The 57,671-nt window shown below is 57.8% G+C and carries 39 protein-coding genes and 1 tRNA gene (1 of these 40 only partly in view); 8 read left to right on the plus strand and 32 right to left on the minus strand.

The annotated features are described in order from the left end of the window. The 7 genes from rffG to trxA all read right to left on the minus strand — a co-directional run. A protein-coding gene (gene rffG, locus PU624_RS21830; RefSeq protein ID WP_283546602.1) for a dTDP-glucose 4,6-dehydratase crosses the window boundary here: on the minus strand, window positions 1-363 show its start. The gene continues 708 nt to the left of window position 1, outside the view; only the first 363 of its 1,071 coding nucleotides appear in the window; its start codon is at window positions 361-363; its stop codon lies beyond the left edge, outside the window. Then, window positions 360-1,619, minus strand: coding sequence for a UDP-N-acetyl-D-mannosamine dehydrogenase (gene wecC / locus PU624_RS21835; protein ID WP_283546603.1), 1,260 nt, complete (start codon window positions 1,617-1,619; stop codon window positions 360-362). The genes rffG and wecC overlap by 4 nt, the downstream gene beginning before the upstream one ends. Next, on the minus strand, window positions 1,616-2,746 hold the full coding sequence (wecB, locus tag PU624_RS21840; protein ID WP_283548057.1) for a non-hydrolyzing UDP-N-acetylglucosamine 2-epimerase: 1,131 nt from the start codon (window positions 2,744-2,746) through the stop codon (window positions 1,616-1,618). The genes wecC and wecB overlap by 4 nt, the downstream gene beginning before the upstream one ends. A 10-nt stretch (window positions 2,747-2,756) precedes the next feature. After that, window positions 2,757-3,806 (minus strand): ECA polysaccharide chain length modulation protein, encoded by a 1,050-nt coding sequence (wzzE, locus tag PU624_RS21845; protein ID WP_283546604.1) that lies wholly within the window; start codon window positions 3,804-3,806, stop codon window positions 2,757-2,759. A 30-nt stretch (window positions 3,807-3,836) separates the two neighbouring features. Further along, complete coding sequence (gene wecA / locus PU624_RS21850; RefSeq protein WP_283546605.1) at window positions 3,837-4,916, minus strand: UDP-N-acetylglucosamine--undecaprenyl-phosphate N-acetylglucosaminephosphotransferase; 1,080 nt, start codon at window positions 4,914-4,916, stop codon at window positions 3,837-3,839. A 280-nt stretch (window positions 4,917-5,196) separates the two neighbouring features. Next, on the minus strand, window positions 5,197-6,456 hold the full coding sequence (gene rho / locus PU624_RS21855; RefSeq protein WP_003851960.1) for a transcription termination factor Rho: 1,260 nt from the start codon (window positions 6,454-6,456) through the stop codon (window positions 5,197-5,199). 351 nt (window positions 6,457-6,807) lie between these two features. Then, the gene (gene trxA, locus PU624_RS21860; protein WP_003851963.1) at window positions 6,808-7,140 is read right to left on the minus strand and encodes a thioredoxin TrxA; all 333 of its coding nucleotides are present in this window, start codon (window positions 7,138-7,140) and stop codon (window positions 6,808-6,810) included. Between the two features lie 117 nt (window positions 7,141-7,257). Between trxA and rhlB the strand changes: the two genes are divergently transcribed. Both rhlB and gppA read left to right on the plus strand, forming a co-directional pair. After that, entirely contained in the window at window positions 7,258-8,550 is a 1,293-nt protein-coding gene (gene rhlB, locus PU624_RS21865) for an ATP-dependent RNA helicase RhlB (RefSeq protein WP_090966423.1), read from the plus strand. A 6-nt stretch (window positions 8,551-8,556) separates the two neighbouring features. Next, window positions 8,557-10,041, plus strand: a complete 1,485-nt coding sequence (gene gppA / locus PU624_RS21870; protein WP_283546606.1) for a guanosine-5'-triphosphate,3'-diphosphate diphosphatase — start codon at window positions 8,557-8,559, stop codon at window positions 10,039-10,041. A gap of 43 nt (window positions 10,042-10,084) precedes the next feature. On the opposite strand, the gene rep is transcribed toward gppA, so the two are convergent. Continuing rightward, on the minus strand, window positions 10,085-12,106 hold the full coding sequence (gene rep / locus PU624_RS21875) for a DNA helicase Rep (protein ID WP_283546607.1): 2,022 nt from the start codon (window positions 12,104-12,106) through the stop codon (window positions 10,085-10,087). 75 nt (window positions 12,107-12,181) lie between these two features. Between rep and ppiC the strand changes: the two genes are divergently transcribed. Beyond that, the gene (gene ppiC, locus PU624_RS21880; RefSeq protein WP_010257386.1) at window positions 12,182-12,463 is read left to right on the plus strand and encodes a peptidylprolyl isomerase PpiC; all 282 of its coding nucleotides are present in this window, start codon (window positions 12,182-12,184) and stop codon (window positions 12,461-12,463) included. Here ppiC and PU624_RS21885 read toward each other — a convergent pair whose 3' ends face one another. Together PU624_RS21885 and pdeH are read right to left on the minus strand one after the other, a co-directional pair. Next, window positions 12,464-14,524 carry an AsmA family protein gene (locus PU624_RS21885; protein ID WP_283546608.1) on the minus strand — a complete coding sequence of 687 codons (2,061 nt, stop codon included), beginning with the start codon at window positions 14,522-14,524 and terminating at the stop codon, window positions 12,464-12,466. A gap of 63 nt (window positions 14,525-14,587) precedes the next feature. Then, window positions 14,588-15,361 carry a cyclic-guanylate-specific phosphodiesterase gene (gene pdeH, locus PU624_RS21890; RefSeq protein ID WP_283548058.1) on the minus strand — a complete coding sequence of 258 codons (774 nt, stop codon included), beginning with the start codon at window positions 15,359-15,361 and terminating at the stop codon, window positions 14,588-14,590. A 281-nt stretch (window positions 15,362-15,642) separates the two neighbouring features. On the opposite strand from pdeH, the gene kdgK reads away from it, so the two are divergent. Together kdgK and PU624_RS21900 are read left to right on the plus strand one after the other, a co-directional pair. Then, the gene (gene kdgK, locus PU624_RS21895; RefSeq protein WP_283546609.1) at window positions 15,643-16,575 is read left to right on the plus strand and encodes a 2-dehydro-3-deoxygluconokinase; all 933 of its coding nucleotides are present in this window, start codon (window positions 15,643-15,645) and stop codon (window positions 16,573-16,575) included. 543 nt (window positions 16,576-17,118) lie between these two features. Then, window positions 17,119-17,991: an alpha/beta hydrolase gene (locus tag PU624_RS21900; protein WP_283546610.1), complete on the plus strand. Its 873-nt coding sequence runs from the start codon at window positions 17,119-17,121 to the stop codon at window positions 17,989-17,991. Window positions 17,992-17,993: 2 nt separating this feature from the next. Here the strand turns inward: PU624_RS21900 and PU624_RS21905 are convergent, their stop codons facing one another. The 8 genes from PU624_RS21905 to bcsR all read right to left on the minus strand — a co-directional run bounded on the left by PU624_RS21905 (window position 17,994) and on the right by bcsR (window position 32,642). After that, window positions 17,994-19,484, minus strand: a complete 1,491-nt coding sequence (locus tag PU624_RS21905; RefSeq protein WP_283546611.1) for a M16 family metallopeptidase — start codon at window positions 19,482-19,484, stop codon at window positions 17,994-17,996. Between the two features lie 246 nt (window positions 19,485-19,730). Beyond that, complete coding sequence (locus tag PU624_RS21910; RefSeq protein ID WP_090966440.1) at window positions 19,731-21,020, minus strand: dicarboxylate/amino acid:cation symporter; 1,290 nt, start codon at window positions 21,018-21,020, stop codon at window positions 19,731-19,733. A gap of 225 nt (window positions 21,021-21,245) precedes the next feature. Beyond that, entirely contained in the window at window positions 21,246-23,252 is a 2,007-nt protein-coding gene (gene hmsP, locus PU624_RS21915; RefSeq protein WP_283546612.1) for a biofilm formation regulator HmsP, read from the minus strand. A 117-nt stretch (window positions 23,253-23,369) separates the two neighbouring features. Then, window positions 23,370-26,837 carry a cellulose synthase complex outer membrane protein BcsC gene (gene bcsC, locus PU624_RS21920; RefSeq protein WP_283546613.1) on the minus strand — a complete coding sequence of 1,156 codons (3,468 nt, stop codon included), beginning with the start codon at window positions 26,835-26,837 and terminating at the stop codon, window positions 23,370-23,372. Further along, on the minus strand, window positions 26,830-29,121 hold the full coding sequence (bcsB, locus tag PU624_RS21925; protein ID WP_283546614.1) for a cellulose biosynthesis cyclic di-GMP-binding regulatory protein BcsB: 2,292 nt from the start codon (window positions 29,119-29,121) through the stop codon (window positions 26,830-26,832). The genes bcsC and bcsB (PU624_RS21925) overlap by 8 nt, the downstream gene beginning before the upstream one ends. 4 nt (window positions 29,122-29,125) lie before the next feature. Further along, a complete protein-coding gene (gene bcsA / locus PU624_RS21930) occupies window positions 29,126-31,729 on the minus strand; it encodes a UDP-forming cellulose synthase catalytic subunit (RefSeq protein ID WP_283546615.1) in 2,604 nt (867 codons plus the stop codon). Next, window positions 31,726-32,445 (minus strand): cellulose biosynthesis protein BcsQ, encoded by a 720-nt coding sequence (gene bcsQ, locus PU624_RS21935; RefSeq protein ID WP_283546616.1) that lies wholly within the window; start codon window positions 32,443-32,445, stop codon window positions 31,726-31,728. The genes bcsA (PU624_RS21930) and bcsQ (PU624_RS21935) overlap by 4 nt, the downstream gene beginning before the upstream one ends. Continuing rightward, entirely contained in the window at window positions 32,445-32,642 is a 198-nt protein-coding gene (bcsR, locus tag PU624_RS21940) for a cellulose biosynthesis protein BcsR (protein ID WP_283548059.1), read from the minus strand. The genes bcsQ (PU624_RS21935) and bcsR overlap by 1 nt, the downstream gene beginning before the upstream one ends. 199 nt (window positions 32,643-32,841) lie before the next feature. On the opposite strand from bcsR, the gene bcsE reads away from it, so the two are divergent. The 3 genes from bcsE to bcsG are packed head-to-tail and all read left to right on the plus strand — an operon-like array spanning window position 32,842 to window position 36,231. Then, window positions 32,842-34,380, plus strand: coding sequence for a cellulose biosynthesis protein BcsE (bcsE, locus tag PU624_RS21945; protein ID WP_283546617.1), 1,539 nt, complete (start codon window positions 32,842-32,844; stop codon window positions 34,378-34,380). Then, window positions 34,377-34,574 (plus strand): cellulose biosynthesis protein BcsF, encoded by a 198-nt coding sequence (gene bcsF, locus PU624_RS21950; RefSeq protein ID WP_283546618.1) that lies wholly within the window; start codon window positions 34,377-34,379, stop codon window positions 34,572-34,574. Before bcsE ends, bcsF begins: the two co-directional genes overlap by 4 nt. Beyond that, window positions 34,564-36,231, plus strand: a complete 1,668-nt coding sequence (gene bcsG / locus PU624_RS21955; RefSeq protein ID WP_283546619.1) for a cellulose biosynthesis protein BcsG — start codon at window positions 34,564-34,566, stop codon at window positions 36,229-36,231. The genes bcsF and bcsG overlap by 11 nt, the downstream gene beginning before the upstream one ends. A 115-nt stretch (window positions 36,232-36,346) precedes the next feature. Here bcsG and PU624_RS21960 read toward each other — a convergent pair whose 3' ends face one another. The 14 genes from PU624_RS21960 to eptB all read right to left on the minus strand — a co-directional run bounded on the left by PU624_RS21960 (window position 36,347) and on the right by eptB (window position 57,394). Then, the gene (locus PU624_RS21960) at window positions 36,347-37,354 is read right to left on the minus strand and encodes a family 8 glycosyl hydrolase (RefSeq protein ID WP_283546620.1); all 1,008 of its coding nucleotides are present in this window, start codon (window positions 37,352-37,354) and stop codon (window positions 36,347-36,349) included. A gap of 8 nt (window positions 37,355-37,362) precedes the next feature. Next, the gene (gene bcsD / locus PU624_RS21965; RefSeq protein WP_283546621.1) at window positions 37,363-37,806 is read right to left on the minus strand and encodes a cellulose biosynthesis protein BcsD; all 444 of its coding nucleotides are present in this window, start codon (window positions 37,804-37,806) and stop codon (window positions 37,363-37,365) included. After that, window positions 37,806-41,621 (minus strand): cellulose biosynthesis protein BcsC, encoded by a 3,816-nt coding sequence (locus PU624_RS21970; protein ID WP_283546622.1) that lies wholly within the window; start codon window positions 41,619-41,621, stop codon window positions 37,806-37,808. Before PU624_RS21970 ends, bcsD begins: the two co-directional genes overlap by 1 nt. A gap of 11 nt (window positions 41,622-41,632) precedes the next feature. Then, the gene (gene bcsB / locus PU624_RS21975; RefSeq protein WP_283546623.1) at window positions 41,633-44,545 is read right to left on the minus strand and encodes a cellulose biosynthesis cyclic di-GMP-binding regulatory protein BcsB; all 2,913 of its coding nucleotides are present in this window, start codon (window positions 44,543-44,545) and stop codon (window positions 41,633-41,635) included. Further along, window positions 44,542-46,653: a UDP-forming cellulose synthase catalytic subunit gene (gene bcsA / locus PU624_RS21980; RefSeq protein WP_283546624.1), complete on the minus strand. Its 2,112-nt coding sequence runs from the start codon at window positions 46,651-46,653 to the stop codon at window positions 44,542-44,544. The genes bcsB (PU624_RS21975) and bcsA (PU624_RS21980) overlap by 4 nt, the downstream gene beginning before the upstream one ends. 52 nt (window positions 46,654-46,705) lie before the next feature. Then, the gene (gene bcsQ, locus PU624_RS21985) at window positions 46,706-47,509 is read right to left on the minus strand and encodes a cellulose biosynthesis protein BcsQ (RefSeq protein WP_283546625.1); all 804 of its coding nucleotides are present in this window, start codon (window positions 47,507-47,509) and stop codon (window positions 46,706-46,708) included. Then, on the minus strand, window positions 47,500-48,108 hold the full coding sequence (bcsO, locus tag PU624_RS21990; RefSeq protein ID WP_283546626.1) for a cellulose biosynthesis protein BcsO: 609 nt from the start codon (window positions 48,106-48,108) through the stop codon (window positions 47,500-47,502). Before bcsO ends, bcsQ (PU624_RS21985) begins: the two co-directional genes overlap by 10 nt. A gap of 504 nt (window positions 48,109-48,612) precedes the next feature. Then, window positions 48,613-49,635 (minus strand): dipeptide ABC transporter ATP-binding subunit DppF, encoded by a 1,023-nt coding sequence (dppF, locus tag PU624_RS21995; RefSeq protein ID WP_283546627.1) that lies wholly within the window; start codon window positions 49,633-49,635, stop codon window positions 48,613-48,615. Then, window positions 49,625-50,611, minus strand: coding sequence for a dipeptide ABC transporter ATP-binding protein (dppD, locus tag PU624_RS22000; protein WP_003851998.1), 987 nt, complete (start codon window positions 50,609-50,611; stop codon window positions 49,625-49,627). The genes dppF and dppD overlap by 11 nt, the downstream gene beginning before the upstream one ends. Before the next feature lie 12 nt (window positions 50,612-50,623). Beyond that, complete coding sequence (gene dppC / locus PU624_RS22005) at window positions 50,624-51,526, minus strand: dipeptide ABC transporter permease DppC (RefSeq protein ID WP_013359639.1); 903 nt, start codon at window positions 51,524-51,526, stop codon at window positions 50,624-50,626. 9 nt (window positions 51,527-51,535) lie between these two features. Further along, complete coding sequence (dppB, locus tag PU624_RS22010) at window positions 51,536-52,555, minus strand: dipeptide ABC transporter permease DppB (protein ID WP_003852000.1); 1,020 nt, start codon at window positions 52,553-52,555, stop codon at window positions 51,536-51,538. Between the two features lie 171 nt (window positions 52,556-52,726). Beyond that, window positions 52,727-54,337 (minus strand): dipeptide ABC transporter periplasmic-binding protein DppA, encoded by a 1,611-nt coding sequence (gene dppA, locus PU624_RS22015; protein WP_275768590.1) that lies wholly within the window; start codon window positions 54,335-54,337, stop codon window positions 52,727-52,729. A 1,163-nt stretch (window positions 54,338-55,500) separates the two neighbouring features. Next, window positions 55,501-55,577: transfer RNA gene (locus PU624_RS22020), tRNA-Pro, on the minus strand. A gap of 125 nt (window positions 55,578-55,702) precedes the next feature. After that, complete coding sequence (eptB, locus tag PU624_RS22025; RefSeq protein WP_283546628.1) at window positions 55,703-57,394, minus strand: kdo(2)-lipid A phosphoethanolamine 7''-transferase; 1,692 nt, start codon at window positions 57,392-57,394, stop codon at window positions 55,703-55,705. Between the last annotated feature and the right edge of the window lie 277 nt (window positions 57,395-57,671).

Consider the following 57,671-nt stretch of genomic DNA (forward strand, 5'->3'; position numbering starts at 1 on the left):
GTCATCCAGGTTTTGCCAGTAAGAACGCGCAGCCTCCAGCAACTGCCAGGTTCCGACAATATTGGTCTCGATAAAGGCCACCGGCCCGTCAATCGAGCGATCAACATGACTTTCAGCCGCAAGATGCATCACGCAGTCTGGCTGATAACGGGCAAATACTTCATCAAGCGCCGCACGATCACAGATGTCGACCTGCTCAAAAGAGAAGCGGGACGAATCGGCCACGCTGGCGAGTGACGCCAGATTTCCGGCATAGCTGAGTTTATCGACCACCACCACCTGATGTTCGGTTTCTGCGATCAGAAAGCGCACCAGAGCCGAGCCGATAAAACCGGCACCGCCCGTGATCAGAAAGCGCTTCATCGCCAAACACCTTTGGTGTCGACAATCCAGTTCTGCTGAACGTCGGCGGCATCAATGGCGCGGAAGGCGCGGTGATCGACCAGCATCACCAGAATATCGGCCTGGGCCAGCGCCTGCTCGCAGGAGACCAGCTCCGCTTTATCCGCCAGCGAGTCGGCTAGCTGCTCAATATGGGGTTCAACCACCCAGTTCTTGCCGCTGTGCCACTCAGCAATCTTCTGTGCCACACCGACCGCCGGGCTTTCGCGCAGGTCGTCGATATTCGGTTTAAAGGCCAGGCCAAAGCAGGCGATGGTGATATCGCTGGCGCGCTTGCCGGTCTGCGTCAGGCAGTCCGCCAGCGCGGTTTTCACCTGGTCCAGCACCCACTGAGGCTTGGCGTCATTCACCTCGCGCGCGGTGCGGATCAGGCGGGCTAATTCAGGATTCTGCGCCACGATAAACCAGGGATCAACGGCGATACAGTGCCCCCCGACGCCCGGCCCCGGCTGCAGAATGTTGACGCGCGGATGGCGATTCGCCAGCGCAATCAGTTCCCAGACGTTAATGCCCTGATCGGCACAAATCAGTGACAGCTCATTGGCGAAGGCGATATTCACGTCACGGAAGCTGTTTTCAGTCAGCTTGCACATCTCGGCGGTGCGGGCGTTGGTTTCAACGCATTCGCCTTTTAAAAACAGCCGATAGAGCTCGCTGGCGCGGGCAGAACAGGCGGGCGTCATGCCGCCAATCACCCGGTCGTTGTTAATCAGCTCAACCATCACCTGGCCTGGCAGCACGCGCTCCGGGCAGTAGGCGACAAAAATATCGGGCGTCTCACCGTGCTGCGGGAAGCGCAGGTCGGGACGTGCCGCCGCCAGCCACTCGGCCATCTGTTCGGTGCTGCCCACCGGCGAGGTCGACTCCAGAATCACCAGATCGCCCTTTTTCAGAACCGGCGCGATCGACTCTGCCGCCGCTTTCACAAAGCGCAGGTCGGGCTGATGCTCATCTTTAAACGGGGTCGGTACGGCAATCAGAAAGGCGTCGGCGGCTTCAGGCTGCGTGGTGGCGCGCAGGTCGCCACGCGTGACGGCCGCATGCACGACCCGATCTAAATCGGGTTCCACGATGTGGATCGCGCCACGATTGATAGTTTCAACGGCGCGGGCGTTGATATCCACGCCCACCACTTTTTTTCCCTTTGAGGCAAAAACGGCTGCCGTCGGCAGCCCAATGTATCCCAGTCCAATCACGGAGATGGTTTCAAAACTCATAATTCGGCTCTGTTATCTTTTAAGGCTTGTAAAATTCGACCACAGGCTTTGCCATCGCCATACGGATTATGGGCGTGGCTCATCGCCTGCCAGGCCTCGTCGTCGCTCAGCAATTCGCTGACACTGGCCACGATTCTGGCGATATCTGTTCCCACCAGTTTGACGGTACCGGCATCGACCGCTTCGGGCCGCTCGGTGGTATCACGCATCACCAGCACCGGTTTACCCAGCGAAGGCGCCTCCTCCTGAATGCCGCCGGAATCGGTAAGGATCAGCCAGGCGCGGTTCATCAGCCAGACAAAAGGCAGATACTCCTGCGGTTCAATCAGGATGATATTCTCAATGCCGCTGAGTATCCGGTTAACCGGCTCGCTGACATTAGGATTGAGGTGGACCGGATAGACGATCTGCGCCTCAGGATGCTGGCGGGCAATCTGCGCCAGCGCGCTGCAGATACGTTCAAAACCGCCGCCAAAACTTTCACGGCGGTGACCGGTGACCAGCACCAGTTTCTTATCCGGATCGAGAAACGGATAACGCGCCGCCAGCTGTGCGTTCAGATTGCTGTCATCCAGCACCCGATCGCGAACCCACAGCAGCGCATCGATGACCGTATTACCGGTCACAATGATGCGCGCGTCGGGCAGATTTTCCTGCAGCAGGTTCTGCCGCGACTGCGAGGTTGGCGTAAAGTGCAGACGGGCAAGATGGCCGGTGAGCTTGCGGTTACCCTCTTCCGGCCACGGCGAGGCGAGATCGCCGGTACGCAGACCGGCCTCCACATGCCCCACTGGAATCTGCTGATAGAAAGCCGCCAGGCTCGCCGCCAGCGTCGTGGTGGTGTCACCATGCACCAGCACGATGTCCGGTTTGAAGTCGAGCAGGACGGTTTTCATGCCCTCTAAAATGCGGCAGGTGATCTCGGTCAGACCCTGCTCAGGACGCATAATGTTGAGGTCGTAGTCCGGTTCCAGCTTGAACAGACGCAGCACCTGATCGAGCATTTCGCGATGCTGTGCGGTGACGCACAGCCGCGACTCAAAAGCGGGATCCTGCGACAGCGCCTGAACCAGTGGCGCCATTTTAATCGCTTCGGGGCGAGTACCAAATACCGTCAGAACTTTCACACTGTTTCTCTCACTCATGCGTGTCTGACATCAGACGCGGACGACGTGCCAGCGCCACTCCCGCGCCTGTTAATGCCCCAACGGCACCCCACATAATCATCATGAACAGACGTCGCGGACTGTCACGTGATACCGGCTCTTCCGGCGTACGCAGATAACGGTAGGTCTGGAACTTGCTGTTCAGTTTTGGCCCGGTCTGCAGCGTGGTCAGCATTGCTCTGTTCTGATCATAGCTGATATCAAAGCTCGGACCGGTGGCGCGCAGGGTGTCCAGTTGTCCCTGTAAAACAGGCTGGCCCAGCAGGAACAGATCGCTGTCCGCCAGGTTCTCACCCACTTCACGCGTCTGCTTCTCATTAATGCCCTGCTGGCTGGCGATCTTCAGCGCCTGCTCCAGCCGATGCTGCTGACGCTCGAATACGGCATTAGCCACATCTTCCTGACGCTTCACCTGCGCCTGCAACTGGTCGCTACGAGCGCGCCAGGCCCCTTTCAACTCATCGTTCAGATGACGCGCGGCGCGCTCACTGGCATAGGCGATGTACTGGCGCAGCAGATTGTTGGCGTCGCCAGCGGTTTCCGCTTTAAGTTTGACGTTATCGGGCAGGTTATGTGCCGCGTCAGCGGGCGTGAACAGGATATTGCCGATCATATCGTCGAGCAGCGCGGCATCGTTATGCGCATTGCCGGTTTTACGGCTCCTGAAATAATCCGTCTGCTGCCAGAACTCACGACGCGTATCCCACGAGGCGAGTTGCATGATGAACTCCTGATAGACCTGATCCATCACCGTCGGTGACGGCGCAGCCAGGGTCAGGGCGTTGTTACGCACATCCAGATTGGTCAGAAACTGCTGCTGCGCATAGTAAGAACCCAGCATGTTCACCGTCGGACGATCGGTGACCGCCGTGGTGCTCCAGACCTGTTTCAGCAGCAGCGTGACCAGCCAGGCGGCCAGAGCAAACAGCAGCGCCAGCCCGACAATCCAGCGCTTGCCACGCCATAAACGGCAGCTCAGGCCGCGAATATCCAGTTCGTTGTCCACAACGTCAGAAGGCATGGCAGAGTTATCCTTTAATCAGCATCGGGTTCATTTGTTTTTTGCTTCGCGGTAATGGCTCAGACGACGCTTGATGCGCCGGACGCGTCGCGCTACGCGCCACGCATGTTTCAGGCAGTAGCCGTAAACCATAAAGGCGCCCAGGAACAACAGCAGCATCACCCACTCCGGGATGAACGCCAGATATTCACCCAGTACACCGATACCGGCGAGAATGGCCGCCGCCAGAGTGATCAGCACAAAGGCCTGACGCGAGGTAAAGCCGGCACGCATAATCAGATGGTGAATGTGCTGGCGGTCAGCCGAGAACGGGCTCATGCCTTTGCGCAGGCGACGGTACATAATCGCCACCATATCCATCAGCGGAATAGCGATGAGCCAGAGGGCGGTAACGGGCGTAATCGGATGGCTCAGACCCTGCGTCGTCTCCAGCAGAATCCAGATAATAGTGAAACCGATCATGGTGCTGCCGGCATCGCCCATAAAGACTTTGAAGCGACGGCCGAGGAAACCGAGGTTAAGCAGGATATAGGGCAGCGTGGCGGCAATCATCGCAAAACACCACATCGCAAGGCTGGTCTGGCCGTCGAAGTAGAGGATGATGCCCATGGCGGCAAAGGTAACGGAGGAGAGTCCGCCCAGCAGACCGTCGATCCCGTCCACCATATTAAAGGCGTTGATTGCGGCCCAGACGGCAAACAGCGTCAGCACATAGCCGAAGGGTCCGACGATAAGCTCGAACGGGCCGACGATAAAGCCCAGGCTGAGCAGATAGAGTTTTGCGCCAAACATCATCACCAGAGCGACAATGGCCTGCACGACCGCGCGGAATTTAACGCTGATATCGAAACGGTCATCCAGTGCGCCAACCAGCACCAGAACACCGGCGCAGCCCAGATAGAGCAGCGCGTGTGGCAGGTAATAGTTGGTAATGGCAAACGTGAAGCAGATACCTGCGAACACAGAGATGCCGCCCACCAACGGAATCGCGCCATGATGGCGTTTACGTGAGTTAGGCTTATCAACTAAACCAATTTTTTTAGCTGCTTTTCGAGCAAAAAAGAGGAAAGCCAGGGAAAAGAGAAAAATTAAACCAAGCTCAGTACTCATAGTGAGTAAATTCACGTTAAACGCTCTCAGCTAACATCCCGCACAACAATACGCGAAAAATTGCGCTTATCGCTGTATCGGATTCCGAATTCTGCATAAAGAGACAGACGAACGGTCAAAAATTCGCCATCACTACCACAGTCATTATAAATGCTCCTGCCAGTGTTCAATCCTATAGCTCACAAATGAAAAACGCCACGTTGAGACGTGGCGTAAGGTCGATTTTCTGCGCATCTGGACTAAAAAAGCCGGATCTGTGGTCCGGCCTGGCAGTATCGGATTATGAACGCTTCATCATGTCGAAGAATTCATCATTGGTTTTGGTCATCGCCAGCTTGTTGATGAGGAATTCCATTGCGTCGATTTCGCCCATTGGGTGAATAATCTTACGCAGGATCCACATCTTCTGCAGCTCTTCCTGAGAAGTGAGCAGCTCTTCTTTACGTGTACCAGAGCGGTTGTAATCAATCGCCGGGAAGACACGTTTTTCAGCAATTTTACGCGCGAGATGCAGTTCCATGTTACCGGTACCTTTAAACTCTTCGTAAATCACTTCATCCATCTTCGAACCGGTATCAACCAGCGCGGTCGCGATGATGGTCAGGCTACCGCCCTCTTCCACGTTACGTGCAGCACCAAAGAAACGCTTTGGACGATGCAGGGCGTTGGCATCCACACCACCGGTCAGGACTTTACCTGAAGCAGGAACCACGGTGTTGTAGGCACGCGCCAGACGTGTGATTGAGTCGAGCAGGATGATGACATCTTTCTTGTGCTCAACCAGACGCTTGGCCTTCTCGATCACCATTTCAGCAACCTGAACGTGGCGTGAGGCTGGCTCATCGAAGGTTGAGGCGATAACTTCGCCTTTCACCAGACGCTGCATCTCGGTTACTTCTTCCGGGCGCTCATCGATCAGCAGCACCATCAGCACGCAATCCGGGTAGTTATACGCCAGGCTCTGCGCGATGTTCTGCAGCAGCATGGTTTTACCGGCTTTCGGCGGTGCCACGATCAGACCACGCTGACCACGACCAATTGGCGAAGCCAGATCCAGTACGCGTGCGGTTAAATCTTCCGTTGAGCCATTACCCCGCTCCATACGCAGACGTTTATTTGCGTGCAGCGGCGTGAGGTTTTCGAACAGAATCTTATTACGCGCGTTTTCCGGCTTGTCGTAGTTAACTTCGTTAACTTTCAGCAGCGCAAAATAACGTTCACCTTCTTTTGGTGGACGGATTTTGCCAGAGATGGTGTCACCTGTGCGGAGGTTAAAGCGGCGGATTTGGCTGGGAGAAACGTAGATATCATCAGGGCCGGCGAGGTAGGAGCTGTCTCCGGAACGGAGGAATCCAAATCCATCCTGAAGGATCTCCAGCACGCCATCACCGAAGATGTCTTCGCCGCTTTTTGCGTGCTGCTTCAGGATTGAAAAGATAATGTCCTGCTTGCGCATACGAGCCTGGTTTTCCAGTCCCATATTTTCGCCGAGAGTAATCAGCTCAGCAACCGGCGTATTCTTTAATTCGGTAAGATTCATAGTGATGGGTTCTTAAACTCGGGGTAATACTCGGAATGTTTGTCGTGAGTGGTATGGCAACTAATCCATGCCGTTAATGGCTCTTTTCGGCTCTTCCCGACGATCATCGTATGGAATGGCGATCGGTATGCAGGGAGATGTCCGAATGTGATGCCAGAGTTGGAGCTAACCGTAAGATTGCTGAACCGTTCTATCTTTATAAGGTACAGGGCGACAGGGTTCAACAAGGGAAAACTTTAGATGCTAACTACAAGGTAAGTTCGTAATGCAGTGTTGGTAACTTAGCATGCCTGAAAGTGAACGTCCAGCAGCAGGAGATAAATTCACCACTGCCAGACGTTCAGTCCCGCATTACGCCAGATTGGCGTTCAGGAACTCTTTCAGCTGGCCTTTAGACAGCGCGCCCACTTTGGTCGCGGCGACTTCGCCATTTTTAAACAGCAGCAGCGTCGGGATACCACGAATGCCATACTTCGGTGCCGTGCCTGGGTTATCATCAATATTCAGCTTAGCGATGGTCAGCTTGCCATCATACTCTTCTGCAACTTCATCAAGGATTGGCGCGATCATTTTGCAAGGACCACACCATTCAGCCCAGAAATCTACCAGTGTAACGCCGTCGGCTTTCAGCACGTCGGTGTCGAAACTGTCATCAGTCAGATGAACGATTTTATCGCTGCTCATGTTTTACTCCACAAGATTATGCCTGGCGAATTGGCGTAAAATATACCAATGTTGGTTGACTTTATTTCATCGGATACGCTTTCGTAAAGCGATAGTAAGCTGATATTCTACCACACTATGAGCAAAACACACTTAACTGAACAGAAGTTTTCCGACTTCGCCCTGCACCCAAAAGTGGTGGAAGCCCTTGATACTAAAGGCTTTCAATACTGCACGCCGATTCAGGCGTTAGCTCTGCCTTTTACGCTTTCAGGGCGTGATGTTGCAGGCCAGGCGCAAACCGGTACCGGCAAAACGATGGCGTTTCTGACGTCAACGTTTCATCATCTTCTCTCTCATCCTGCGGCGGAAGGTCGTCAGGTTAACCAGCCTCGGGCATTAATTCTTGCGCCGACGCGTGAACTTGCTGTGCAGATTCATGCAGATGCAGAACCCCTTACCGCCTCAACCGGCCTGAAACTGGGTCTCGCCTATGGCGGAGACGGTTATGACAAACAGCTGAAAGTGCTGGAGCAGGGCGTTGATATTCTGGTCGCCACCACCGGTCGCCTGATCGACTACGCGAAGCAGAATCACGTTAACCTCGGTGCCATTCAGGTCATGGTGCTGGACGAAGCCGATCGCATGTTCGATCTCGGCTTTATTAAAGATATTCGCTGGCTGTTCCGTCGCATGCCGCCGGCAACACAGCGTCTGAGCATGCTGTTCTCGGCTACCCTCTCCTACCGCGTCCGTGAACTGGCGTTTGAGCACATGAACAGTGCTGAATATGTGGAAGTGGAACCGGAGCAGAAAACCGGCCATCGCATCCAGGAAGAGCTTTTCTATCCGTCTAACGAAGAGAAAATGCGCCTGCTGCAGACCCTGCTGGAAGAAGAGTGGCCCGATCGCGCCATTATCTTCGCTAACACCAAGCACCGCTGTGAAGATGTCTGGGGCCACCTGGCGGCGGACGGACACCGTGTCGGCCTGCTGACCGGTGATGTAGCTCAGAAGAAGCGCCTGCGCATTCTGGATGACTTCACCAAAGGTGATGTGGATATTCTGGTTGCGACCGATGTCGCGGCTCGCGGTCTGCACATCCCGGCTGTGACTCACGTCTTTAACTACGATCTGCCAGACGACTGTGAAGATTACGTTCACCGTATTGGCCGTACCGGTCGTGCGGGTGCCAGCGGGCACTCTATCAGCCTGGCCTGTGAAGAGTACGCGCTGAACCTGCCGTCGATTGAAGAGTACATTGGCCACAGCATTCCGGTCAGTAAGTACAGCAGTGAAGCGTTGTTAACCGATTTGCCGCCGCCTAAGCGTCTGCAGCGCAGCCGTACCGGCAGTGGCCCGCGTCGCGGGGGAAATAACGCCAATCGTCGCGGTGCTCCACGCAATAACAACCGTAAACGTTCAGGTTAGGGCACCATGCTAAGCGCATCGTCACTTTATGCAGCGATTGATTTAGGGTCTAACAGCTTTCATATGTTGGTGGTGCGCGAGGTCTCTGGCAGTATTCAGACCGTCGCAAAAATTAAGCGCAAGGTTCGCCTTGCTGCCGGTCTGGATAAAAATAACCTGTTGTCAGCCGATGCGATGTCGCGTGGCTGGCAATGCCTCAGACTGTTCTCTGAACAACTGCAGGATATTCCCCCCGATCAGATCCGCGTGGTGGCGACCGCCACGCTGCGTCTGGCTGCCAACGCGCAGACCTTCCTCGATAAAGCTCAACAGATTCTCGGCTGTACCATCAACGTCATCAGCGGTGAAGAAGAGGCGCGCCTGATTTATCAGGGCGTGGCCCACACCACCGGCGGTTCCGACCAGCGTTTAGTGGTCGATATCGGCGGCGGCAGCACCGAACTGGCGACCGGCGATGGCTCGCACGCCTCGGTGTTGTTCAGCCTGTCGATGGGCTGTGTGACGTGGCTTGAACGCTTCTTCAGCGATCGTCACCTGGCGAAAGAGAACTTTGACCAGGCCGAGCTGGCAGCGCGTGAGATGATCCAGCCGATTGCCGCGCAATTGCGTGAGCAGGGCTGGCAGGCCTGTGTCGGGGCCTCCGGCACGGTTCAGGCGCTGCAGGAGATCATGGTTGCGCAGGGCATGGATGAGCGCATCACGCTAAATAAACTGCAGCAGCTCAAACAGCGTGCCATTCAGTGCGGCAAACTGGAAGAGCTGGAAATCGAAGGGCTGACGCTGGAGCGGGCGCTGGTGTTCCCGAGCGGTCTGTCGATTCTCATCGCCATCTTCCAGGAACTCAGCATTGACAGCATGACGCTGGCGGGCGGCGCACTGCGTGAAGGACTGGTCTACGGCATGCTGCATCTGCCCATCGACCGCGATATCCGGACCCGCACGCTGCACAACGTTCAGCGCCGTTTCAGCATTGATGTTGAACAGGCAGACCGCGTGCGCCAGCTGGCAGAAAGTTTCTTCCGTCAGGTTTCCACGCCGTGGAAGCTGGATCAGCGATGTCGTGAGCTGCTGCTCAGCGCCTGTGCGATCCACGAAATCGGCCTGAGCGTCGACTTCCGTCATGCGCCGCAGCACGCGGCGTATCTGGTGCGTCACCTCGACCTTCCGGGCTTCACACCGGCGCAGAAGAAGCTGCTGGCCTGTTTACTGCAAAACCAGAGCGGCAGCATCGACCTGGCATTGCTGACGCAGCAAAATGCCCTGCCGCCGCGTCTGGCGGAACGGATGTGCCGTCTGCTGCGGCTGGCGATTATTTTCTCTACCCGCCGTCGCGACGACACGCTGCCTGCAGTGCGGCTACAGGCAGACGACGATGCCCTGCATCTGACCCTGCCCGCAGGCTGGCTGGAGGCGCATCCGCTGCGCAGTGAGCTGCTGGAGCAGGAAAGCCACTATCAGTCTTACGTCCACTGGTTGTTAACCCTGTCGTAATCCCACATGCCTGAGGCGAGTATCCTTCGCCTCCTGCACCGGTTTAACTCTTTTTCGCCTTATCCAGCATCGCTCTCAGACCGGCGACCCGGCTCTGTCCGGTTTTCATTCGTTCTTCCGCACTGACCACTTTGCGCTCGGTTTCCCATTGCAGATCGTCCTGCGGCAGTTCCAGCAGAAAACGACTCGGTTCCGGCCGGACTAACTCGCCATATTGCCGGCGTTCGCGACACAGGGTAAAGGTCAGCTCTTTCTGCGCCCTTGTGATCCCCACGTAAGCCAGGCGACGCTCCTCTTCGATGTTGTTCTCATCGATGCTGCTCTGATGCGGCAACAGTCCCTCTTCCATACCCACCAGGAAGACATAGGGGAACTCCAGCCCTTTAGAGGCGTGCAGCGTCATCAGCTGCACCTGATCCAGCTCTTCATCGCTTTCACCGCGCTCCATCATGTCGCGCAGGGTAAAGCGCGTCACCACCTGCGCCAGCGTCATCGGCTCATCGATATCGCTGCCCTCCAGCATTTCAGTCATCCACTGAAACAGCGTATTGACGTTCTTCATCCGCATTTCGGCGGCTTTCGGACTGCCGGAGGTTTCGAACAGCCAGCTTTCGTAGTCGATGCCGCGAATCAGGTCGCGCACCGCATTCACCGGCTCCCTTTCGCTCAGCTGGATAATCTCATTCAGCCAGTGGGTGAAGCGCTGCAGATGCTCCAGCCCACGGCCGCTCAGCGTCTGCCCCAGGCCGACATCAAAACTGGCGTTAAACAGGCTCTTGCTGCGTAGGTTGGCCCACTCACCCAGCTTCTGCAGCGTGGCCGGGCCAATCTCACGGCGCGGCGTATTGACGATGCGCAGAAACGCGCTGTCATCTTCAGGATTGGTCAGCACGCGCAGGTAGGCGAGCAGATCCTTGATCTCCGGCCGGGAGAAGAACGAGGTGCCGCCAGAGATGCGATAAGGGATGCGGTTCTGCATCAGAAACTTTTCAAAGGTCCGCGACTGATGGTTACCGCGATAGAGAATCGCGTAATCTTTGTACTGTGTCCGGTTAATGAAGTGATGCGCGATCAGTTCGCCGGTCACCCGCTCCGCTTCATGCTCTTCGCTGTTGGCGGTCAGCACTTTCAGCTCACTGCCCTGCCCCAGCTCCGAAAACAGCCGTTTCTCAAAGACGTGCGGGTTGTTGGCAATCAGGATATTCGCCGCCTTCAGGATGCGCTGCGAAGAGCGGTAGTTCTGCTCCAGCTTCACGACCTCCAGCGCCGGGAAATCCTGATTCAGCAGCACCAGATTCTGCGGCCGCGCGCCACGCCAGGAGTAGATCGACTGATCGTCATCGCCGACCACCGTGAAGCGCGCCCGTGCGCCAACCAGCAGTTTAACCAGCTCATACTGACTGGTGTTGGTGTCCTGATACTCATCCACCAGCAGATAGCGGATACGCTGCTGCCAGCGTTCGCGCACTTCCTGATTACGCTGCAGCAGCAGCGTCGGCAGCAGGATCAGGTCATCGAAATCGAGCACGTTGCACGACTTCAGATGCTGGCTATAGAGGGCATAGCAGTGCGCAAAAATATTATCCTGCTGGGAGCGCGCCAGCGCGGCGGCGCCCTGCGGATCGATCAGATCATTTTTCCAGTTCGAGATGGTGGAGATAAGCTGCTGTAACAGCGTCTTATCCTCTTCCAGCCACTCTTTGGTCAGCTCTTTCAGCAGGGCGAGCTGATCCTGATCGTCGAACAGCGAGAAGTTCGATTTCATGCCCAGCGCCGCCGTTTCGCGTTTAATGATCTCCAGTCCCAGCGTATGGAAGGTCGAGATCAGCAGACCGCGCGCCTCTTTACGGCCCAGCGTCTGCGCGACACGCTCTTTCATTTCGCGCGAGGCCTTATTGGTAAAGGTCACCGCAGCGATATGGCGCGCCTGATAGCCGCATTCACGAATCAGATGGGCGATTTTATTGGTAATCACGCGGGTTTTGCCCGATCCCGCGCCCGCCAGCACCAGACAGGGACCGGTAACAAATTCGACGGCACGTTGTTGGCTGGGGTTTAAACGCATAGGAGAAATCGCCTGATTGAATCAAAAGAAAGGGGTTTATACTGGGCGGCAATTATACACAACAGAGATACCAACATGGCGAAAACCGCGGCGGCTTTACACATCCTCGTCAAAGAGGAAGCGCTGGCAAAAGAGATTCTGGCGAAACTGGCGAAAGGCGGCAATTTCCAGCAGCTGGCAAAGAAGCACTCAACCTGTCCTTCCGGCCGGAATGGCGGCGATCTGGGCGAGTTCCGTCAGGGACAGATGGTGCCGGCCTTTGATAAAGCGGTCTTTACCTGCCCGCTGCTGACGCCTTACGGGCCGGTAAAGACCGGCTTTGGTTATCACATTATCAAAGTGCTCTACCGCAACTAATTACTTCTTCTGCTTCATCTGTTGCAACACGGTGCTGCACTGGTTGTCTTCGTTATCACTTGGAGAGATCAGTGCCAGCAGCGCCGCTGCCGGACCCACGACCGCGCCCAGCGCCACGGCAGCCGCACCACGCGCCAGCAGTGGCCCCGTTTTCACGCCCGCATCAGGATTTTTGAAGGTGCCGCGCACGTAAAGCGGGGAACGCAGCGTCACGATGCGGATGCCTTTACTCTCCGGATTTACTGACAGATCCAGCCGCTCACTGGCGAAGTTCGCGTTACCGGACACATTGATAATGGCGTTCTCGGTATCAAACACAAACAGGTTTGGCGTCGCCACACCGTTCTGCAATTTGAGATCGGTCGCGGCACAGTTGATGCGCACCTGGTCATCGCCAAACAGTTTGCCTACCACGTAATTACCCACGTTGAGTCCGGCAATCTCCATCAGGCTGCGGCTGATCAACCCATCATTCATCAGCAGCTTAAGTTGCCCGTTGCTGGTCGCCAGCAGATCGGCCACGGAGTTACCGGTGCCGGTAAAGCTGGCATCGCCATTAAGCTGGCCACGGCTGTTCTTCATCGCCTCTACCGTCGGGAAGAGCTGACGCAGCTGCAGCTTACGCACATGAAGGTCAACCCGACCACGCATCGGCGAGTGATCGCCTTCCAGCCGGATAGTGCTGTTGAGATTGCCGCCTGCCACACCAAAGCGCAGCGGATCCAGCAGCAGATCGCCGTTTTTCATCTGCAAATGGGTATAGAGATCGCTCAACGGCAGTGAATTGCTGTGTTCGATCCGTTTGCCGCTGAACTTCACGTCGGCATCCATCACATCCCAGTTTTTGGTATCGAATTTATCGTGCGGCAGCACGCGGTCGGCAGGCTGATTCGATTTCTCACCGCGACGGGCTTTAGCCTGCGCCGTTTTTTCGCTGCCTTTGCCGGAGTCGACGCCAATCAGCGGCCCCAGATCGGCCATACGCAGCTGCTCAGAGGTCATTTCACCGCTGAGTGTCGGGCGGGGTTTGACCTGGCTGTAGATCAGCGAGCCATGAATATCGCTATCGCCGATATGGCCGTTGAATTTCTCATAGCGGTAGACCGCGCCCTTTTCGCCATTAAATTTAGCAATCAGATGGCCGTCAGTTTCATAAGGCGGTGTGTCAGGCAGCAGAACGCCGGTCAGGCCATAGAGATTCGCCAGCGTATCGCCCGAGAAGCGCAGGCGCACGTTCAGCCCGCCGAGGTTCATCGGATCCTGCAGACCGCCGGTCACCTGAACGCGCGTGGTGCCGTTGCGCACATCGGCCTGAATCGGGAACGGCGTGTTCTGGCTGCGCAGCGACAGCATGCCGCCAATCCTGCCGTCACCAGTGAGTTTCTCGTCGTTATAGGTGCCGCTGGCCTTCCAGCCAAAGACGAAGTCGCCTGCGCCCTTCTGCTGGTCATCGCCGCCAGCAATCTGCGTATACGGCACCGGTTTACCCAGCGGATTGACCTGCACCGTAACGTCGGCATGGTTAATAGCGTCGCGATAGCGAATCTGGCCCTGATCAAAAAGAATATTATCCAGACGGAAGGACCAGGCCGATGGCGCAGCCTTCTTCTCATCCTTGCCGCTTTCAGCAAGGGTAAAAGTCCAGTTGTTCTTTTTATCGGCAGTCTGAACCAGCCGCGCATCGGGCCGCTGCAGCTTAATCCACGGGATGAACACCTCTTTATGCAGCAGCGACAGCGGTGACAGAGTGGCGTCGACACGCTGCAGATGCACCATGGTGACGTCAGAAATGTCAGGCGGATTGCCCAGCATGATATCTTCCGCATGGATCTGCGGCCACGGCACCCAGCGCCGCCAGCCTGCTTCGTCGCGATTTCGTGCCCAGTCGATGCCCAGATCCCCGCGTATCGCAAAGGGACGGTTTAACTCGGTCGAGACTTTTTGATTGATGGTGGGCTTCAGGCGATTCCAGTCAAAGGTCGCGATGACGACGATAATCACCACGATCAACAACACCAGAATTCCTGCTACCCAGCTGACTATTTTCCCGGTACGCGACATTACGCTTTCTCCTTGCACATTCACGGTCTGCGTTAAAGATAGTCGAGACCACGGGCAACGGCATCAGGGAAGCTGGATAGTAAGATGATTCAACTCAGAAAAGGGGATCGGACGCGAAAAGTAGTAGCCCTGTGCCGCAATAGCAGGCGACGCTTTGACCTGCTGCCACTGCGCTTCCGTCTCTACGCCTTCAACAATAACGCCGTTGCAGTAGCGACTGATCAGCGCCAGCAGCATCGAAAAGAGGCTGCGTCCCTCATCAGTCGTACCCAGCAGAGTAAACAGGTCGCGCGACAGCTTGATGTAATCATATTTTAGTTCGGTCAGCGCCGAGAAATTCGCCATACCCGAGCCGAAATCATCCAGCCACAGCGGCCCGAGTTCAGGTATTTTCGCCACTTTCTCTTCCTGCGGCAGCGCCTGATGCTCGGTGAGTTCAAAGCGTATCCAGGGCAGGCCGGTAATAAGACGACGAATAGCCGGTCGGTGCTGAATGGCGAGCAGTGAGGGGCCGTTGATGTTGACCGAGGCGACGACGTCATGGCGCTGAAAAAACGCGCTCCACTCGGCGAGCAGTTCAAGCTGCTCATACACGACGTTCAGGCGCTGAGCGATGTCGAGTCCGCTAAACCAGGCTTCGGGCGAGAGACTCCGTTCCGGCGTCATGGGATGATAAACGGCGGTCAGCAGTTCAATGGCGAGCAACCGACCGGTGACCCGATAGATCGGCTGAAACCGATAGCGTCGATGGCATTGTTGCCAGAAGAGCGGGGTTTCCGGCTGGAGATTCAGGTCGGTTGAAGACGGCAGCCATTGGCTAAAACTCTCCATCACTATGCTATTTTCCTGGTTGGCAACAAGCCCCCAAAACGGGTAGCTGCAGCGATTATCAAAAGTGCCTGTGATAAAGAGATGAACAACCCGGCGCTATGAAACGGCGAGTTTATCAGCCGTTGCGTTAACATAATCGACTAAACAAGCCGACGTTAGACGCGCTTTTCAGCCCTATCGGGGCCATTTCCGTCCTTAAGTTAAATTAAAACAGCGTTTTAAATTCATTTGACGACTGCCATACCAGACGCGAAACTAGGGCGATATTTCACTACAGGTCTTAAACCATGACGCAGAAGAGAATCGCCATAATCGGCGAATGCATGATTGAGCTGTCCGAGAAGGGTGAGAACATTAAACGGGGTTTTGGCGGCGATACGCTTAACACGGCGGTTTATCTCGCCCGCCAGGTGGATGAACAGCAGCTGCGGGTCGATTATGTCACGGCGCTGGGGACAGATTCATTCAGCGATCAGATGATCGCCGCCTGGCAGCAGGAGAAGGTGAATACGGACCTGATTCAGCGCCTCGATAATAAGATGCCGGGCCTGTATGTGATTGAAACGGATGCCGACGGCGAGCGGACCTTCTGGTACTGGCGCAGCGATGCCGCCGCGCGTTACTGGCTCGATAGCCCGCAATCGGCAGAGATAGCCGAACAGCTTTCGCACTACGATTATCTCTATCTCAGCGGCATCAGTCTGGCGATTCTGCCGCCTGCCAGCCGTGACACGCTGATGGCGCTGCTGGCCCGCTGCCGGGCCAACGGTGGCAAGGTGATTTTCGATAACAATTACCGCCCGCGTTTATGGGCCGATCGCGCCAGTGCGCAGGCTGCGTATCGCGCCATGCTCAACTGTACCGATATCGCCTTCCTGACGCTGGATGATGAGCATCTGCTGTGGGGCGAAGAGCCGCTGGAAGCGGTTATCGCGCGAACCCGTCAGGCGGGCGCCAGCGAAATCGTGATTAAGCGCGGTGCCGACTCCTGTCTGGTCGCCACCGGCGATGCGCCGCTGATAGATGTGCCTGCGGTGCGTCTGGCGAAAGAGAAAGTGATCGACACCACGGCTGCCGGTGATTCCTTCAGTGCCGGATATCTGGCGCGCCGTCTGACGGGCGCCTCCGCGGAGGCTGCCGCGCAGCGCGGACACCTGACTGCCAGCACCGTGATTCAGCATCGCGGCGCGATTATTCCGGCAGAGGCGATGCCTGACTGACAGGGCGGCGAGCCAGGCACTGATCACGCAGATGCCAGAAAAATGCGCTCCCCGGCGCATTTTTTTTGGCTGCTGGCGGCCTGTGGCCGGTTCGCTGTCACAGCATTCTGCGCAGGGAGGGCAACGTCACGGGGTGAATGAACCGCTGATGATAAGACGGGCACTTAAGCCCCTGAAGCGAAGCGGGCGTGGTACGGGCGCTAAAATCATTATGTCGCCTTAACAGCAGACAGCGCGATATCCGGTAAATTGCGGCTAATAAAGCGAGCCGTGCCAGCCATTTACCTTAAGCTGCAAATTCGTGGTTAATAACGGCCTTCCTGCGGCAATCCCCTTCAACCTCTCTTATAATTTATTGATTAAAATTAATCAGTTATACAAACAGATCCACCACCAGGCATAGTCCTAATCTGGTCAGATTTACCCTTTTCGGATGGACGACCGCCTGAAAAAAGACCATCTTTTAATCAAAAGACAGCAGGACGCTGTTCTCTCCGGCCGCGAACAAAACAATTAAAATATTCCCCGCATCAGGATCTATTTATGCACACAGAAATTATTAATATCTGGCCACACGGTGATGCGCCAGGCGCCAGCGATTCGCGCGCAGAGCCGCAGATCGTCGATATGGCAAAAGAGTATGAGCCTTACGATCGCGCAGCGACCGGCGTACGTTGCCCGGAGATGGCGATCTGGCATCCTGTCGAATCAAACGGGATTACCCTGCTGGTCGCACCGGGCGGTGGCTATCAGCGCGTAATGATCGATCGTGAAGGCAGCGCCCTGGCGACCTTCTTTACGTCGATGGGTTACACCCTGGCGGTCATGACCTATCGCCTGCCCTATGACGGGCATCACGAAGGTCCCGACGCGTCGCTGGCCGATGCGCAGCGCGCAGTTCGCGTCCTGCGCGATCGGGCACAGCGTGGCCTGAACGGTAAATACATTGTGATGATGGGCTTTTCGGCGGGTGGCCACGTGGCGGCCAGTCTGGGAACGCGCTTCGCTGAGAAACTCTATCCGGTACAGGATGGCGCAGAGAACTTCTCGCCGCGTCCGGATGCGATGGTACTGGTCTATCCGCTGATCAGCATGCGTGACGGCATCGCTCATGAAGGTGCCAGAACCCGCCTGCTGGGCGCCTGGCCGGATCAGAAAACCATTGAAGCTTATTCAATGGAAACCCGGGTTCATCCGCTGGTGCCGCCGACGCTGTTAATCCACGCGGCCGACGATGATGATGTCTCCGTGAATCACAGCATGGCGTTTTTCGGCGCGCTGCGTGAGCATAAGGTCCCGGCAGAGGTGCATTTCTATCAGAAAGGCGGGCACGGATTTGGTATCCGTGGCGTGGCAGATTTGCCCCTCGCCAGCTGGCCGATGTTAGTGACCGAGTGGCTCAGGGCAAAAACCTGACATTACGCGGCTGGCGGAACGTCTTTGACGTTGCTATCCGGCGGACTGGCTTCATTGCTGGTCGCCGGTGCCGCTGGCGGTGACATCACTTTATCCCAGCTGTTTTGCAGGCTCTTTACGTTGGTTTCCGCTTCGCCTTCCGGCTGGATCAGAACCATCATCAGTTCCTGCGTCAGCTGCTGACGCAGCTCCTGGTTCAGCTGTTCACGGGTCAGGCTGGCCAGGAACGTCTGACGCAGCTTCTGATACTGTTCAGGCGCGATATCGACCACGGCGTTCTGCTGAGAGCGCAGACGCTGGCTCATCAGCACATCGGTATCGGTGCGGGCATAGGTGGTAAACAGCTTGTTCAGCTCCAGCAGCTTCTGCGCCATCAGCGCATCAAACTCCTCCTGCGGTATGCCTTTATCACGCACGCTGGCCAGCTCACGCGCCACCAGATTCATATTCTGCGCCAGATTTTCATTGCGCCCGTCCATGTTGATCGAGCACTGCGCACGCTGATAAAGCACACGGCAATCAAATCCGACCTGAATGCCCTGCGCCTTGCTGTCGCTGAGTGCGCGCTGGACATGCCAGAACAGCGCTTCACGGGCCAGGTCGCCCTGCCAGTAACGCTGCAGATTCTGGGAGTCACGAATCGGCTGCCACGGCGTATCCCACACCAGCGAGAGACGATCCTGCGTCATGTTGCTGCTGACCAGATTCACCGGCTCGTGCGGCAGCGGCGACAGGGTCGGCAGTGGCGCAGGTGTTTCACGTTTGCCGGTTAACGCCGAGAAGGTTTTGTTGATCTGCTCAGAGAGGTTGCGGCTGTCGACATTGCCTACCACGTAGAGCGTCATCGCATCCGGGGTATACCACTGATGATAAAAATCGTTGAGCTGGGTTAAATCGACCGGCGCGCGCGGCTGCGCTGCGGGATCGTGCGCCAGCAGCGCAGAGCCTTTCAGGCGGTAGCGCCACCAGACATCCTGAGAATCTTTCGGCCAGGTCGCCACCGGATCGGACGCGGCCAGCGCGGTGTTAACCACCTGTTCAGTAATCGCCATATTGCCCGCCGTGGCCGCCAACCAGTTCAGCGCTTCTTTCAGCAGCTCGGGGCGGTTATTCGGCAGACTCAGATTATATTGGGTGGAATCATAGGAGGTGATGACGGGCGGCAGCGGGTGCTGAGGATCCATCGCCTGTTGCCATAGCGCGCGCTGCTGATTGTTATCGAGCGCGGTGTTATGCACCATCGCCAGGCGCGGCAGCAGATGACTGAAGCCGGTCTGTTGCGCACTCTCCACCAGCGAACCGGTATTCACCACCAGCCGCAGTTCAATGCGGTCGCTGGGGCGTTGCGGTGTGGCCAGTAACTGCCAGTTAAATCCATTATCCAGCTTGCCTTCCTGCCAGGCCGGATCCGGTTGCAGCGTCTCTGCCTGGAGACCAAAGCTGCCTGCCAGCACTAATCCACCAACCAAAAGCCGAATTCTGGTGCCCTGCATGTGAACCCCTACTCAAATAATTCAAATATCGTTATCACTGGCGCATATTGCCGCTGTTATTAACGAATCGGCTGGCGCCGAATCGCGCTGTTATCCAACAACAAAGTGTTTGACCACAGGAAGCGCAGGATGTCGCGTAACGAAGTGAAAAACGTCAAAAAAAACAAGTGGGGTTTATTATGCAAATGCCCGCTGTCAGGGCAAGCGACAGCGGGCATTTGTGGGGATTTAAGTGAAATTCAATGATTAAATTGAAGATTCAGACGCTTTATTCTCCTTATTCCGGCCTGCCAGCGTGTCGGTCAGCTGTTTATGATCCAGCTGGTCGACCCACTTCGCCACCACCACGGTCGCCACACCGTTACCAATCAGGTTGGTCAGCGCACGGGCTTCGGACATAAAGCGGTCAATACCGAGAATCAGCGCCAGACCCGCCACCGGCAGATGTCCCACCGCAGAGAGCGTCGCCGCCAGCACGATGAATCCGCTTCCGGTTACCCCCGCCGCACCCTTGGAAGAGAGCAGCAGCACCACCAGCAGCGTAATCTGATGGAAGATATCCATGTGGGCATTGGTCGCCTGAGCGATAAATACGGCCGCCATGGTCAGGTAAATCGAGGTGCCGTCCAGGTTAAAGGAGTAGCCAGTAGGAATCACCAGCCCGACCACCGATTTCTTACAGCCCAGCTTCTCCATCTTATCCAGCATGCGCGGCAGCGCAGACTCGGAAGAGGAGGTCCCCAGCACAATCAGCAGCTCTTCTTTGATATAGGCGATGAACTTAAAGATGCTGAATCCGGCGAACAGACGGGCAATCAGTCCCAGCACAATCACCACAAACAGAATACAGGTGATGTAGAAGCAGATGATCAGCTGGCCGAGCTGCACCAGTGAACCCACGCCATATTTACCGATAGTGAAGGCCATCGCGCCAAATGCCCCTATCGGTGCCAGACGCATGATCATGTTGATGATGCCGAAAATCACTTTTGAGAAATTTTCAATCACGTTGAAAATCAGCGTGCCGGTGTTACCCAGACGATGCAGGGCAAAACCAAACAGAATGGCAAACAGCAGTACCTGCAGAATGTTGCCGCTGGCAAAGGCGCCAATCACGCTGTTGGGGATAATATCCAGCAGGAAAGCGACGACACCCTGTTGCTCGGCCTGCTGGGCATACATCGCCACCGCTTTGGCATCCAGCGTAGCAGGATCAACGTTCATCCCGGCACCTGGCTGCACCACGTTCACCACGATCAGGCCGATAAGCAGCGCGATGGTGCTGACAATTTCAAAATAGAGCAGCGCAACCGCGCCGGTCCGTCCTACCGCTTTCATGCTTTCCATGCCAGCGATGCCGGTCACCACGGTACAGAAAATAACCGGGGCGATAATCATCTTGATTAACTTAACAAAGGCATCTCCCAGAGGCTTCATCTGGGTCCCTAACTCCGGGTAAAAATGGCCTAATAAAACGCCGATGCCAATCGCCATCAGCACCTGGAAATAAAGGCTTTTAAAAAGTGAGGTTTTCATAAACAGGTGTCCACTAACGCCGTGAGGTGATGTTGTCGGATTCGTTATTGTGACTGTCAGGCAACAGAGGTGGCGCCTGACAGTAACCCGAAAATAACACTCTGTTTACGTGATTAATACAGGGTGACAAACGCCCAGGAAACCCTGGGATCGTAATTCTGAACTGAAACGCTTCAGCAAGGGGTTTTGTAACTAAAATTCTCGCAAAATCAATGAATCAGGCAATTATTGCGGCAGTGAGGAGTTTTCAATCCACGCCTGATTAAATCGGGCCAGAGGCAGGGCTTCAGCGTAGAGATAGCCCTGTCCGATAGCGATACCGCGCGCCAGCAGCCAGTCGCGCTGCTCGGCGGTTTCCACACCTTCGGCAATCACTTCAAGGTGGATAATCTCGGCGATAGCCGCCACGATACGGACCATCGTGTCGTCATGCGGCAGCGCCGCCACGAAGCTGCGATCCATCTTCAGCTTGTTTACCGGCAACGCTTTCAGCTGATGCAGATAGTTCAGGTTGGAGTAGCCCATGCCAAAATCATCCAGCGCCACGGCGACGCCGGTCTGCTGCAACAGTCGCAGCATCGACATCGCCTGTTCTGCATCTTCAAGCTGCGCGGTCTCTGTCACTTCCAGCACCAGCGTGTCGGGTGCGATGCGGTGGCGCGTCAGCAGAGCCTGCAGATGCGAGACCACGCCGGTGTCGCGCAGTTGCACAGCGGAAATATTCACACTCAGCGGCAGCATAATACCCTGTCGCTGCCAGCCTGCCAGAATGCGGCACGCCTCTTCAAACACCCAGCGGCCAATCGCGCTGATCACGCCAATCTCTTCGGCGCTGGCAATGAACTCTTCGGTCAGACCGTAACTGCCATCTGGCTGGCGCATCCGCAGCAGCGCTTCCGCGCCGGTTAACGCGCCGGTGCGCATATCGACCTGCGGTTGCAGATAGAGGGCGAACTGCTCATCGTGCAGCCCCTGCAGAATGTCATGCTCCTGTGTCAGACGCTTCTGCGCGCGCTCGGTCAGCGCGGCGTCAAAGAACAGGATCTGATTTTTGCCCTGATGGCGGGCCGACATCATCGCCGAGGTCGCGCGGTCAAGCAGCTCATTCGCGCTCAGCGGCTTATCGTCGCGCAGCGCCAGACCGATGCTGAGGTTAGGACGCAGCTGCAGCTGATGCAGATTAACCGGCTGATTCAGGCGAATCATCAGGTTGCGGGCCAGACGCAGCGCGCGGAACGGATTACTGGCGCGCTTCATTAACAGAACAAAATCGCTGACCCCGGTCTGGGCCAGCAGAGTATGGTCATCCAGGGTATGACGGATCTTCTCCACCAGCGTCAGCATCAGCGTATCGCGCTGCTCATCGCTCAGTACGCCGTTGGCTTCCTGCAACGTTTCAACGCGGATCACCATCAGACCCAGTGGCTGCTCAGGGTGACACATGAACTGTTCGACCAGCGCCAGAAACAGGGTGCGATTGGGCAGATCGGTAACGGGAAAATGGGTAGTCAGCCGGCTCATCTCGTCATGTATCGACTCCAGCACCTGCTGATTACGGTTGTAGCTGCGGACCAGCATGCCGATTTCGTCATCGCGGTGGTTCGGCGGCAGCGACAGCTTATGCGTCAGAATCGACGGCGGCGGCAGCTCCTGCAGCTCGCGCGAAAGATTGCGCAGCGGATGCACCACCAGCCGATTGATGCACCAGCTGATCGCCACAGAGAGGATCAGCGCCAGCAGCAGATAGGTGATGATCATGGTCGAGAGCGTGCTGAGGATAAACTGGTAGACGCGCGTCGAGTTAGCCTGCAACACCAGATAGGCCAGCGGCTTCGGCATCCCGGTATTTTCGACCGAATAGAGCGGCAGGGTAATCTGCACCGGCAGCTCAAACAGGCGGGCGACCAGACGCGGCACAGGTTTTTCCACCTCGAAGTCGGCATGCAGTGCCTGGAACGCATTCGGCAGCACCACATCGGCGCGCGATAAAATACCGGCCGGTTTCAGGGAGTGAAGAATGCGTTCGGCCTGCGGAATATCGGCGCGCAGCACCGCTTCCGACAGCGGCTGACGGACGGTATGCGCGATATTCTCCATCTGCTGGGCGTAGTCAATCCTGCGCTGCTGCACAAAATGAAACAGTTGGATGACGATAAAGATACTGATGGTGATAACCGCAACCAGCGAAACTGTCGCCATCTGCTTTATCGTAAGTGACCGGCTTACGCGCAAAAAATTCTCTCCTGACGATGAAAAAAGCCCAGATAGCAGACAGTACAATGGTCGCCAGTATATCCCATAAACTGACTTTTTTACCGTCTGAAAAGTCCGGCTTTTTCCCGGTCAGGATTATTTAAAATCCGCGTAAGGGCTTAGCGGCTGTGGCGGCATATCCAGATCCCCTTCCCAGCCTCCGGCCGCATAGCGCACATAGAGCAGACCGTGGCTCGGAGTGTAATCCTTTGCCTGCTGAATATCGACTCCCGCCCCGATAAACCAGCTGGACGTCAGCCGTCGCTCAATCACCGCCTGCAGCGTGTAGCCCGTGCCACCGCCTGAGCTGCTGGCGGAAGAGGGATTACTGGCAAGCGTGAAGCCCGGATTGACCGGATAGCGCTGCTGCGCATCGGTTTTCGAATGCGACCAGGAGACAGAGCCGCCCAGATCAAACGACCAGTTCTCCGTGCGCTGCCGCCAGGTGACCGGCACGGAGAAGGAAAGATACTGCTGCGGGCTGTAGTAGCCGCCCTGGCCGAAGGTGTAATCGCTGAGATCCTTCTGATAGTGCCAGAGCATGCTGTTCAGCCCGATGGTCGCACGGCGATTATCGGTGTTGATCAGCTTGTAGTAATAGCCGCCCATCAGGCGCTCGCGGCTGTTATCCGCAACGTTTTCACCGGTGATCTGATGCGCACTGATGTCGCCCCAGACGCCATGCGCGCCGCCCTGATCGTAACTCAGTCCGATGCTGCCGCCCGTTGCCACCACGCCGCCCCAGCGTTTGCCACCGTTGACGGCAGGATCGCGCGTCCCGGCATAGGAGAGCAGCGAACTGGCAATCGGCCTGCGTGAGGCAGTCAGTGTGACGCCGAGCTGCTTCACATCGGTTTTCCAGCTCACCCCGCCGGTCCAGTTAGTCACTTCAAATCCCAGCGGCGTGGTGCCGAGATCGGCCGACCAGACAGCGTTATGCCAGCCAGCGGCCAGCGCCGTTCCCCTGTCGCGCTGGTGGGTCTGGCGACTGCAGCCGCCGGAATTCGCATCATCGCAGCTGCCAAACAACGCGTCGAAGCTGCCGTTTCGGGTGGTAAAGCTCCCTGCAGAGACGTCCACCTGGTCGAGGCGGAAAAAGCCCCGGCCATCGGCAAACGGATGTTCCGCCTGCAGCATGGTGGTGTGCGCCGTAAAATCAGAGATGCCACCGGTGCCGCTGTTACGTGAATAGTCCTCCTGCACCGTCAGCGTGGTCTGCTGCTGACGATAGAGATCGGCCGTGTCGCTGCGCAGGCTGCGCTTCAGCCAGTCATCCTGGGGATCGTTGCGGGTGGCGTGGCTGATGTTGCCACTGCTCCCGATACCGCTGGCCGTCATCGCCTGGCGATAGTCGGCCAGCGCCTGTTCAGGCTGCTGCTGCGCACGCTCCAGCCGGGCTGCATCACGAAACACCAGCGCCTTATCCTGCGAAGGCGGCAGCGAGGCGGCGCGCTGTTTCAGATCGGTAAACAGCACCGCAGCTCGCGTGGTCTCACCCACCGCCTGCCACGCCAGCGCAGCACGGCGATCCGCATTGACACTCGCCTGCACCGGCGGCTGTTGCTTAAGCGCCTGCCGGGCTTCGCTGTTGCGCTGCAGGGCAATCAGCGCTTCGATTCGTCCCAGCCCCGCATCGCCATTTTCCAGCTCGCGCGACAGCACCTGCTGATAGCCCGTCAGCGCTGGCTGCGCGTCACCGCGTGCCAGTGCCCAGTCGGCCAGCGTCAGGTCGCGTCGGCTGGAAACCGGCTGCTGCTCAAGCAGCGTTATTGCTGCGGGCTCCTGCCCGGCGGCGCGCAGCGCCTCAGCCTGGGCAAAGATCTGATTCTGCTGCAGACGGTCAGCCAGCTGGCGCATATCGCTGCTCCACTGCGCATCGGGCAGGCGCTGCAGCGTAGCCAGCGCCTCGCTGTCGTTATCGTTGCCCGAGAACCAGAGCGCGGTCGCGTACAGGGCGGTGGCGTCCTGCGGATGCTGCTGCGCCACCGCGCGCATCACTGCCTCCGCCTGCGGCTCTGCCCCGCTGTTACGCAGTGCGCCAGCCAGCCGGTAACTGAGCCAGACGTCATCCGGCGTCAGCGCCAGCGCCTGGCGATATTTCTCTGCGGCCTGCGACCAGCGAGCCTGTTGCGCCAGCGCATCCGCTTCCGCGCGCAGACTGTCGCTGCGCAGCGTCCGGATCGTGTCGGCCAGGGCACGCTGCTGCCCGGCGGGTAAGGTATTAATAAATTCCAGCTCGCGGGCGGGCGACACCGCCTGATAAAGCCCCGCCAGCCGACGCACTGCGGTGATATTGGTGCCATCCAGCCGTCGCGCGCGCTGCCAGAATTGTTCAGCGCCCGCCGTATCTTTGCGCGCCATCGCCACATCCCCCAGGCCAATCAGGGCATAGCTGTCGCTGCTGTCTAACGTTTGCGCCGCGCGATAGTGCTGTCCGGCGCCCTCAACATCGTGCTGCGCCAGTGCTTTATCGCCCTGCTCAATTTCCAGCCAGTAGCGATTGCTCTGCAACAGCGACTGCCATTTGCCGATCAGCGTACTCTGCTGACCCGCGTTGATGGCACGTTCCAGCCAGAGAATGGCGGCATCACGATGGCCCGCGCGGGCCTGGGTCTGGCCCATTGCCCCCATTAATTCGGCATCATCGGGATTCGCTTTCAGCGCCCGGTTCAGGGTCGCCATCGCGTTATTCACATTACCTGCATCGACCAGCGCCAGCGCCCGCATCCGTTCGCGATAAGCAGGATCGGCCAGCGTCGTCTGCTGCTTCGAAAGTGCCTCCACGCCCTGCTGATGCGCATCGCCCTCGGTGAAGACGGCGAGATACGCTTTCAGCTGCGCCACGCTGCTGTCGCTGACCGGTTGATCGTTGATCTGCTTCAGCCAGAGATCAGCCGCGGCATCACGTCCGCCGCCGCTCTCCGCCAGCCGCTTCAGCTGGGCTATCGCCTGCGCTGACTGCTGCCGGGCAAATGCCATGCGGGCAATCTGCAATCCGACGCCAACGTTGCCGGGATAGCGCTGCTCCAGCGCCTGAAGCTGCTGCCAGACGACATCTTCCTGACCAGGAAGGCGCGCCAGCAGCCGCCAGTACTCCAGGGCGATGTTGGGATCGGGGAACACACCGTTAAACAGCGCATCGTACGCACTTTTCGCCTCCGCCAGACGGCCTGAGGTGGCAAGCAGACGCGCCTGCTGCAGTTGCTGTCGCCCCTCTGGCGACATCATGCGCAGGCCTGCGGCAGACTCACGCGCCGCCGCCGAGCCGGGCGCAAGCTGGTTGAGCTGATCCAGCAGTTTCTGTGCCGCAGTGATATCGCCCTGATGCAGCGCCAGTCGCAGACGTGCCGCCAGCACCTGGGGATTATCCGGGTCCATCTTCTCCAGCCGGTAAAGCGACTGCTGCACCAACTCATACTTATTGGTGGATTCGCCGATGCGCACCTGGGTCAGCAGCCACTCAACCGGTGAGACCTGCGGCCCGGCGACAGGCGCAGCCTGCACCGGCAGCGCTCCCAGTACGCCGATCAGGACACCTGCCCGCAGCAGAGGTCGCTTATTCATCTTCATCGTCAAGCAGACGGCGGTTCGCGAGAAGGCGCATCAGACGCCAGACCAGCACGGCAAACAGCACCACAACAAACACCGCACACATCGCCAGCCAGAAGGGATGCGTCGCCAGCATGGCCCAGAGCCGCTCCCACCACGGCAGATGGCCCACAAAGTAGGTCTCTCCGACGCGCAGACTGTTAACGCCCGACTCACGGATAATCGCGGTAGAGCCAGAAATCGCACTGCGCTTGCCGCTGTCGCCTAACGCCTCATCGAGCAGCTGCCAGCTGCGCGGACTGCCATCGGCAAGCAACGCCACCACACTGCGCTGATCGTAAAACGGTGACTGGAAACCAATTACTGTCGCCAGCGGTCCGCGGGAACCGATAGCGGTGGTGCTTTCCGCTGCCCGTTCAGCCTCGCTGAGCGGCTCAGCAGAATGCGTCACCTTCCGCACCGGCGTTTTCAGCCAGCTGGCGGTGGCATCGACCAGCGCGGAGATCCGGCGGTCATCCTGAAGATCTTTGGGGATGTCGCCGATCAACAGCAGATCCGCATCCTGCTTTTGCGCCGTGCTCCAGTTATCGGTGAGCTGCATGCGCAGCGCCGGATAGCCGGTCTGCGCGCCCATATTGCCCAGCGCATTCAGCAGCGTGCTGACCTGCTGTGAATCCGGGTCTGGCTTAACCAGCACCAGCGTCTGTGACAGATCGGCATAGCGGCTGAACGGGAAGCCGGCATTCGCCCAGGTCTGCAGCGACGGCATTTCGATGTAGTGGCGATAGCCAGAGAAGTCGATGCTCGAACTGTCATCCAGCACCACATGATGGCCGACCGGCGTCACGGTTTCACAACGTCCGTCCGCGGTGCCACCCATAAAGATGTTGGCATAGTCAAAATCGAAGCGCAGCTGGTTCACTACGCCCAGGCGTAACGCCGGGATCAACAGCTCATGATTCTTGTCCAGCATCCCCTGAATCAGCGGGATATGCAGCAGTTGCTGCCCGGCGGTATTTTTCGGCAGCAGCGGGTAGTCCTGAATAAACTGGTTGTTCAGATTCACCGCCAGCCGCGAACCGTCCGGCTGGACAGGCGAGGTATAGCGATAGCTCAGATCCATATCGATACCGCGCGCCCTCACCAGGAAGAGATCGGGCGGCAGATTCAGCGTGAGGCTGATCGGATTGGGCTGCAGGCCATCAGACTGCAGCTGATTTTCATACTGCGTCAGCTCAGCAAAGGTGGTGCGGCGATCGGTGCGCACCCAGTTTGGCGCATCATAAGGCTGGCGCGGTGCCAGCAGCGTGACGCGGTCGATGGTTGAGGTGTCGCCGCGTAACAGCAGGTCACCCTGCGCAATCCCCTGCACCGCCGTCAGCAAATCGTCGTCGTTGCGTCCCAGGATCAACAGCATTTTTTCATAGGGACTGCCGGGCTGGCTCACCATCTCCACGGTGGGCTTCGTCACCGGCGGCAGATCTTTCAGGAAATCCGGACGCGCATCGTTGGTGGCAAACACCACGGCATGCTGCTGTTGCGGCAGCTGATTGTAGAGCACCGGGAAGCGCTGTCCGCGCCAGGCGGCTTTGCTGCCAAACCAGGAGGCAAGAATGGCGGCGGCGCGCTGCTGCTTTATATCCGGCTGGGCAGCGAAGACCATCGGCAGATTCAGCGGTCGCGTGTCGCGCGCATCAAAGAACGGCTCCGGGAAGTGTGACAGGTCATTTTTCAGCGGCAGCTTTTGCAGCGTCAGATCCAGACCGCTCTCTTTACCGATATCGAGCCAGATGGTGCTGTTGGCCGGATTTTCGCAGATGTTGGCGTAGTGACCGACCAGCTCAAAGCGCACGCGGTTAAAGTCGCTGATAAAACGGGGATCGATCGCCAGCTGCATCTGATTCTGTTTGCCGATCTGTTCCGGCGTCAGGGTAATCAGGCTCACCAGCTCATCATTGAGATAGACTTTCAGCTGCGACAGCGTGGGCAGCAGCGCAGGCGATGGCCGGTAGCTGAGATTAAGCAGCGCACGCGTCACCACCTCATCACTGCGCACCCCGAACTCGATCTGTCCGCTGGTGCGCGTTCCGCTCAGCATCATGCTGCCCGGCGGCGGTGCCAGCTTAACAAAGCTCAGCTGACTGCTACGCAGCGGCGCGGCAGGATCCTGTGGCAACGATTGCACCGCCGTTTCTCCGGCGGCCATGACTGGCGCACTCTCCTGCGCCATGGCGCAGCTTAGTGTTGCCGAGCCCAGCAGCAGTGCAGCGACCCATCTGTTAATTCCTGTTGTTGTCATATCATCAACTCAATGCAGTTTTTTTTGAAGCGGGCGCGCGCGTGATGCCTTTTGGCAACAGCGAAGCCAGCCAGCTTACCCCAGCGGTAAGCAGGTTAAACAACCGACGTAACTGCGGCGGACCATATTCCGCCAGGCGCAGATAACCTTTAAAGCCGAGGACCATGATATCGGCCAGACTCTGCACCGGTTTATCCTCCGGGAAACCGTCCTGCCACAACGCCCAGGTATCGGCACGGGCGAAGGTACACTGAATAAAATCAATGTGCTGGCGGGTGGTGAGCTGTTCGAGACGGACGCCCGCCCGGCGGCCAAAGACGCGCTGCACCGTGCAGGGAAAACTGAACTCCTGCTGGCCGCGACGCAGCAGCAGCCAGACTTTTTCATCCTCCTGCAGTGCATCAGGCTCGCGCAGTTCCAGACCGACACCGCCGTCCGAATAGTCACGCAGCGTACAGGGCAGCATGTGCCCGTTTTCGCGCGAAATCGCCGCAGGCATCGCAATCTCCACACGGTGCGCTTCACGGATCTGCCTTGCCTCCACCGAGACCGCAACCGCACCGCCCAGAATCACCATGTTGTAGATCACCCACACCAGACTGACCCACACCGTTAACACTTCATTGGCCGGGCCGTGCTGCATCCGCCAGAACGCCATCACCACGCCCGCCAGATTAAGCAGAACCAGCATCATGTAAGGCCGGGTAATCACCCAGTCCAGATGTCGCTTCTCCACCAGTCCGCCTTTGGCGGTCACGTTAAACTTGCCCTTGTGGGGATTGATCAGCGCGACGGTGGTCGGCAGGGCGATATACCACGCCAGCACGGTCTCGTAGACTTCGCTCCAGAACGAGTGTCGCCAGCGCCCCTGAATGCGCGAGTTGGTCAGGCTGGTATGCAGCATATGGGGCAGCACATAGACGGCGATTGCCAGCGCCGGGGCATAGATGATGTAGGCATGGCAGAGCAGAAACGCCAGCGGTGCCAGCAGGAACACCAGCCGGGGAATGCCGGAGAGGAAGTGCAGCATGGCGTTGGCATAACAGAGCCGCTGCACCCACCTCAGCCCTTTACCGAACAGGGGATTGTCGAGACGGAAAATCTGCACCATGCCGCGCGCCCAGCGGATACGCTGACCGATATGCGCTGACAGGCTCTCGGTCGCCAGCCCGGCCGCCTGGGGAATACGGATATAGGCGGAGGTGTAACCGAGGCGATGCAGGCGCAGCGAGGTATGGGCATCTTCTGTCACGGTTTCGACCGCAATGCCGCCAATCTCCTCCAGCGCGGTGCGCCGCAGAATGGCACAGGAGCCGCAGAAGAAAGTGGCGTCCCAGGTGTCGTTGCCATCCTGAACCAGCCCGTAGAACAACGAGCCTTCGTTAGGTGTGCGACGGAAACGCCCCAGGTTGCGCTCAAACGGATCGGGCGAAAAGAAGTGATGCGGCGTCTGCAGCATCGCCAGCCGGGGATCTTTGATAAACCAGCCCATGGTCATCTGCAGGAAAGAGCGCGTCGGCACATGGTCGCAGTCAAAGATCGACACAAAATCGCTGCGACAGCATTTTTTCAGCGCGTGGTTGATGTTGCCCGCCTTGGCATGTTCGTTAGACGGGCGCACCACATAATTAACACCGATGCTGGCGGCAAACTCGCGGAACTCTGGCCGGTTGCCGTCATCGAGCAGATAAATGTTGAGGCGATCTTTCGGCCAGTCCACGCCCAGCGCGGCGTAGAGTGTCGGCCTGACCACACTCAGCGGCTCGTTATAGGTCGGCACCAGCAGGTCCACCGATGGCCACAGTGATCGGTCAGCAGGCATAGAAACCGGCTGCCGGTTAAGCGGCCATAGCGTCTGAAAATAGCCCAGCACCAGGACCACCCAGGCGTAGGTTTCTGCGGCGATCAGCAGCAGACCCAGCACCAGACTCATCGGGTCATCCCAGTTCAGCGTCGATGTGTAGCGCCACCACAGATAGCGGCAGGAGACAGTCAGCGACAGCACAATCAGCATCATGGTCGGTAAACGGCCCGGCACGCGCCGCACCACCATCGCCAGGCTCCAGAGCAGCAGCACAAAAATAAACTGCGTCATCAGGTCAAAGGGCTGGCTGATGCAGAGCAGCGCCAGCACCGAGGCAAACAGTGCCATCCCGATAAACAGGGCGTAGCGCACCAGGGGCGGCAATCGCTTCAGCCGCCGTTCAGCGCGCGGGCCGAATCGTTGTGTCTCTGCCCGTTTAGCGCGCCTTTCCAGCCAGCGGTAGCCCTGCTGTCGCCAGCGAATCAGCGCCGAAAAGCCGTTTGCGCGACGGCCACTGTCATCCAGCGGCAGGATAACCAGCAGCCAGAGCGTCTGAATCAGATAGCGCAGACAATCGAGTGGCTGCGGACGTTCGGGCGAAATGTGCGGATAGAGCTGACGGCGCTGCCCGATAATCCGCTGCCAGCCTGGCATCTCAACGCGGAACAGCATCACCATCAGCCCGCACCAGAAGAGGTTAAACGCACTGGCGAAGCGGGATGCGCCATTGCCACGCGCGGTCATGTAGCGACGTTGCAACGCCTGCCAGGCGGGGCCGGTCAGCAGCCAGCGTAGCGGATTCAAGCGCGATCGCCTTTCAGATGCAGCAGCAGCCAGCTGGCCAGGGTGGTGAGCTCTTCGCTGACCAGCGCGTGTGGCCGATATTCACCGACCGGTTGCTTCATCATCAGCGCTTCTGCCAGCGCCTCATCGCGGTGGATCAGCAGGGGGATGAGCGGATTCAGCGAAGCCATCCAGAGCTGATGCAGATCCTGCTGCAGGCGGCTGTTAGCATTAAACTGGTTGATCAGAAAACGGGTTGCGGCGGGAAAACGCCGCTGGCTCAGACGTAAATGGCAGTTGGCGTCTGGCGTGGTGATGCAGAGCAGGCCGTCCAGCTGCGGCCAGAGCGCGTCATGCCACGGCGCGGTTTCTGCGGGCAAATCGAAAATAATCCATGAGTAACGGGTGCTCAGCGCCGGTAGCGCATTCAGCAACGGGGTGGCGATGTCGTCATCCTGAACCGAAACCGGCGACGCGAGCAGACCATAGGGCAGCAGATCGGGCCCCTGTGGATAACGCTGCGCGCTCTGCTGCCAGTCGCCGCCGCTGCACAGCGCCTGCATCCAGCCCTGCGCGGTGTGCACAGGCAGATTAAAGTGCGCGCCCAGCTGGTTAACCGGCGAACCGTCAATCAGCAGAACGCGTTCACCCAGAGCGGCTAACGCCCAGCCGAGGCCCGCGCAGAGAGAGGTGGTGCCGACGCCACCACGGATGCCCTGAAGCGCAATCTGCGGCATCAGCGAGGACGCCCAGGCAGCAAGGCGACGGTTTCCGCTAATAGCGGCCAGCGAGCCCCAATCTCTTTCAGGCGTTCTTCGCGGGCAATATCAACATAACTGAACGCCTGCAGAGAAAAAGCCTCTCGCAGCGCGCTGATATCATCCTGAGGTTCACCGTGAGCAATGCCCGGCGTATAAACATCTTCGTTTTTCATTATTGATTGTTCGCCACAAATAAAACTGCGTCGGTTTCGGGTCAGCAACATTTGCATCAATTCTGGAAAGGGGTTTCCAGAATGAGCACGATCACAAAAAAGGGGAAATGGCCTGTATTCAGTAATTTTTAATTAGTCAGGTTACAACCTGTTCTGTCTATAATAAACTAGCCTGGGCTGGAACAATAATGAATTCAATATGAAAAATTCTTTTTCGCTGGGGCTGCTGCAGGTTCAGCCGGAAATCACTACGCTGCAAAACCCCGGCTGTTATTGGGTCACCTGCGCACGTCAGCAGGATGCCCGCACCTTTATCCGTCAGGTTATTTCACATCAGCAATCCGTTACGCTCATCAGCGCCGGAGAGTCGCCCCGCGAACTGCTGACGCCCGATCCGGCAGGCGGCCCCGATCGCATTCCGCTGTTTTCATTGCCCGAAAATAAAAAAAGTCTGCTACAGCTGGAACGTGATTTTTCCCGCACGCTCAGCAGTAAAAATGGACTGGTTATTTTTAACAGCAGTGGCGCGCAATGGGATAAATTAAATGAAGCCGAATTAAGCAACTGGGTAACGCGTATGCGCCGGTTGCTGCGAAAGAGAAAGATTACGCTCCTGATCGTTACATCCGGTATCACCCAATTTAATCAGAATAATAATCTGCAGCGTTATTTTCGTCAGATGGACGGGCTGGCTTATTTAACCTTTCAGCAGGATAGCTGGCAGTATCAAATAAGCTGGTGGTATGCCGGTGAACGACTGATTGCCGATCGCACGCTGCGTCTGGGCTGTGAAGATGACCATTTCTTTGCCCTGAAAGAGACGGAGGAGCCGCTGAGCCTGAATGATGAACAGCATTATCTGGCCGAAAAAAGCGTGCTTGAAGGTGCGCCGCCGCTTTCACGCCAGTGGCAGCTGTTTGACGATAATCAGCAGGTCTGGTTACAGGCGCAGCAGGCCAATGCGGCCACCGTGATTTTCAGCCTGACGCACAGTGAGCAGATCAGCGAACTGGCAAACATGGTGCACAGTCTGCGCCGCGCGCGTGGTAACGGGCTGAAAATCGTGGTGCGCGAGATGGGCGTGAGCCTGCGTTACAGCGATGAGCGCCTGCTGCAGGCCTGCGGCGTGAACACTATTGTCCCGACTACGGCGCCGATGTCGCGCTTTCTCACGATGCTCGAAGGGATCCAGGGGCAACGGTTCAGTCGCCGCGTCCCCGCCAGCCTGGACGGGCTGATCGCTTCACTGCAGCCGCTGCACGAAAAGGGCTATCTGCGGCTGGATGCGTTTTGTCAGTCGGTCGGCCAGTTAATCAGCAATACCCTGCTGCCGGAAAATGACAAAGGTCTGCTGGTGGCCCTGCGTCCGGTGCCGCAGCTCTCTCCTCAGCAGGTCCTGACGCTCTGCAAGCCCCGCCGCTTTGGCGATCTGGTGACGGTACTGGAGGATCGGGTGATTCTCTTCCTCTCCTCCTGCCGCTACAACGATCTGGATAAGGCACTGAAATTTATCTTTTCACTGCCGCATGACGAACTATTTGCCAACCGGATTATCTGGTTTGAGGATAACCAGATTCTGGCCGAAATCAGCAATATCAAAAAAATGACGCCGATGGCCCTGCAGGAACTGACGCCGGTTTCAGACTCCCTGCGCGACGCTACCCCCAGGCCGGTCGACGCGCCTGAACGCGCGGCACCGCAGCCCATCTCTTTACTGCCGGAGAAAGAATCCCGATGAACCTGATGGATTGGGTACAGATTGCGCTGCTGGCTATTTTTATCCTGCTGATTTTAAAGCCTGTCTGGCAGCGGTGGCTGCCGCGTCGCTGGAACGGCCTGCTGAATCGCCTGTTGCCTGCACGCGCGCTGAAGTCTGAAGGTCACTGGCAGCGTCAATCTCCAAAAACGGATGCAAAAATTAATGAAAAATGATCAACCTGCTGCGGCCCACACTTCCGGTTTGTGGTCCAGCTGGCGCGGACTGGGCGGCTGGAATTTCTACTTTTTAGTTAAGTTTGCCCTGCTGTGGTACGGCTATCTCAACTTTCACGCCCTGAGCAACCTGGTCTTTCTCGCCTGGCTGCTGTTCCCGTTGCCGACGGTGCGCCTGCATCGCCTGCGCCACTGGATCTCGATCCCCATTGGTGTGGGGCTGTTCTGGCATGACACCTGGCTGCCCGGCCTCAGCAGCATCATGAGCCAGGGCGATCAGCTGGCGGGCTTCTCCGGCGCTTACCTGCTCGATCTGGCAGACCGGTTTATTAACTGGCAGATGCTGGGTGCGCTGTTTGTGCTGCTGGTTCTCTACCTGTTTATTTCCCCCTGGATCCGCATCACCGTGCTGGTTTCATTGATGATGATCTGGCTCAACGTGCTGACGATTGCAGGCCCGGCGATGTCGCTGCTGCCGACCCGCGCAGCCACACCACAGGTGGTCCTGAATCAGACGCCCGCCGCCGCCACCAGCCAGGCCGCTGCCGTGCCGGACGGACTCGATCAGTCTGCCGCGCCCACCAGCGCCAGCCTGACCGCCTGGCTCAGCCGTTTCTATGAGAGTGAGCGCAAGCGCGTCACCCACTTCCCCGACAGCCTGCCTGCCGATTCACAGCCGTTCGACATTCTGGTGATCAACATCTGTTCACTCGCCTGGTCGGACATGGATGCGTCTCAGCTGCGTAATCATCCGCTGTGGCAGCACTTCGACATCATGCTGACCAACTACAACTCCGCCACCAGCTACAGCGGACCGGCGGGGATTCGTCTGCTGCGTGCCAGCTGCGGTCAGACCTCGCACAGCGATCTCTACAAACCCACCGATTCGCGCTGCTATCTGTTCGATAATCTCGCGAAGCTGGGCTTTAAAGAGCAGCTGATGATGGACCACACCGGCGTGTTTGGTAACTATCTCAAAGAGCTGCGCGAGGGCGGGGATATTCAGGCACCGCTGATGTCGCAGGCAGGTATTGCGCCGGAGGTGACCTCATTCGACAGCTCGCCGGTCTTCAACGATGCCCAGCTGATGCAGCGCTGGCTCGACGATCGCAGCAAGAGCAGCGATGCCCGCAGTGCCACCTTCTATAACCTCATCCCGCTTCACGACGGCACCCGCGAACTGGGCAGCACCCAGACCGCCCCGTGGAAGCCGCGCGCTCAGCTGCTGTTTGATCAGATCGACGCCTTCCTCACTCAGTTGGAGAAGTCAGGCCGTCGGGTGATGGTGCTGGTGGTGCCGGAGCATGGTGCCGCCCTGCAGGGCGATAAGATGCAGATGTCAGGCCTGCGGGATATCCCCAGCCCGGCGATTACCCATGTGCCGGTCGGGATTAAGTTTGTCGGCATGAAAGCCCCGCATCAGGGACAGCCACTGAATATTGATGCGCCGACCAGCCTGCTGGCGGTCTCAGAGATTGTGTCACGCGTGGTGGATGGACAGGTATTTAATGCGCCGAATGTGAATATGTCGGTGCTGACTGACAAGCTGCCGCAGACGCCTGTGGTGTCGGAAAACGACGGTGCGGTGGTGATGATGTATCAGGGCAAGCCCTGGATCAGGCTGAATGGCGGCGACTGGGTGCCCTATCCGGAGTAACGCATCAGCGTCGGGAAGCAGAAGTGCGGGTCAGGTGCGGTTCAGTGCCTGACCCGTTTTGATCGTGTTGCTGTCTGCAGCAGAACAGCGGCCAGCGCCGCCGTTCTGCCAGTTATCAGCGCTTCTCCTGAAACGCCTGCCAGGTCAGCAGCTGCAGGCTGGCAGAGAAGTAGTTCTGATCCGCAGCCAGCTTATCGCTCAGATAGCCGGTCTCATTCAGCGTCAGGTCACGTACTGCCAGCAGACCGCCCTCAAGATGGTAAGGTGCAGGCGCATTCGCCAGCACGTCGAACCAGGCGGGGGTCAGCATGCGGCTGTAACCCTGCCAGACGCGCTGAAAAGGCACCAGCGCCAGACTGTGCGGGTCATACCACCAGATGTTCAGCGGCACGCGAATCGCGTCGTAACTGAAGCGGTTTGAGTAGCCCACCGCTGGCGCCACCGACCCATCGGCATTCAGCGCAACCCAGTCCAGCGGCAGGCCGGTTTTGCCAAAGCTCAGCTTACCCAGCAGATCAAAGCCATCGTTAATCAGCTTATCCCAGACCTGCAGATGACTCCGCTCGCCAAACTCCCGCCACGCCTGAAACAGAAAATAGGAAGGGTTCAGGACCACATAACTGGTTTTATTGAACCCCTGTGCGCCCGGCAGCAGGACGGTATGGCCGCCAAAGCTCGTCACATCCAGCTTGATGATGGCGCGCTGAATACGGTCAGACTCCTGCTGGTAGCTCTCCACCTGCCATTTCTGTGCAGCGCGCTGCAGCGCCCAGGCCAGCAGCACATCGCCATCTGAGGCGTTATTTTTGTCGGCAACCGGGTTATCAGTGCCTGGCACATAGCGCCAGTAGAAGAGATCGGTCTGCGGATTTCGCAACTGGGTGCGCGTCCACTGCCACAGCCGATCGAAGGTGGCGCGATCGTTGTTGGCCACGGCCAGCAACATGCCATAACCCTGACCTTCGGTGTGACTGACATTGTTATTGGCGGTGTCCGTGATCCGTCCTTCCGCAGTCACAAAGCGGCTTTTAAACGTGTCCCAGCCGCTGGCATTGGCCTGCGCGCTGCAGGCCAGCAGTAAAACAGAGCAGATCCAGCCCATCCAGAATGGCTTACGTTTCATTTTCGATCCTATTGATATCGATAGTGCAGCGTGCTGCCATCGTTGAGTTCAAGCGTCACCGGCACAATCCTGCTGCCGCCCTGGCCCTGTAACCAGCCTGAAAAAAGCCCGGCCATGACCGCACCAAACGCGGCCTGCCAGTCAGCCGGAGAGTGGATATTGTCGCCCGCCGGCAGGGCGTGATACGAAATCAGCAGCGCCGTCTCTTCCGGCTGAAGCTGCACAAAGCCCCAGTTAAACCGCGCCAGCTGCAGGTTGGCCTCGCGCTCCAGATCCTGCACGGTACGTGACTCTGGCAAAGGATAGCGGGTCGCCAGCGATTCACCCATCTTATAGAGAAAGGCTTCCGCATCGTGCTGACCGGCGTTGGCGATCATCCCGTCAATCAGCACGCTGACCAGGTCAAACCAGCCCGGCTGATAAGGATGCGATACCCCCGAATGCTCACTCATTACTTCTCTCCGAACAGGTAACGGACATAGAGCTGCGCGCTGCTTTCGTTGTAATCACCAAAGGTGTCATAACCCAGCTGGCCGCCAATCGTTACATCTTTATTGAGTTTGTAGTCCGCCCCGGCATGCAGGTTATAGCCGATGCCGTTTTTGCTGCCGCCGGAGTAGTACGCGTCTTTCACGCTGCCGCTGGCGGCAAGAGATTCCAGCTCTGACTGCAGGCTGGCATCCGACGGGAAGTAGGCGCTCTTATCCTGACTGTAGGTCTGATAACCGGCTGCCCCGCCAATATTCACTTTCAGATCGTCAAACCTGCGTGAGAACTCTATCGGGAACGAGACCGACGCGTAGTTCTGCGGGCTGAAGTAGCCGCCCTGTCCGTAACTGAAGTAGCTGAGGTTTTTCGAGAAATCCATCCACGACAGGCTCATGCCGACTTTTAGCTCGCGATCGTCAGTGTGGAACGGACGGACATAGGCCCCGGCGGTGGCCTGCAGCGTGTTATTGCTGGCGACATTCTCGCCGAGATAGCTGTACGCGCCCCCACCGGCGTAGAAGCCCGCGTCGCCATTGTCATAGCTTAACAGGGCGTTCGCACCATTCTTCGTGACGCGTCCCCAGCGTTTGCCGCTGGTTTTATCTTCTGCGCCGACGTAAGAGAGCAGGCTGTCGGTAATCGCACGACGCTCACCGGTCAGGATCAGCGTCAGGAAGTCGGTGAGTTTCGGTGACCACTGCACGCCACCGACCAGGGTACTGAGATCCTGGCCCAGCGGGGTACTGCCGATATCCACTTTATAATTGTCGCCCTTCAGCGCCAGATTCAGCTCGACGCCTGAAGCCGTTTGCGAATCGGTGGTGGCGTTCGGCAGATCATTCACCGTCGCCCCGCCTGCGGCCACCACTCTGCCCTGACTCAGCGCATTGGTGCCGAAACGACGCCAGGCATCAGCTGCGCCACTGCCCGCCGTGAGCGAGACCGGCGTGGCGGTAAAGTCGAGGCGCGCCGTTTCAAACGGCACGGTAGAGAAGGTCAGCGGCGCTTTGGCCTCCGTCAGCTTGCTTAAGCCCGACTCGCCATCACGCCCGCGTACCTGCACCATGCCCTGACTCCAGGTGCCGGTTTTCTCCTGCAGCGAATCCATCATGGTGTTGACGTCATGCAGAACCTGTGACTGCTGAGAAACCGTTGTGCTGCCCGCAGCCGGTTCGCCCTGTGATGTCACGCCAGCGGTCTGGCCCGCTGGTGCGGCCTGCCACGGCAGCACGGTGCCGTAGCTGGACGGTGAACGTCCCACCGGCGAGGTGTTGCGGTTGATAAACGGATTCTCCGCCAGCGCCAGGCCGCCCACGGTCGGCACGCTGCCAGGCTGCGCGCCCTGCAGGCCAATCAGCTGCCCGCGCGCGGAGCGCAGATAAGCCATCGCCTGCGAATGGTCGCCGTTGGCTTCCGCCACCCGCGCCAGCAGCAGCAGGCGATCCGGCGTCTGCGTGGTGGTGTTGAGACCGCGACTCAGCTCATTGGCGCGCTGCACATTGTTCTGCGCCAGCGCGACGTTGATGGCTCCGACGCGCGCATCCTGCGTCGGCGTATCCTGGGTCATCAGGTAGTCATAGACCACACCCGCGTCCCGGTTCATCTTGCCGTCCTGGTAGAGACGCGCCATCGCGAACATCAGATCGCGGTTCTGGGGATCCTGCTGCAGCGCGCCTGTCAGCTTGTCATACGCCGCTGCGTACTGACGCTGCTGACGCAGGCGATCCACTTCATTAATCAGATAGCCGTTGCGGATACCGGCCAGCTGCGTCGGGGTGCTGCGCGCCTGCAGTTCCGGGTTACTGAGGAAGCGCTGCGCCTCACTGCCGAGGCCGGCCTGATTCAGCACCGCCATCTGTGCGGCATAATCGCCCGCGTTGCCCTGCACGCCACGCTGCAGGTTAGTCCGCACCACCGAAACGGCGCTGGTGAGATCGCCCGCCTGCGCCAGTTTCTGCGCCAGGTTTCCGGCATCAACCGGGTTGGCCGGTGGCGTGACCGTGAGCGCTTTCAGGGTGTTGGCGGCGGCCGCCGTCGCGCCCTGCGCCAGGTACTGATCGGCCGTGCTCATCTGCAGGTTGAAATTAACCCGCTGCGCCAGTTCACGCATCGCCGCCGTCTGCGCATTGGCGGGAATACGCGCCAGCAACGCGCTGGCCTGCTGCCAGCCACCACTTTCGCTGGCGTTAAGTGCACCGGCATACAGCTCGCTGGTGCTGGCCCCGTTGCGCATCACCGGCTGCATCACGTTAGCCGCCAGCAGCGTGTCGCCCTGCTGACGATAGAGCCGGGCTAAATCGAGCCGCAGCCAGCCATCCGATGGGTAGCGCTGAATGCCCTGCTGCAGCGTCGCGATGGCCGCAGCGTTGTTCCCGGCCGCCAGCTGGCGCTTCGCCTGCTGACGCAGCGCATCGGCTTCATTGGCCCGTGGCGTGACGCTCTGGCGTACGCTATCCGGCAGTGCCCCCAGCAATGTACTGGCTTCGGCTCCCCGATTCTGCTGACGCAGAACGTAGAACAGCCCTTCTTTGGCGCTGCGGTTATCCGCATCGCTTTGCAGAATGGTGCGGTAGATCTGCTCCGCCTGCTCCGGCTGATTAGTCCGGCGCAGCACGTCGGCGCGGAACAGCCTGGCGGCCAGCCCTTTTTCGCCATCGGCCTGCACCAGCGGTTCGCTCAAGGTCAGTGCCTGCGCCGTGTCGCCGCTTTTCAGCGCCTGCTGCGCGCTGGCCAGCTGGGCGTAAAAGCGCGCATCGTCCGCCTGCTGCTGACGCGATGAACCCTGATCGCCGCCCAGCTGAGCAGACCGCTGCAGATAATCTGCCGCTTCCTGATAACGTCCGGCACGCTGGGCCACATAGCCCATGCCCGCTAGCGCATCGGCATCCTGCGGATTCGCGCCCAGCACTTTTTCAAAGCTGGACTGCGCTCCGCCGACGTCACCGCTGTTGAGCGCGCTGAATCCGGCCCCTTTTTCTGCGCCCCCGACGTTTTTACGGTAATAGTCGATGACGGCGGAGTCCTGCGGATGACGCTGCTGCCAGGTCTGATAGAGCGCTGCATCTGACGGCTGTGGACCGAGCCACAGCAGCGCCTGACGCAGTGAGCGGTCGGCATCCTGATTACCACTCGCCAGCGAACTCAGCACCTCAATGCCTTCGCGACGGGTCGGCTCCTGATAGGTCAGCGCTTTACCCAGCGCCAGCCGCGCGCCGGTGTCCTGCGGATGCTGCGCCGCAAACTGACGCAGCGCCTCAACCGCCTGCGGCAGCAGCGTACGGTCGCCCGCCATAGTCAGATAATATTCTGCCGCGACGCTCGGTGGCGGCTCATTGCCGGTGAAGGTATTGCGCCAGGTCTGCAACGCCGCCGGAATGTTGCCGCTGCGTGCCTGCTGACGTGCCAGCGAAAGCTGCGCCTGCGGAATGGTCTGCATCTGGCGCGCGTTATCCAGCTCGCTCAGGTGCGGATCGTTGGGGGAGACCTGACTCAGACGGGCGCGATACTGTGCCGCGGCGGCCGTGTCGCCACCCTGCTGTGAATAGAGTGCCAGCAGGTAGAGTGCCTGGGTGTTGCCGGGTTCAACCATCAGCACCTTTTGCAGTGAGGCTTTCGCCAGGTCGTCATGCGCTTTCTGATGCCAGTACGATGCCTGATCGAACAGCGCCTGCAGCGCAGGATTGGTGCTCTCCGCCGCCAGCAGCGGCTGTGACAGGGCCAGCGCGCTGCCCAGCAGCAACGCGTTACGGATACCGGCACTCAACAGATTGTTTTTCATTATTATTGTCCTTACTTCCTGCCGGAATCACGGCCCTGCTTTGGGTTCAGACGCCGCCACGCATGACGCTTCAGCATCACCCAGGCTGCACTGCCCACCAGCGCGGAGAGCAGCATCGCCGCCACCGCCAGCAGCACCGAGTGCTGATTGGCATACCACATCACCATCATGTACCAGGGCATCTCGCCGCTGGGGAACTGCGCACCGACCCGGAAGCTGCGGATGCCGTTTTCATCGGTAATAATCGCGGTATCGCCACGAATACCGGCGTTAATCTGCGCCGAACTCAAATCGTTATGCAGGCGCAGCAGCTGGTCGTCGCTGGTCGCCACCGTCATCACCACCAGTCGGTCGTGATTCCACGGCGATCGGTAGCTGAGGAAGCCGCGCCACGCTTCGTTGGAGGAGAAGTAACGATCGGCATCCAGCTGCTGAAGGCTCCAGTCGCCGGTCAGCCAGCCGCGTAATTTCTCCAGCGTATCCGGCTCTTTCACACCCAGGGTGCTGCTGCTGGCGTCATAGGGTGACGCTGCCAGCATCGCCTGATTGAAGGCGCTGTTGCCGGTGGTGCTGACCGCCAGCAAATCGCTCTGCTGTAATCGCGCCAGATGGGTGCCGCCATTCGGCAGGCCAAACAGCACCTGATTCTGCGTCAGCGCCACGCCGGTCGCGGTTCCGGCGCGTGCCGCCAGATCCAGCAGGGTTGAAAGCTCGGCATCGCTGGGCGTTTCCGGCAGCAGCAGCGTGGTCTCGCCGAAGTCAGCCAGCCGCGAGAACGGGAACGAGGCCCCCACAAAGTACGAGAGGTTCGGCAGCATGCTGAAGTGGCGGGTATGGCTCAGATCGATCCACGAGTCCTCTTCAATCCGGCTCTTGATGTTGTTGTTCAGGAGCACGCCGCAGGGCGCATCGGCCCGCGGTTTGATATTGAAGTAGAGCGCCAGCTGGTTGTCGCCATAGATCAGATAGGGTTCGAGATTCAGCTGATACTGCTCCTGACGCGCATCCCCGCCTAAACGGTGCCACGCGCTCTCCAGCAGGCCGACTTTGTTTACCGTCAGGTTGCGCAGGAACGTGCCGTTAAGCATGACGTTAAGGAACGAGTTGTCCTCATCAATCCAGCTTTCAGACGGGAAGCGATAGTGCAGATTGACCGGCACCGTGTCGCCATCCCACAGGAACAGGTCAGGCGCGGCGCGGAAGTTCACGCGCAGCGCATCATGCCAGATGCCGCTGCTGGTCAGACTCTGATCTTTACGCAGCAGTTCGCTCAGGCGTACCGGACGATCGGTGTTAATCCAGCGCGGCGCATCGTAAGGTTTGCGATTGCCAATGGTCTGCGCGGGAACCTGCAACTGGCTCTCATCGGTGGTAAAAGGCTGCGTCGTCAGACGGTTCGCCGCCTGACGCAGCTGCTCCTCATTATTGCCACTGACCAGCAGCAACTTGTAAACCGGGTTATTGGGATTATCCACCACCTGCAACATCGGGCCGTTACTGGCCGGGAACGTCAGGGTGCCGATCCGATCGCCCGGATGACCAAACAGGATGCCGTTGTTTTCCGGCAGTTCGCCGCGCACCACCGGGAAACGGATGCCGCGATAATCACTCTGAATGCCGAGCCAGGACGCCACCAGTGCCGCCGCGCTGACCGCATCGGGTGAGAGGTTACTGGCAAAGCCCATGGTGATGGTGGACGCCGTCATCCGCTGAGGATCCAGGAAGGGACGCGGGAAATTGCGCAGGCTGGTGCCGATATTGAGCTTCTGTCCTTCAAGGTGCAGCGCGGTGTTCGGCAGAATGGTGACCTGATACTGCTGCGCGCTCTCTTTCTCGCACAGCAACTTGTCCGCGTCGTTGATTTTAAAACTCAGGTTGTTGCTGGAGACCACCATCGCCGCCGGAATATCCAGCTCATAGTCACTGACGTCGCTGTCAGTCGCACCGAGCGGCAGCGTGCCGAGCGGCTGCCCGTTCAGCATCAGCTGCAGCGAGGTATTGCGTGCCGCCAGTGCGGCTGAAACGCGCAGCGTCAGATTCAGTCGTGCATTGGTAATGACTTCGTCGCCGGGCAGGGTAAAGGTGATGCCCGACTGTAACTGGCCGCCGGTCAGCGTGATGCCGCGCGCCTGGCCCATCTGGGCCACTGAAACGACACTGCTGATCGGCTGATTAATGGCAGCCACCATCGGTGGCTGGGGTTCTGCAACCGGCGCGGTCGTCTGGCCCGGCGTGAAGGGCACCGCACTGGCGGCCGCTTCCAGCGCCGGATCGGCATTGCTCAGTCCCTGCGGCAGCGGCACTGCGGACAGCGCGCTGCTGTCCTGAGTTACGGCTCCGCTGCTCGTCACCGGCGCGGCGGCCGGGGCAGAAGCCGCGGCCTCATTGGTCGCTGACGCCTGAGACGCTGATGTTGCTTCACCAGCCGGTTCGTAAGATGGGTTCGCAGATCCCGGTGTGGCATCGGTTGCCGCACGCTGTGGCGCAGAAGCCGTAGCCGGTTCGGCGGGCTGAGTAGCCGGGGCCGCAGATGGCACAGACTGCGGTGCAGACTCGCCCCCGCTGACGGGTGACGTCACCTGGGCTGAACCGGCAGTCGGCGTGACACTATTATTCATCGGTGCCGCAGGTGTCGTATCGCTGGCCGGTGCCTGATTTGTCGCTGGCGCACTGACCGCTGCCTCGGCTGGCGGCGTGGTGGAAACGGCATCAGGCGGCGTCGGCGATGAACTGTTTACTGGCGCACTGGCTGCTGCATCGGCTGGCGACGTAGCAGAAACGGCACCAGACGGCGTCGGCGCAGCACTGTTTACCGGGGCGGCACTGCTGTTATCAATCGCAGCGGGCGTTTCCGCGCCAGCGGGCGTCAGCCATAACGCTGCGGTCAGTGAACTGGCCAGCAAAGTTTGCGTCAGGATCTTCATGCCGCGCCATCCTCTTTCGCCGCCGCGGCAACCGGGTCGACTGTTTTACGTTTATCGTGGCGGCCCTTCCAGGTCAGCCAGAACAGCTCAAATACGGTACGGATAATGGTGCCCAGCGACATCAGCGGATTGTCCTGCTTATACTCCGGCTGAATCCAGGCATCTGCACGCGCCAGCACTACACGCACCAGTTCGCGACGGCGCGCCAGCGGCATCGCCTCAAAGCGCAGACGGATGCTCTCCTCATCCCCGGAAATTTTGCTCACCGGAATCGTGATCGCGCCGGATTTCAGCAGCAGATCGATCTCTTCAATCTCATCCGTTTCATGACGTCCGTCGGGCGTATCGAGCTGCGCGCCGCCCATCGACAGGTTGCTGGTCAGGGTGCGCGATGAAATGCCGCTGGCGTAGTGAATAATCGCCGGGATTTGCACTTCAACGCGGATGGTTTTACGCACCTGCTTGGTTTCGCGTGCCACGGCAATCGCTGCCATCAGAATGATCAGGCTGAAGATCGCCCAGCCAACATTGAGCGCGATAACGTAAGGATCGACGCCAAAGTAGTCATGCATCACGGCACGCACCACGCCCGCCACAATGCCGATGGTCAGCAGCAGCGCCACAATCACGTGCGGACGCACGATGTGGAAATCGAAGAAGCCCTGATCCAGTACGCCGCCTTTGTCAGTCACGTTGAACTTGCCATGTTTTGGCGACAGCAGGGTCAGAATGGTCGGGATCACCAGATGGAAGCACATCACCGTCTCATAAATCTCACCCCAGAAGGTGTAACGGAAACGGCCATTCATGCGTGAGTTTACGTAGAGCGACATCACCAGATGCGGCAGCACATAAGCAAAAATCAGCGACGCCGATGAGTGAATAATATTCAGGTTAAACAGCAGGTACGCCAGCGGCGCGGTCAGGAAGGCGACGCGCGGCAGGCCGAACTGGAAGTGCAGCATGGCGTTGAGATAGCAAAGTCGCTGCTGCCACTTCAGGCCACGGCCGAACAGCGGGTTATCGACGCGGAAAATCTGCGTCATGCCGCGCGCCCAGCGGGTACGCTGAATGATATGCAGACCCAGACGCTCGGTCGCCAGACCGGCAGCCAGCGGGATCGATAAAAAGGCGGAGCCCCAGCCGAGTCGCTGCATTTTCAGCGCGGTATGCGCATCTTCGGTGACGGTTTCAACGGCAAAGCCGCCAATCTCTTCCAGTGCTGAACGACGGATGACCGCACAGGAGCCGCAGAAAAAGGTGGCGTTCCAGTTGTCGTTACCCTGCTGCACCGGGCCATAAAACAGCGAGCCTTCGTTTGGAATGCTGCGCGCGGCGCGCAGATTACGCTCAAAGGGATCGGGAGAGTAGAAGTAGTGCGGCGTCTGCAGCAGCGCCAGCTTCGGATCTTTCAGGAACGGTCCTACCGTCGCCTGCAGGAAGGTGCGGGTCGCCACGTGGTCGCAGTCAAAGATGCAAATCAGCTCACCTTTGGTGATTTTCATCGCATGGTTGAGGTTACCGGCTTTGGCATGTTTGTTGTCGTCGCGGGTGATGTACCCGACCCCGACATCTGCCGCAAAGCGGGCAAATTCGCTGCGCTTGCCATCATCCAGCAGATAGACTTTGAGTTTGTCACGCGGGTAGTCAATACACTGCGCCGCCAGCACGGTGTCGCGCACCACATCCAGGCTTTCATTATAGGAAGGCACATAAATATCGACCGTCGGCCACAGACTGGTATCGTCCGGCAGCGGTTCAATGGTGCGTTTTAATGGCCAGGTCGTTTGCAGGAAGCCGAGAATTAAGATCAGCCAGACGTAAAGCTCCGCCAGATATAAGCCAATCCCTAAGATGGCCTCCACTTCGGAATTAAAGTGCAGCGTCTCAGTGGTGCGCCACCAGATATAGCGGCTGGACATCAGCGCAGAGAGAATCACCATGACCACCGTTATTTTGCGGCTCTTGCTGAAACCCAATAAAAGCATCATACCGATACTGATCAGACCAAAAATATACTGTTTCTGGCTGTCCATCGGCGTAATGATGATCACCGCGGCAACGGGCGCAAGCACCAGCAGCAGCAGGTAAAACCCGATTTTACTCATGATTCACCCTGAGAAGAGCTGTGTAAGTCAGTCGCCTGGCAGAGCCCGACGACTAATAGTGGTTTGTGCGGATGGGAGCCTGAACTTCGCCATTACCCACGGTGATATTCAGAATGCTGCTGACACGTTTCGCGATCAGTTCAATATCAAATGCCGCGGCTGAGGCGGGACTGAAATCGTAAACAGACTGCTGGGAAGCATTCGCTTCACCCACGCTTTCATCACGGTGAACCACGCCCAGTAAATTGTCGCCCAGACGCTGCTGCATAAACGCGGTGACATCGCGATTGATATTCCGGCGGTTGTCACACTGGTTGAGAATAAAATAGTGACCCTGCTTATTATTGAGCGGCTTCCCGGTCATCCGGTTCTCTTCAATCTGCGGTAATAACGACACAGAGGCGGTATCCGCTAACATCACCACTAAATGCATATCGGCCAGCGCCGTCATTGCTTTAAGGGCGGGACCCGGGCCAGGTGGAAAATCAGCCACAATCACCAGGCCGGGATAATTGAGCACCGTATCCAGACCGCGCTTAATAAAGTGGGGATCTTTCATCAGGTTCTCTTCGAACCGTTCGCGCTGTGGCTCGGTGACGTCGCCATAAGGCAGGACAAAGATATTGCCGCCGGTGGTGAGAATCGACTGACTCCAGTCCGCCTGCTCTTCTGAGCGCGCCACAAATCCACGCCCATCATTCAGCGGTACGCCGAAGTGAAGACGCAGGGCATTCTGCACATCGAAATCAATCGCCAGAACTTTGCTACCGGAACGCGCCAGACTCCAGGCCAGATTCGCCGCCAGCGTGGTTTTTCCCACGCCGCCCTTCGGCGAGCACACACAAACTAACGGCATAGCGCAATCTTCTCCAGTAACGGTTTGAGTAAGGTTTCTTTCGGCAGCGTCACATCGCGCGAGCGGAACAGCGCGCCAAACCGTTCTGGCTCAGAATGGGGTGCGGCGGGCGTGATGACGGGCTGATGTTCCGCCACCGTGGCGGTCCGGATCGGCTCAGCGCGGGGTGCGGCCACCGGCTCAGCACGCAGGACAGCCACAGACTCAGCCGGTATTTGTCGTGGCGGCGGTGGCGGAAAGAGTGACGAAGGGCCGCGCTCAGTGGGGCTGGCTGCGGGAAGGTTGCTGCCAGACAGGCTATCAAGAATCGACGTGCGGGCCGCCATCGCCGGTTTTGCACTGAGTGTCACAGGGCGTGGCGGTGCTTCAGGTGGAGGCGCCGTGAACTCATCACCGCGCAGCGGCTGAGGTTGCGGCAGGTCGATACGCTGACCGCTACCGAATGGCGTCTGTTGTTCTTCTTTCGCCAGCTGGCGAATCAATGCCCATTTACTGTGTTCCGCCGCTTCCTGCGTCTGGCCAGACATATCTTTAAAATCGATGTCGAGCGTTTGCGTCTTCTCTTTAAAACGCTGCAAATCATCGTAATTATTCTTCATTGGCCGTGGCCTGCAACAAGGGGGGAATTTTCCTGGAATATAGCACATCCCTTTAATCTGAGTCAGAAAAACCTGATTACAAAAAAAGCAGATTCAATAAAATTGTTTAATCATAAAGATGGGTTAATAGCCGAATATAGCTACTTCAGGGTCATCACCTTTGATAATTAATAAGTGATGTTTAAGTTAAATTGATAAGCGTTTTTTAAAAAATTTCCGGATATTGCCGCTCTGGCAATAACTGGCCCGGCCAGGCTGACTTATACCCGATGCCCGATTTCACACTAATAAGCCGATCGCTGCTGTAAGGGATTGATGAGATTTATCTTTTTCCGCTGCAAATATCGCCAGAAAAAAAACAGATTAACAGGGGTAACGGAAAAAGAGAGGGAATAAACAGGGAGTGACCGCAGAGCCGCCAGCGGTGCGGCTTACAGATGAATTGAGATAAAAAAAGGCTCCAGAAAGGAGCCTTCGGCTGAGTGTTATAGATAGTGAGCAGGCTCAGCTGACTTTTTCTGCCACGCCAACGGGCTGATTCTCATCCTGATCAACCGCGAAGCAGGCAATCTCCTGCCCGCCATAGTTTTTCAGCTTCGGCTGCAACTGCACGCAGGTGCTGAAACGTCGGTGACAGCGCGCATTAAAGGCGCAGCCCGGTGGCGGATTCAGTGGGCTTGGCAGCTCGCCGGTCAGCTTGATGCGCTCACGACGGTCGTCAGGATTAAGACGCGGCGTCGCCGACAGCAAGGCCTGGGTATAAGGGTGGCGCGGGTTGGCGAAAATCGCCTCTTTGCTGCCCTTCTCAACGCAACGGCCGAGATACATCACCATCACCTCATCGGCAATGTGTTCCACCACTGACAAATCGTGCGAGATAAAGACGTAAGAAAGCCCCATATCCTGCTGCAGATCCATCATCAGGTTCAGTACCTGAGCACGCACCGATACGTCGAGCGCCGAAACCGGCTCATCAGCGATCAGTACGTCCGGATCAAGCATCAGCCCACGCGCGATGGCGATACGCTGACGCTGACCGCCTGAGAACATGTGCGGGTAGCGATCATAGTGCTCGGTTTTCAGGCCAACTTTCGCCATCATCTCCAGCGTCTTCTCGCGGCGTTCCGCTTTGGTCAGCTGGGTATTGATGACCAGTGGCTCTTCCAGAATCTGGCTCACTTTTTTACGTGGATTGAGTGAGCCATACGGGTTCTGGAACACGATCTGGATTTTCTGACGACGCAGCTTTTGCGCCTGAGGATCGTGTTTCAGCAGATCCTGACCGTGCCAGTAAAGCTGCCCTTCGGTCGGGGTTTCAATCATCGTCAGCAGTCGGCCCAGCGTGGATTTACCACAGCCTGACTCGCCGACGACCGCCAGCGTTTTGCCGCGCTCCAGATTAAAAGAGACGCCATCCAGCGCTTTGACCAGACGCTCCTGACCAAACAGCCCCTTCTTCACCGGGTAGTGCTTTTTGAGATCAATCGCCTGCAGCAGGAACTGATCTTTCGTGATTTCATGACTCATAAGTTGGTCTCCCGGCATCGTCCAGCGGATAGTGACACTTGGACTGGCGTCCTGGAATGGTGCGCAGTTCAGGTTCTTCCTGACGGCAAAGGTCGGTCGCATAAGGGCAGCGTGGATTCAGCAGACAGCCAACCGGGCGGTCATACTTGCCCGGTACCACGCCCGGCAGTGAGGCCAGACGCGCTTTGTCTGCCGCAAACTCCGGCAGCGCGCGCAGCAGCGCCTGCGTATAAGGATGGCGCGGCGCTTTAAAGATATCGGTCGCTTTGCCGCTCTCCACCACCTGACCGGCATACATCACGATAATGTGGTGCGCCGCTTCGGCCACTAACGCCAGATCGTGTGTAATCAGGATCAGCGCCATGTTCTCCTGCCGCTGTAACTCCAGCAGCAGTTCGATGATCTGCGCCTGAATGGTCACGTCGAGCGCCGTGGTCGGCTCATCGGCAATTAACAGCTTAGGCCGACAGGCGATGGCCATCGCAATCATCACACGCTGGCTCATACCGCCCGACAGCTGGTGCGGATAGACATCGAGCCGTGACGCAGGATCGGGAATACCGACCTGATTCAGCAGGTCGATTGCCCGCTGACGCCGGGTGCGTTTATTGCCGCCCTGATGCACCTTGATCGCTTCCATGATCTGGAAACCCACGGTGTAGCAGGGATTCAGGCTGGTCATCGGGTCCTGAAAAATCATCGCCACTTCTGCGCCCACCAGCTGGCGGCGCTCGCGTTCGGAGATGTGTTGCAGGTCGCGCTGGTTGAACTCCAGCTTCTCAGCCATCACTTTGCCGGGGAAATCGATCAACCCCATGATTGCCAGTGAACTCACGGATTTCCCGGAGCCGGACTCGCCTACGATACCGACTACCTGGCCCTGTTCAACCTGATAACTGATGCGGTCAACCGCACGGAACGGTGCTTTATCGTCGCCGAAATGCACCGATAGTTTGTCTACATTTAATAACGCCATCTCGGTGCCTCTTTACTGCTTGAGTTTCGGGTCGAGGGCATCACGCAAACCATCGCCCATCAGGTTAAATGCCAGCACGGTAAGTAGAATGACCAATCCAGGGAAGGTCACAACCCACCAGGCACTTTGCGCATACTGCAGAACGTCGGAGAGCATCGTGCCCCACTCCGGCGTTGGCGGTTGCGCACCCATACCGAGAAAGCCCAGCGCCGCCATATCGAGAATGGCGTTGGAGAAACCTAATGACGCCTGCACGATCAGCGGCGCAAGGCAGTTAGGCAGAATATTCACGAACATCTGGCGCAGCATACCGGCACCGGCCACGCCGGACGCGGTCACATAGTCGCGGTTCACTTCCACCAGCACCGCCGCGCGGGTCAGACGGATATAGTGCGGCAGCGCCACAAAGGTCAGCGCGATGGAGGCGTTGACGATCGACGGGCCAAAGATTGCGACCAGCACCAGAGCCAGCAGCAGGCTTGGCAGCGCCAGCATGATATCGACCACGCGCATGATGATGGCATCGACCACGCCGCCGAGATAACCGGCCAGCAGGCCAAATATCACGCCGAAAATCAGTGACAGCACCACCACCAGACAGCCCACCAGCAGCGACAGGCGCGCACCGTACATCAGACGCGACAGCACATCGCGGCCGACGTCGTCGGTGCCCAGGATGTAGCTCCAGTTACCGCCTTCCTGCCAGACCGGCGGATGCAGCAGCGCATCGCGGAACTGCTCAGCAGGCGCATGCGGAGCCAGCACATCGGCAAAAATAGCGCACAGCAATACAATGATGATATAGACCAGGCCCACGACGGCGCCTTTGTTACGTTTGAAGTAGTGCCAGAATTCCTGAAACGGGGTCATCGGCTTGGGTGCAACGGTAACGCTGCCGGGATCAACAACAGACATGATGCCCCCTTATTTCTTGTGACGTATGCGCGGGTTAACCACGCCATACAGCAGATCAACCAGCAGGTTGACCACAATAATCAGTACTGCCGTCAGCAGCACACCGCCCTGCACCACCGGATAGTCACGGCGCTGCAACGCTTCAATCAGCCAGCGACCCAGACCCGGCCACGAGAAGATGGTTTCGGTCAGAATCGCGCCGGCCAGCAACGTGCCGACCTGCAGGCCGATCACCGTCACCACCGGCAGCATGGCGTTTCGCAGCGCATGCACCACGATCACACGCATCCGCGTCAGGCCTTTGGCGCGCGCCGTACGGATGTAATCTTCACCCAGTACTTCGAGCATTGCCGATCGCGTCATACGCACAATCACCGCCAGCGGGATGGTGCCCAGTACGATGGCAGGCAGAATCATGTGCATCACTGCATCGTGGAAGTCGCCCGGCTCACCCCAGAAGAAGGTGTCGATCAGCATAAAGCCGGTCAGCGGCATGCTGTCATCCAGGAAGACGGTGTCGCCGACTCGCCCGGAAACCGGTGTCAGGTTGAACTGAACCGAGACCAGCATGATCAGCATGATGCCCCACCAGAAGATCGGCATGGAGTAGCCGGTCAGTGAGATACCCACGGCGGTGTGATCGAAAATCGAACCGCGCTTCACCGCCGCCAGAACCCCAACCGGGATACCAATGGCCACGGCAAATATCATGGCGCAGATGCCGAGTTCCAGCGTCGCTTTGAAGCGCGGAACAAACTCATCCCAGACCGGGATGCGGCTCTTAAGGGAAATGCCCAGGTCGCCATGTAATACGCCGTTAATGTAGTGCAGGTACTGTTTCCACAGCGGCTGATCCAGCCCTAACAGCGCCATTAACTGTGCATGACGTTCAGGAGAAATACCGCGCTCGCCCGCCATGATCAGCACCGGATCGCCGGGGATCATATGAACAAACGCGAAGGTGAGTAATGTAATGCCGATAAACGTTGGGATGACAAGGCCCAGACGTCGGAGTATGAACTGCAGCATAATCCGGGTTCTCTCTTGTCCGCGCGACCGTCGCCGCGAGGGTTGTTATTGCTTACATCTGACGATCGGGTAGGCCCGACCGCGACGCAGACAGGCTGCGCCTCTACCGTTTCCAGTAAAACAGGGAGATAAAGCCGGGGCGACGCGCAGCCGCCCCGGAAAAGGCGACAATTATTCTTTGATGTCTACCTGAGCAAAGTAGTGTCCGCCCAGCGGATCAACTTTGTACCCGGAGACTTTCTTGCTGACCGGTTCGTATACCGTTGAGTGCGCGATCATCAGCGCCGGTACCTGGTCATGCATCACAACCTGTGCCTGTTTGTAGTACTCGATACGCTTTGCCTGATCGGCAGTCGCGCGAGCGGGCTGAATCTGATCCTCGAAGGATTTATCACACCAGCGCGAGTAGTTAGAGCCATCTTTGGCCGCTGAACAGCTGAACAGGGTCGCCAGGAAGTTATCCGGATCCCCATTGTCGCCGGTCCAGCCCATCATGACGGTCTGATGCTCGCCCGCTTTAGCGCGTTTCAGATATTCGCCCCACTCGTAGGTCACGATTTTGGCTTTGACGCCAATTTTCGCCCAGTCGCTCTGAATCATTTCAGCCATGCGGCGTGCGTTCGGGTTGTACGGACGCTGAACCGGCATCGCCCACAGGTCGATAGAGAAACCGTCTGCCATGCCCGCTTCTTTCAGCAGGGCTTTGGCTTTCTCAGGATCGTAAGCGTAATCTTTCACCGCGTCGTTATAGCCCCACATTGTTGGTGGGATCAGGTTTTTAGCAGGCTGACCTGCACCCTGATAAACAGCGTCGATGATCGCCTTTTTGTTGACCGCCATGGTCAGTGCCTGACGCACTTTCAGGTTATCCAGCGGTTTTTTCTCAACGTTGTACGACAGATAGCCGACGTTCAGGCCAGCCTGCTCATACAGGTTGATGTTTTTGTCCTGCTTCATACGCGCAATGTCAGCCGGGTTTGGATAAGGCATGACCTGACATTCGCCCTTCTGCAGCTTGGCGTAACGCACTGACGCATCCGGGGTGATGGAGAAGACTAAGCGATCGATTTTCGGCTTGGTGCCCCAGTAATCCGGGTTAGCTTTGTAGAGGATGCGCGAATCTTTCTGGTACTGCAGCAGCTGGAACGGACCGGTACCGACCGGATTCAGGTCGACGTTTTGCGGCGTGCCCGCTTTCAGCATGTTGTCTGCGTACTCTTTCGACAGAATCGAGGCGAAGTCCATGCCGAGGTCGGCAAGGAACGGCGATTCAGGGCGGGTCAGCACGAAGCGAACGGTGTTGTCGTCCACTTTTTCGATTTTGCTGATCAGCTTAGGCATGTCCATGCCTTCGAAATATTCGTAGCTGCCGCCAGAGACGCCGTGATAGGCGTTGTTTTTATCCAGCTGGCGCTCAAAGGTGAACACCACATCATCCGCGTTGAAGTCGCGCGTCGGTTTGAAATCTTTGGTGGTCTGCCACTTCACGCCTTTGCGCAGGTGGAAGGTGTAGGTTTTGCCGTCTTCGCTGACATCCCACTTCTCTGCCAGTGCCGCGTGCAGTTCGGTGGTGCCGATAGTGAACTCAACCAGTCGGTTGTAGATCTGACGTGAGCTGGCATCGTAGGTGGTGCCCGAGGTGAACAACTGCGGGTTAAAGCCTTCCGGAGAACCTTCAGAACAGTAAACGAGGGTTTTTGCCTGAACACCGGCGGCGACAGTCATAGCAATCAGGCTCAGACCGACCTTCAGCATCCCGGATTTAGCCAGGGAGTTGATCATGCTTTTGCTCCATTGTGATGTGATGTTGTGTGTATTGCCTGACCTCTGATTTTTTTATGCGGTTCAGGCGTACCACCGAACAGGTGGTTAACGCGCGCGACGATTTTTTGTTATTTCAGATGCAGGTTGTGCATTCAGAAAATTCCGTAACTGCGCGTTTATTGACGCATCAATTTGTCAACAGTTGCAAAGAACGTCAATACAACGGTTACTTATTTACACAGAGTGTGAGGGATAGCATGCAACGGTAATAAAAAGCCTTTCAGTCTAAAAGCCATACAATGCATAGCGCAGCTGGCCTGATTTCCGTGCTTTATGCTGGGTTGCCGTTCTATCGCTAGTGATTCTCACCGCTAAAAAACTTAAAGCTTTTACCGGCAAATGTTGAATAACTGAACGATTCACCGTGCGTTATGACGTTCACCCAGCGGAATATGCTGGTAAAGAAGCATAAGAAATCAGCATGTTGCCGCTTTCGGTCATAAGAAGAATGTGTCGCGAATTATGATCGCATCTCTTGTATGCCAAGGCCTGCCAGCGGGAAAGTGGCGATAACAATGGCGGGTAAGCGGAACGCGCGGCGGGTGGGGTTTACTGGAACTTTCTGGAAAGTGGCGAAGCGAACAACAAGAGAAGGTAAGCGGGAGTGGCGATCAGATCGAGATCTGCTTCAGGGACACGGGCAGCTCGGAAAGTCGCTTAAACCATCCCTGGACGCTCGGCCGTAAGAAAGTGCCTGCTTAGCGGTCAGATTGAGATCTGCTTCAGGGACACGGGCAGATCGGAAAGTCGCTTAAACCATCCATGGACGCTCGGCCCACGCCGTCCCTGGCGTGGGACGCTTTCCTCCTCTGCCCGTGTCCCCTCCGCCTTGAGCTTATGCGCTGCGGTTAGATGCACTCGGGTTTAGAACTGTCAGCCGTATGAAGTGCTTCTGTAAGTTTCAAATGCGTCTGCCAGACGTGAAGCGAAGGGAGCATACGCCTGCAGCAAAGCATAGCGGGCCATGGATGGCTCGCGCAGAGCCCGCCAGGGATGGCGGTTTTGCGTCTTTGCGGAAGGCGTATGCTCCCTGAAGCCCGCACAGTGCTAATTCTTTGCCTGCCCATGACTTTTCTACAGACGAAAAAAAACCTGTCTTTTCAGACAGGTTTTCTTAAATATGGTCGGCGAGAGAGGATTCGAACCTCCGACCCACTGGTCCCAAACCAGTTGCGCTACCAAGCTGCGCTACTCGCCGATGGGGGCGCATGTTACTGCTACCCCCGATCAGCGTCAACCGCTTTTTATGCTTTTGCCGCTAATCGCCTGGAAAGCACGCGGTTACCGGAAATTAACCGCCGGCCCTGCCCTTTTCGCTCACTATTACAGCGCTTTAGCCTGATCTTTAGCCGGGGCCTGACACCAGTTGTTCGCCGGGTTAATGCCGCCATCTGGCGAGGTATAACCCAGACAGCCCAGGATGGTATCGAACAACTCAACGTGGCGATGGGTCCGGCCTACACGCTGCTGCGCCTGCAGACGCTCAAAGTTGCTGCGGTTCTGACTGTCTTCCAGATACTTATCTGACGCCCAGACCATCATCGGTACGCGGAACTGCTCAGGCGGTGCCATCTCACGCGGTGTGCCGTGCAGATGCATATTCTCGCTGATCGACTCACCGTGATCTGAGGCGTAGAAGACGATCGCCTTCTTATCACGCAGCTGATCCAGCACGCTATCCAGCATGCTATCGACATACAGCACCGAGTTGTCATAAGCGTTGATCAACTGCGCTTTGCTGCAGGTCTCATCGACGCCCATACACTCCGGCTGATACTTCGCGAAGCTGCGCGGATAACGCTGGGAATAGAGGTAATGCGACCCTTTGGTGTGCAACACGATCAGATGCTTACCTTTCGGGAAACGATCCAGTGAGGCTTTCATCTCCGGCACCAGCAGCATGTCATCCACCGATTTGCCCTGATTACGCTTCTCTGAACCAATCTGCTCACGGAAGGCAAAGTTGTTGGCATTGATGTTGTCGTAGAACCAGACTTCGCTCTGCATCGCAAACAGCTCAGAGGTGAAGCCCAGCTCTCGCATCACCGCAAACACGTTCTGCTCTTTCAGCGTACGGCCAGGGTTATCCATGGTGCCGCCTTCGCGCACGAACATGCAGCGCAGCGACAGCTTGGTCGCGGTATCACAGGATTGGCCGCGGAACGCTACCAGGTTCTTCTCTTTCGACAGCTTCGGCGTCGTGTCACGCTCGTAGCCCAGCATCCCCATGTGATCCCAGCGGGTGGTTTCGCCAATCACAAACACCACATAGGTATCGTCCAGCCCGGCAGGCGCAACGTAGGTAAACTTCTTCGCCGGATCCAGCAGTTCCTCGCTATTCAGCGACTCATCCACGCGGGTCCAGGCAAACAGGCCCACAGCCGCCAGCCAGTTCGAAGGAAGATAAGAGTGCGCCACCACACCGCCGTAGCTCGGCAGATCGACGTTGGTGATCTCTTCGTTATGCTTCTGCAGCTTGTCCAGAAAACGAATCGGTAGCCAGACCAGCGCCACGCAGAGCAGCATAATCACGGTTGGCTTGAGACGCTGTCCCGGCGTACGCAGCTGTTCATTCAGCGTCATGCTCAGCTTATTACGCCAGATCATCAGCAGCGGCAGCGCGCTGACCAGCACCATCCACAGAATGAAATGGTAGCCCACCACCTCTTTAGAGAGATCGGTATCGGTGGTCATCACCGAAGCCACAATGCCGTAGCCAATCACAACGTTGAAAAACGCCATGTAATAGCCAGCAGCAACAGAAATCAGAACAATCAGCGTGGCCAGCACGCGATAAAACCACTTTCCACCCAACGACAGCAGCCGCATCAGGAAGAAGGTCAGCAGCACAATGGCCACCACCTCGGTAGCGGCAGTCAGCCAGTTTGTTATCGTAGAGTGTTTGAGAAAACCATCAAAGCGACGATAGAAAATCGGTAAATTCAATAAGATACCGAGATAGAGCGCCAGCAATAGCGATAGCTTCTGCTGAGTCAGGGTTTTAATGTAATTCATGAAAAAAGGTGTTTCTCCGGTGTGAAGCGCTTGACCAAATCTTTTATGTGACTGCCGAAACGCGGCAGAGTTCGCTGAAAAGCGGACCGGACAAGATGAAGGAAAATTCTGAACGGATTTATGGGCTATAACGCGAGGTGGCTCAGTAAAACATGGGTGCGTTTTAGAGACCAGAAAATAATCGTTGCCGACCTGATTAGCACATTTTTTGTGCACGGCGGAGAGCAGAGGCCGGGCGGTCTGGCGCAAAGGACAGGTAATGGAAGGATTAAAGGGT

Source organism: Pantoea sp. Lij88 (assembly GCF_030062155.1).
Lineage (GTDB): Bacteria > Pseudomonadota > Gammaproteobacteria > Enterobacterales > Enterobacteriaceae > Pantoea.

Excerpts from the sequence above, each read along its gene's own strand:
- wecC (WP_283546603.1), bottom strand. The coding sequence starts at position 1,619 with ATGAGTTTTGAAACCATCTCCGTGATTGGACTGGGATACATTGGGCTG.
- wzzE (WP_283546604.1), bottom strand. The coding sequence starts at position 3,806 with ATGCCTTCTGACGTTGTGGACAACGAACTGGATATTCGCGGCCTGAGC.
- wecA (WP_283546605.1), bottom strand. The coding sequence starts at position 4,916 with ATGAGTACTGAGCTTGGTTTAATTTTTCTCTTTTCCCTGGCTTTCCTC.
- rho (WP_003851960.1), bottom strand. The coding sequence starts at position 6,456 with ATGAATCTTACCGAATTAAAGAATACGCCGGTTGCTGAGCTGATTACT.
- trxA (WP_003851963.1), bottom strand. The coding sequence starts at position 7,140 with ATGAGCAGCGATAAAATCGTTCATCTGACTGATGACAGTTTCGACACC.
- rhlB (WP_090966423.1), top strand. The coding sequence starts at position 7,258 with ATGAGCAAAACACACTTAACTGAACAGAAGTTTTCCGACTTCGCCCTG.
- gppA (WP_283546606.1), top strand. The coding sequence starts at position 8,557 with ATGCTAAGCGCATCGTCACTTTATGCAGCGATTGATTTAGGGTCTAAC.
- rep (WP_283546607.1), bottom strand. The coding sequence starts at position 12,106 with ATGCGTTTAAACCCCAGCCAACAACGTGCCGTCGAATTTGTTACCGGT.
- ppiC (WP_010257386.1), top strand. The coding sequence starts at position 12,182 with ATGGCGAAAACCGCGGCGGCTTTACACATCCTCGTCAAAGAGGAAGCG.
- PU624_RS21885 (WP_283546608.1), bottom strand. The coding sequence starts at position 14,524 with ATGTCGCGTACCGGGAAAATAGTCAGCTGGGTAGCAGGAATTCTGGTG.
- kdgK (WP_283546609.1), top strand. The coding sequence starts at position 15,643 with ATGACGCAGAAGAGAATCGCCATAATCGGCGAATGCATGATTGAGCTG.
- PU624_RS21900 (WP_283546610.1), top strand. The coding sequence starts at position 17,119 with ATGCACACAGAAATTATTAATATCTGGCCACACGGTGATGCGCCAGGC.
- PU624_RS21905 (WP_283546611.1), bottom strand. The coding sequence starts at position 19,484 with ATGCAGGGCACCAGAATTCGGCTTTTGGTTGGTGGATTAGTGCTGGCA.
- PU624_RS21910 (WP_090966440.1), bottom strand. The coding sequence starts at position 21,020 with ATGAAAACCTCACTTTTTAAAAGCCTTTATTTCCAGGTGCTGATGGCG.
- bcsC (WP_283546613.1), bottom strand. The coding sequence starts at position 26,837 with ATGAATAAGCGACCTCTGCTGCGGGCAGGTGTCCTGATCGGCGTACTG.
- bcsB (WP_283546614.1), bottom strand. The coding sequence starts at position 29,121 with ATGACAACAACAGGAATTAACAGATGGGTCGCTGCACTGCTGCTGGGC.
- bcsQ (WP_283546616.1), bottom strand. The coding sequence starts at position 32,445 with ATGCCGCAGATTGCGCTTCAGGGCATCCGTGGTGGCGTCGGCACCACC.
- bcsR (WP_283548059.1), bottom strand. The coding sequence starts at position 32,642 with ATGAAAAACGAAGATGTTTATACGCCGGGCATTGCTCACGGTGAACCT.
- bcsE (WP_283546617.1), top strand. The coding sequence starts at position 32,842 with ATGAAAAATTCTTTTTCGCTGGGGCTGCTGCAGGTTCAGCCGGAAATC.
- bcsF (WP_283546618.1), top strand. The coding sequence starts at position 34,377 with ATGAACCTGATGGATTGGGTACAGATTGCGCTGCTGGCTATTTTTATC.
- bcsG (WP_283546619.1), top strand. The coding sequence starts at position 34,564 with ATGAAAAATGATCAACCTGCTGCGGCCCACACTTCCGGTTTGTGGTCC.
- PU624_RS21960 (WP_283546620.1), bottom strand. The coding sequence starts at position 37,354 with ATGAAACGTAAGCCATTCTGGATGGGCTGGATCTGCTCTGTTTTACTG.
- bcsD (WP_283546621.1), bottom strand. The coding sequence starts at position 37,806 with ATGAGTGAGCATTCGGGGGTATCGCATCCTTATCAGCCGGGCTGGTTT.
- PU624_RS21970 (WP_283546622.1), bottom strand. The coding sequence starts at position 41,621 with ATGAAAAACAATCTGTTGAGTGCCGGTATCCGTAACGCGTTGCTGCTG.
- bcsB (WP_283546623.1), bottom strand. The coding sequence starts at position 44,545 with ATGAAGATCCTGACGCAAACTTTGCTGGCCAGTTCACTGACCGCAGCG.
- bcsA (WP_283546624.1), bottom strand. The coding sequence starts at position 46,653 with ATGAGTAAAATCGGGTTTTACCTGCTGCTGCTGGTGCTTGCGCCCGTT.
- bcsQ (WP_283546625.1), bottom strand. The coding sequence starts at position 47,509 with ATGCCGTTAGTTTGTGTGTGCTCGCCGAAGGGCGGCGTGGGAAAAACC.
- bcsO (WP_283546626.1), bottom strand. The coding sequence starts at position 48,108 with ATGAAGAATAATTACGATGATTTGCAGCGTTTTAAAGAGAAGACGCAA.
- dppF (WP_283546627.1), bottom strand. The coding sequence starts at position 49,635 with ATGAGTCATGAAATCACGAAAGATCAGTTCCTGCTGCAGGCGATTGAT.
- dppD (WP_003851998.1), bottom strand. The coding sequence starts at position 50,611 with ATGGCGTTATTAAATGTAGACAAACTATCGGTGCATTTCGGCGACGAT.
- dppC (WP_013359639.1), bottom strand. The coding sequence starts at position 51,526 with ATGTCTGTTGTTGATCCCGGCAGCGTTACCGTTGCACCCAAGCCGATG.
- dppB (WP_003852000.1), bottom strand. The coding sequence starts at position 52,555 with ATGCTGCAGTTCATACTCCGACGTCTGGGCCTTGTCATCCCAACGTTT.
- dppA (WP_275768590.1), bottom strand. The coding sequence starts at position 54,337 with ATGATCAACTCCCTGGCTAAATCCGGGATGCTGAAGGTCGGTCTGAGC.
- eptB (WP_283546628.1), bottom strand. The coding sequence starts at position 57,394 with ATGAATTACATTAAAACCCTGACTCAGCAGAAGCTATCGCTATTGCTG.